This is a genomic window from Streptococcus mitis (assembly GCF_946188695.1).
Taxonomy (GTDB): Bacteria; Bacillota; Bacilli; order Lactobacillales; family Streptococcaceae; genus Streptococcus; species Streptococcus mitis_DF.
On the sequence record NZ_CAMHWI010000004.1, the window covers coordinates 57,672 to 106,554 of the forward strand.

The 48,883-nt window shown below is 35.9% G+C and carries 46 protein-coding genes and 3 tRNA genes; 24 read left to right on the plus strand and 25 right to left on the minus strand.

Going from position 1 to position 48,883, the window contains the following annotated elements; genetic code table 11:
* Positions 1–116: 116 nt before the first annotated feature.
* From hpf to N8L33_RS03070, 3 genes are all read right to left on the minus strand, one after another.
* Positions 117–665 carry a ribosome hibernation-promoting factor, HPF/YfiA family gene (gene hpf, locus N8L33_RS03060; protein ID WP_000599100.1) on the minus strand — a complete coding sequence of 183 codons (549 nt, stop codon included), beginning with the start codon at positions 663–665 and terminating at the stop codon, positions 117–119.
* 79 nt (positions 666–744) lie between these two features.
* The gene (locus tag N8L33_RS03065) at positions 745–1,407 is read right to left on the minus strand and encodes a ComF family protein (protein WP_261030015.1); all 663 of its coding nucleotides are present in this window, start codon (positions 1,405–1,407) and stop codon (positions 745–747) included.
* Positions 1,404–2,702: an ATP-dependent helicase ComFA gene (locus tag N8L33_RS03070; RefSeq protein ID WP_153193804.1), complete on the minus strand. Its 1,299-nt coding sequence runs from the start codon at positions 2,700–2,702 to the stop codon at positions 1,404–1,406. The genes N8L33_RS03065 and N8L33_RS03070 overlap by 4 nt, the downstream gene beginning before the upstream one ends.
* Before the next feature lie 56 nt (positions 2,703–2,758).
* Between N8L33_RS03070 and N8L33_RS03075 the strand changes: the two genes are divergently transcribed.
* From N8L33_RS03075 to cysK, 3 genes are all read left to right on the plus strand, one after another.
* Entirely contained in the window at positions 2,759–3,394 is a 636-nt protein-coding gene (locus tag N8L33_RS03075) for a YigZ family protein (protein WP_153193803.1), read from the plus strand.
* Between the two features lie 15 nt (positions 3,395–3,409).
* Positions 3,410–3,853, plus strand: a complete 444-nt coding sequence (locus N8L33_RS03080; RefSeq protein WP_101786227.1) for a PH domain-containing protein — start codon at positions 3,410–3,412, stop codon at positions 3,851–3,853.
* A gap of 96 nt (positions 3,854–3,949) precedes the next feature.
* Positions 3,950–4,876, plus strand: coding sequence for a cysteine synthase A (gene cysK, locus N8L33_RS03085; RefSeq protein ID WP_153193802.1), 927 nt, complete (start codon positions 3,950–3,952; stop codon positions 4,874–4,876).
* Between the two features lie 121 nt (positions 4,877–4,997).
* On the opposite strand, the gene tsf is transcribed toward cysK, so the two are convergent.
* The 12 genes from tsf to yfmF all read right to left on the minus strand — a co-directional run bounded on the left by tsf (position 4,998) and on the right by yfmF (position 16,170).
* Positions 4,998–6,038, minus strand: a complete 1,041-nt coding sequence (tsf, locus tag N8L33_RS03090; RefSeq protein ID WP_064276829.1) for a translation elongation factor Ts — start codon at positions 6,036–6,038, stop codon at positions 4,998–5,000.
* 78 nt (positions 6,039–6,116) lie between these two features.
* Positions 6,117–6,896, minus strand: coding sequence for a 30S ribosomal protein S2 (gene rpsB / locus N8L33_RS03095; protein ID WP_261058376.1), 780 nt, complete (start codon positions 6,894–6,896; stop codon positions 6,117–6,119).
* Between the two features lie 215 nt (positions 6,897–7,111).
* Complete coding sequence (gene pcsB, locus N8L33_RS03100) at positions 7,112–8,299, minus strand: peptidoglycan hydrolase PcsB (protein WP_261058377.1); 1,188 nt, start codon at positions 8,297–8,299, stop codon at positions 7,112–7,114.
* 94 nt (positions 8,300–8,393) lie between these two features.
* Positions 8,394–8,888, minus strand: coding sequence for a rod shape-determining protein MreD (gene mreD / locus N8L33_RS03105; protein WP_261058378.1), 495 nt, complete (start codon positions 8,886–8,888; stop codon positions 8,394–8,396).
* Positions 8,888–9,706 (minus strand): rod shape-determining protein MreC, encoded by an 819-nt coding sequence (gene mreC, locus N8L33_RS03110; RefSeq protein ID WP_261058380.1) that lies wholly within the window; start codon positions 9,704–9,706, stop codon positions 8,888–8,890. The genes mreD and mreC overlap by 1 nt, the downstream gene beginning before the upstream one ends.
* Before the next feature lie 58 nt (positions 9,707–9,764).
* Complete coding sequence (locus N8L33_RS03115) at positions 9,765–10,559, minus strand: energy-coupling factor transporter transmembrane component T family protein (RefSeq protein WP_261058381.1); 795 nt, start codon at positions 10,557–10,559, stop codon at positions 9,765–9,767.
* Positions 10,552–11,391: an energy-coupling factor transporter ATPase gene (locus N8L33_RS03120; RefSeq protein ID WP_261058386.1), complete on the minus strand. Its 840-nt coding sequence runs from the start codon at positions 11,389–11,391 to the stop codon at positions 10,552–10,554. Before N8L33_RS03120 ends, N8L33_RS03115 begins: the two co-directional genes overlap by 8 nt.
* A complete protein-coding gene (locus tag N8L33_RS03125; RefSeq protein WP_261030026.1) occupies positions 11,376–12,203 on the minus strand; it encodes an energy-coupling factor ABC transporter ATP-binding protein in 828 nt (275 codons plus the stop codon). Before N8L33_RS03125 ends, N8L33_RS03120 begins: the two co-directional genes overlap by 16 nt.
* On the minus strand, positions 12,200–12,745 hold the full coding sequence (gene pgsA, locus N8L33_RS03130) for a CDP-diacylglycerol--glycerol-3-phosphate 3-phosphatidyltransferase (RefSeq protein WP_000712127.1): 546 nt from the start codon (positions 12,743–12,745) through the stop codon (positions 12,200–12,202). Before pgsA ends, N8L33_RS03125 begins: the two co-directional genes overlap by 4 nt.
* A gap of 10 nt (positions 12,746–12,755) precedes the next feature.
* Positions 12,756–13,598, minus strand: a complete 843-nt coding sequence (gene rodZ / locus N8L33_RS03135; protein ID WP_261030027.1) for a cytoskeleton protein RodZ — start codon at positions 13,596–13,598, stop codon at positions 12,756–12,758.
* A gap of 41 nt (positions 13,599–13,639) precedes the next feature.
* Positions 13,640–14,923 carry an EF-P 5-aminopentanol modification-associated protein YfmH gene (gene yfmH / locus N8L33_RS03140; RefSeq protein ID WP_261058387.1) on the minus strand — a complete coding sequence of 428 codons (1,284 nt, stop codon included), beginning with the start codon at positions 14,921–14,923 and terminating at the stop codon, positions 13,640–13,642.
* Positions 14,920–16,170 (minus strand): EF-P 5-aminopentanol modification-associated protein YfmF, encoded by a 1,251-nt coding sequence (yfmF, locus tag N8L33_RS03145; protein ID WP_261058388.1) that lies wholly within the window; start codon positions 16,168–16,170, stop codon positions 14,920–14,922. Before yfmF ends, yfmH begins: the two co-directional genes overlap by 4 nt.
* A 158-nt stretch (positions 16,171–16,328) precedes the next feature.
* On the opposite strand from yfmF, the gene yaaA reads away from it, so the two are divergent.
* Both yaaA and recF read left to right on the plus strand, forming a co-directional pair.
* Positions 16,329–16,697 carry a S4 domain-containing protein YaaA gene (yaaA, locus tag N8L33_RS03150; RefSeq protein WP_261058390.1) on the plus strand — a complete coding sequence of 123 codons (369 nt, stop codon included), beginning with the start codon at positions 16,329–16,331 and terminating at the stop codon, positions 16,695–16,697.
* Positions 16,698–16,699: 2 nt separating this feature from the next.
* Positions 16,700–17,797 (plus strand): DNA replication/repair protein RecF, encoded by a 1,098-nt coding sequence (gene recF / locus N8L33_RS03155; protein WP_261058391.1) that lies wholly within the window; start codon positions 16,700–16,702, stop codon positions 17,795–17,797.
* Between the two features lie 51 nt (positions 17,798–17,848).
* On the opposite strand, the gene guaB is transcribed toward recF, so the two are convergent.
* A complete protein-coding gene (gene guaB, locus N8L33_RS03160; RefSeq protein ID WP_000073418.1) occupies positions 17,849–19,327 on the minus strand; it encodes an IMP dehydrogenase in 1,479 nt (492 codons plus the stop codon).
* A 151-nt stretch (positions 19,328–19,478) separates the two neighbouring features.
* A complete protein-coding gene (gene trpS, locus N8L33_RS03165; RefSeq protein ID WP_000165457.1) occupies positions 19,479–20,504 on the minus strand; it encodes a tryptophan--tRNA ligase in 1,026 nt (341 codons plus the stop codon).
* Between the two features lie 205 nt (positions 20,505–20,709).
* On the opposite strand from trpS, the gene N8L33_RS03170 reads away from it, so the two are divergent.
* The gene (locus N8L33_RS03170) at positions 20,710–22,332 is read left to right on the plus strand and encodes an ATP-binding cassette domain-containing protein (RefSeq protein ID WP_261058392.1); all 1,623 of its coding nucleotides are present in this window, start codon (positions 20,710–20,712) and stop codon (positions 22,330–22,332) included.
* 61 nt (positions 22,333–22,393) lie between these two features.
* A complete protein-coding gene (locus N8L33_RS03175; RefSeq protein ID WP_261058394.1) occupies positions 22,394–24,937 on the plus strand; it encodes a YfhO family protein in 2,544 nt (847 codons plus the stop codon).
* A gap of 26 nt (positions 24,938–24,963) precedes the next feature.
* Here the strand turns inward: N8L33_RS03175 and N8L33_RS03180 are convergent, their stop codons facing one another.
* Complete coding sequence (locus N8L33_RS03180; protein WP_261058396.1) at positions 24,964–27,732, minus strand: YhgE/Pip family protein; 2,769 nt, start codon at positions 27,730–27,732, stop codon at positions 24,964–24,966.
* Between the two features lie 127 nt (positions 27,733–27,859).
* Here N8L33_RS03180 and N8L33_RS03185 point away from each other — a divergent pair, with 127 nt between their 5' ends.
* On the plus strand, positions 27,860–28,402 hold the full coding sequence (locus N8L33_RS03185; RefSeq protein ID WP_219967470.1) for a TetR/AcrR family transcriptional regulator: 543 nt from the start codon (positions 27,860–27,862) through the stop codon (positions 28,400–28,402).
* Positions 28,403–28,442: 40 nt separating this feature from the next.
* Here N8L33_RS03185 and N8L33_RS03190 read toward each other — a convergent pair.
* The 7 genes from N8L33_RS03190 to rlmH all read right to left on the minus strand — a co-directional run bounded on the left by N8L33_RS03190 (position 28,443) and on the right by rlmH (position 31,615).
* A tRNA-Asn gene (locus N8L33_RS03190) sits at positions 28,443–28,516 on the minus strand.
* A gap of 5 nt (positions 28,517–28,521) precedes the next feature.
* Positions 28,522–28,593, minus strand: a tRNA-Glu gene (locus N8L33_RS03195).
* Positions 28,594–28,644: 51 nt separating this feature from the next.
* Positions 28,645–29,397 (minus strand): competence system response regulator transcription factor ComE, encoded by a 753-nt coding sequence (comE, locus tag N8L33_RS03200; RefSeq protein WP_000866069.1) that lies wholly within the window; start codon positions 29,395–29,397, stop codon positions 28,645–28,647.
* A complete protein-coding gene (gene comD, locus N8L33_RS03205) occupies positions 29,394–30,719 on the minus strand; it encodes a competence system sensor histidine kinase ComD (protein ID WP_261058397.1) in 1,326 nt (441 codons plus the stop codon). The genes comE and comD overlap by 4 nt, the downstream gene beginning before the upstream one ends.
* Positions 30,720–30,731: 12 nt before the next feature.
* Entirely contained in the window at positions 30,732–30,854 is a 123-nt protein-coding gene (comC, locus tag N8L33_RS03210; protein ID WP_261058398.1) for a competence-stimulating peptide ComC, read from the minus strand.
* 164 nt (positions 30,855–31,018) lie between these two features.
* Positions 31,019–31,092 (minus strand) — tRNA-Arg (locus N8L33_RS03215).
* Positions 31,093–31,135: 43 nt separating this feature from the next.
* Positions 31,136–31,615, minus strand: a complete 480-nt coding sequence (rlmH, locus tag N8L33_RS03220; protein ID WP_153193935.1) for a 23S rRNA (pseudouridine(1915)-N(3))-methyltransferase RlmH — start codon at positions 31,613–31,615, stop codon at positions 31,136–31,138.
* A gap of 182 nt (positions 31,616–31,797) precedes the next feature.
* Between rlmH and htrA the strand changes: the two genes are divergently transcribed.
* The 16 genes from htrA (at position 31,798) to N8L33_RS03300 (ending at position 48,748) form a co-directional block, all read left to right on the plus strand.
* Positions 31,798–32,979, plus strand: coding sequence for a serine protease HtrA (gene htrA, locus N8L33_RS03225; protein WP_261058399.1), 1,182 nt, complete (start codon positions 31,798–31,800; stop codon positions 32,977–32,979).
* Positions 32,980–33,036: 57 nt separating this feature from the next.
* Positions 33,037–33,795 (plus strand): ParB/RepB/Spo0J family partition protein, encoded by a 759-nt coding sequence (locus tag N8L33_RS03230; protein WP_261030040.1) that lies wholly within the window; start codon positions 33,037–33,039, stop codon positions 33,793–33,795.
* 212 nt (positions 33,796–34,007) lie between these two features.
* Positions 34,008–35,369: a chromosomal replication initiator protein DnaA gene (dnaA, locus tag N8L33_RS03235; RefSeq protein ID WP_261058402.1), complete on the plus strand. Its 1,362-nt coding sequence runs from the start codon at positions 34,008–34,010 to the stop codon at positions 35,367–35,369.
* Positions 35,370–35,527: 158 nt separating this feature from the next.
* Positions 35,528–36,664 carry a DNA polymerase III subunit beta gene (dnaN, locus tag N8L33_RS03240; RefSeq protein ID WP_261058404.1) on the plus strand — a complete coding sequence of 379 codons (1,137 nt, stop codon included), beginning with the start codon at positions 35,528–35,530 and terminating at the stop codon, positions 36,662–36,664.
* 64 nt (positions 36,665–36,728) lie between these two features.
* On the plus strand, positions 36,729–36,923 hold the full coding sequence (locus N8L33_RS03245) for a DUF951 domain-containing protein (RefSeq protein ID WP_000285186.1): 195 nt from the start codon (positions 36,729–36,731) through the stop codon (positions 36,921–36,923).
* An 84-nt stretch (positions 36,924–37,007) separates the two neighbouring features.
* Positions 37,008–38,123: a redox-regulated ATPase YchF gene (gene ychF / locus N8L33_RS03250; protein WP_004269823.1), complete on the plus strand. Its 1,116-nt coding sequence runs from the start codon at positions 37,008–37,010 to the stop codon at positions 38,121–38,123.
* 71 nt (positions 38,124–38,194) lie between these two features.
* Positions 38,195–38,764: an aminoacyl-tRNA hydrolase gene (pth, locus tag N8L33_RS03255; protein WP_261058408.1), complete on the plus strand. Its 570-nt coding sequence runs from the start codon at positions 38,195–38,197 to the stop codon at positions 38,762–38,764.
* On the plus strand, positions 38,765–42,280 hold the full coding sequence (mfd, locus tag N8L33_RS03260) for a transcription-repair coupling factor (RefSeq protein ID WP_261058409.1): 3,516 nt from the start codon (positions 38,765–38,767) through the stop codon (positions 42,278–42,280).
* 57 nt (positions 42,281–42,337) lie between these two features.
* The gene (locus N8L33_RS03265; protein ID WP_001234978.1) at positions 42,338–42,604 is read left to right on the plus strand and encodes an RNA-binding S4 domain-containing protein; all 267 of its coding nucleotides are present in this window, start codon (positions 42,338–42,340) and stop codon (positions 42,602–42,604) included.
* Positions 42,597–42,965 carry a septum formation initiator family protein gene (locus tag N8L33_RS03270; RefSeq protein WP_060806045.1) on the plus strand — a complete coding sequence of 123 codons (369 nt, stop codon included), beginning with the start codon at positions 42,597–42,599 and terminating at the stop codon, positions 42,963–42,965. The genes N8L33_RS03265 and N8L33_RS03270 overlap by 8 nt, the downstream gene beginning before the upstream one ends.
* 4 nt (positions 42,966–42,969) lie before the next feature.
* Positions 42,970–43,092, plus strand: coding sequence for an SP_0009 family protein (locus N8L33_RS03275; RefSeq protein WP_049524858.1), 123 nt, complete (start codon positions 42,970–42,972; stop codon positions 43,090–43,092).
* Entirely contained in the window at positions 43,085–44,353 is a 1,269-nt protein-coding gene (locus N8L33_RS03280) for a serine hydrolase (protein WP_261058410.1), read from the plus strand. Before N8L33_RS03275 ends, N8L33_RS03280 begins: the two co-directional genes overlap by 8 nt.
* Positions 44,350–45,627 carry a tRNA lysidine(34) synthetase TilS gene (gene tilS, locus N8L33_RS03285; RefSeq protein ID WP_261058411.1) on the plus strand — a complete coding sequence of 426 codons (1,278 nt, stop codon included), beginning with the start codon at positions 44,350–44,352 and terminating at the stop codon, positions 45,625–45,627. The genes N8L33_RS03280 and tilS overlap by 4 nt, the downstream gene beginning before the upstream one ends.
* Before the next feature lie 4 nt (positions 45,628–45,631).
* The gene (hpt, locus tag N8L33_RS03290) at positions 45,632–46,174 is read left to right on the plus strand and encodes a hypoxanthine phosphoribosyltransferase (RefSeq protein WP_000892176.1); all 543 of its coding nucleotides are present in this window, start codon (positions 45,632–45,634) and stop codon (positions 46,172–46,174) included.
* A 15-nt stretch (positions 46,175–46,189) separates the two neighbouring features.
* On the plus strand, positions 46,190–48,148 hold the full coding sequence (gene ftsH, locus N8L33_RS03295) for an ATP-dependent zinc metalloprotease FtsH (protein ID WP_261058414.1): 1,959 nt from the start codon (positions 46,190–46,192) through the stop codon (positions 48,146–48,148).
* A gap of 120 nt (positions 48,149–48,268) precedes the next feature.
* The gene (locus N8L33_RS03300) at positions 48,269–48,748 is read left to right on the plus strand and encodes a sigma-70 RNA polymerase sigma factor region 4 domain-containing protein (RefSeq protein WP_261058415.1); all 480 of its coding nucleotides are present in this window, start codon (positions 48,269–48,271) and stop codon (positions 48,746–48,748) included.
* Positions 48,749–48,883 lie beyond the last annotated feature (135 nt).

The window sequence follows — 48,883 nt, forward strand, 5'->3', positions numbered from 1 at the left end:
ATTATACCATAATAACCACCAAAAAGCGACTTTTTAAAAGTGTAATCAGTAATTCTATCAATTATAAGAAAAAGGAGGTTTACAATTCAGTAAACCTTCCTTTACACATGTTAAAATTAAGATTCTTTAACTTCTAACAAGCCAATCTCGCCATCTTCACGACGATAAATCACATTGGTTGTCTGATCTTCAACATCCACATAGATAAAGAAATCATGTCCCAACAAATCCATCTGTAGAATAGCTTCTTCCAAATCCATTGGTTTTAAATCAATTTGTTTTGAACGAACAACTCTAGACTGGACAACATTTGGATCTTCCACCAAAGCATCTGTAAATAATTGACTAGTTGCTACCTTATTTTTATTTTTACGCTCGATTTTTGTTTTATTTTTACGAATCTGACGTTCAATTTTATCGGTTACAAGGTCAATTGAACCATACATATCTTGAGACACATCTTCTGCACGAAGAGTAATTGATCCGAGTGGAATCGTTACCTCCACTTTCGCAGTTTTTTCACGATACACCTTCAAGTTAACTCGAGCATCCAACTCTTGTTCAGCTTGAAAATACTTTTCGATCTTTTCGAGTTTAGAAACTACATAATCACGAATTGCTTCTGTTACTTCTAGGTTTTCACCACGGATACTATATTTAATCATATGAGTACCTTCTTTCTAAACATTTTTGTTTTTCTGATTTCATTATAACGCTTTCATTTTATTTTTGCAAATTTTTTCCTCATCTTACAAGGGAAAATGTTTTCACATCCTCAGCACCCGCTTCTTCCAGCAATCTCTTCACACGATTTATAGTTGTTCCAGTAGTATAAATATCATCTATAAGTAGGATTTTTTTAGGAATAGTGACTCCACTTTTAATAAAGAAAGGAGATTCTGTCTCCAAACGCTCTGAGCGACTTTTAGAAGAACTAGCTCGCTCTTCTCTCTTTTCTAATAAATCCAGATACGCAAAGTCTGCTGCTTCAACTAAACCTTCAACCTGATTAAATCCTCTATCAGCATATCTATCAGGACTTAGGGGAATTACAACAAATTGATACTCTTTGTACTTTTTTAACTCCTCACTTAAAAATGAAGCGAACACTTTTCTTAAAAGAAAGTCTCCATCAAACTTATACCGACTGAAAAAATCCTTCATAGCTTGATTGTAAGTAAAAATCGCTCTATGACTGACCTCAACTCCTTCTTTACACCAAAGTTGACAATCTTTACACTTGGTTGACAATCCTGTTTTCATACAGTTTGGACAGTTCTCTTCTCCAATCCTCTCAAAAGTAGAGTCACAGTCTGAACAAAGACAAGTGTCATCATTCTTCAGAAGTAAGAGACTACTAAAAGTTAAAACAGCCTTCATAGTCTGCCCACACAATAAGCACTTCATAGCCCCGCCTCCTTATTCATCTGCTGAATTTCCTTAATTGCCTTTTTGATTGAAGCATTTAACCCGTCATGGAAGAAAAGCAAATCTCCTGTCGGTCTATCCATGCTTCGTCCAACTCGTCCACCAATTTGAATCAAACTAGACTTGGTAAAAAGGCGATGATTGGCCTCTACTACGAAAACATCCACACAAGGGAAGGTAACTCCACGCTCCAATATTGTCGTACTGATAAGTATTGTCAGTTCTCCATCTCGAAAAGCTTGTACCTGCTCTAATCTATCTTCTGTTACAGAAGATACAAAGCCAATTTTCTCATTTGGAAATTCCTTCTGTAAGACTTCTTTTAATTGCTCCCCTTTCTTAATCTCTGAAGCAAAAATAAGTAACGGATAACCTGTCTTTCTCTGCTTCTCAATATAAAACTTTAGCTTTGGTGATAACCGACTTTTCTCTAAACAGTGATTAAAATCTGATAACCAGACAGGTTTAGGAATAATCAAAGGATTCCCATGGAATCGTCTAGGTAAGCTCAGTCGTTTTAGTTCTCCTATGCGAACCTTCCTATCTAACTCATCGGTCGAAGTCGCTGTTAAAAAGATTCTCAATCCATTCTCCTTTACACTATTCTTGACAGCATGGTAAAGCGTGGGATTATCAATATAAGGAAAAGCATCTACTTCATCCACTATCAGCAAATCAAAAGCTTGATAAAACTTCAATAACTGATGGGTCGTCGCAACAACTAGTGGTGTTCGAAAATACGGCTCTGATTCTCCGTGTAGTAAAGATATCTCGCAAGCAAAATCATCTTGCAGGCGCTTATACAGCTCCAAACAAACATCTATGCGAGGACTGGCCAAACACACTGCACCACCCCTATTAATCACCTTAGCCACAACTTGATAAATCATTTCTGTCTTTCCAGCCCCTGTCACCGCATGTACCAAGGTTGGCTCTTGCTTGTCTGCTGCCTGAATCAATCCCTCTGACACCTTTTCTTGAAAAGGAGTTAATTGACCACGCCATTTAAGAACATCCTGTTTAGGAAAATCCTCCTGCGGAAAATAGTATAAAGCTTGATCACTCCTGACTCGCTTCATCAGCAAGCACTCTCGACAATAGTAAGCACCGATGGGCAAATACCATTCCTCTGGAATAATACTATTACAACGTTGACAGAAAAGTTTCCCCTTCTCCTTTCTCATTGCTGGAAATTTTTCCGCCAACTGACGTTCCTCTTCTGTTAATTCATTCTCAGTAAACAAACGACCGAGATAATTTGGATTTACTTTCATACTTCTTTATTCGTAAAAACCTAGCGCTTTAGATGATTTTTTAGTACAATTAAATCATGGAATTTAGAACAATTAAAGAGGACGGACAAGTCCAAGAAGAAATCAAAAAATCCCGCTTTATCTGTCACGCCAAGCGTGTTTATAGCGAAGAAGAGGCTCGTGACTTCATTACCACCATCAAAAAAGAACACTACAAAGCGACGCATAACTGCTCTGCATTTATTATTGGGGAACGTAGTGAAATTAAACGTACAAGTGATGATGGTGAGCCCAGTGGTACTGCTGGCGTTCCCATGCTAGGGGTACTAGAAAATCACAACCTCACCAATGTCTGTGTGGTAGTGACACGCTACTTTGGTGGCATTAAACTAGGCGCTGGAGGACTGATTCGTGCTTACGCTGGCAGTGTTGCCTTAGCTGTCAAAGAAATTGGCATCATTGAAATAAAGGAACAGGCTGGCATTGCTATTCAAATGTCTTACGCTCAGTATCAAGAGTACAGTAACTTCCTTAAGGAACATAATCTCATGGAACTGGATACAAACTTTACAGATCAAGTCGATACGATGATTTATGTTGATAAAGAAGAAAAAGAAACTATTAAAGCTGCACTTGTAGAGTTTTTTAATGGAAAAGTCACTTTAACTGACCAAGGTTTACGAGAAGTTGAAGTCCCTGTAAACCTAGTGTAAACAAAGGAGAGAAATATGCCATTTGGAAAGTTCATTCAAGGACTCGCTGGTAACTTTAGCGAGCAAAACAAAGAAACTCTTATCAAAGAATATGGACAATACCTACTAGAAAATGAAGAAATTCAAAGTGGATATAAACTGATTCGTGACTCAATTATATTTACAAATATCCGTATTATCTTTACAGATAAACAAGGCGCTACTGGTCGTAAGATGTCTATTAAATCAATCTTTTTGATGAACATTGTTAACGTTGAAATGGAAACTGCGGGAGCAGGTATAGATGATAGTGAAATTACTATTACTTATTTAGAAAATATCTTTCTAAAAGCACATAATGAACATTTTAGTGTTCACAAATTTGAATTCCCTAAGAAAACAGATATCGTTCCACTTTATACATATTTACTAGAATTAGCCTATCACAATCGCTTAAAAATTAATGGCTTAGACCTATGATATAAAAAAATCCTATCGCTTCGATAGGATTTCTATATTTTACAAATGGTATAGATAGCGTTATACTAGAGATATCTTATACAAAGAGGTATTCATATGTCTATTTATAACAACATTACTGAACTAATCGGTCAAACTCCGATTGTTAAACTCAACAACATCGTGCCAGAAGGTGCTGCAGATATCTATGTAAAACTTGAAGCATTTAACCCTGGTTCTTCTGTAAAGGACCGTATTGCTCTTAGCATGATTGAAAAAGCTGAACAAGACGGTATTCTGAAACCTGGTTCTACTATTGTTGAAGCAACAAGTGGAAACACTGGTATTGGACTTTCATGGGTAGGGGCTGCTAAAGGGTATAAAGTTGTTATCGTTATGCCTGAAACTATGAGTGTGGAACGACGTAAGATTATCCAAGCCTATGGTGCTGAACTCGTCCTTACTCCTGGTAGCGAAGGAATGAAAGGTGCTATTGCTAAGGCTCAAGAAATCGCTGCTGAACGTGATGGTTTCCTTCCTCTTCAATTTGACAACCCAGCAAATCCAGAAGTACACGAAAGAACAACAGGAGCTGAAATACTAGCTGCTTTCGGTAAAGATGGACTAGATGCCTTTGTTGCTGGAGTGGGTACCGGTGGAACGATTTCTGGTGTTTCTCATGCACTCAAAACAGCAAATTCTAACATTCAAGTTTTTGCAGTAGAAGCAGACGAATCTGCTATTCTATCTGGTGAAAAACCTGGACCACACAAAATTCAAGGTATCTCAGCTGGATTTATTCCTGATACACTGGATACAAAGGCTTATGATGGTATCGTTCGTGTAACATCAGACGATGCACTAGCACTCGGCCGTGAAATTGGTGGAAAAGAAGGTTTCCTTGTAGGGATTTCTTCAGCTGCAGCTATCTACGGAGCCATCGAGATTGCCAAAAAATTAGGTACAGGTAAAAAAGTCCTTGCTCTAGCACCAGATAATGGTGAACGTTATCTCTCTACAGCACTCTATGAATTTGAAGTTTAGTCTCCTAAATACAATTAGCCCTTATTATAGGGCTTTTTATTTTTACCTTGAAAATAGGAAGTTCTCCCTATAAGGAGCGACTGCATAGAAAAAAGGAAGCAAATTTACTTCCTTTCTATAATTAGTTATTCAAGGCTGCTGCCATTGTAGCTGCAACTTCAGCTTCAAAGTCGTTTGCAGCTTTTTCGATACCTTCACCAACTTCAAAGCGAGCGAACTCAACTACTGAAGCGTTAACTGATTCAAGGTATGCTTCAACTGTCTTGCTATCATCCATGATGTAAACTTGTGCAAGAAGTGTGTAAGCTTGGTCAACTTTAGTGTTGTCAAGCATGAAGCGATCCATTTTACCTGGGATAATTTTGTCCCAGATTTTTTCTGGTTTTCCTTCTGCAGCTAACTCAGCTTTGATATCAGCTTCAGCTTGAGCGATTACTTCATCAGTCAATTGTGCTTTTGATCCATACTTCAAGTGTGGAAGAGCTGGTTTGTTAACCATTGCACGGCTTTCGTTGTCTTGGTCGATTACGTGGTTCAATTGAGCCAACTCATCTTTAACAAATTGCTCATCCAATTCTTTGTAAGAAAGAACTGTTGGTTTCATCGCAGCAATGTGCATTGAGATTTGTTTAGCAAGCGCTTCGTCTCCACCTTCAATAACAGAGATAACACCAATACGGCCACCGTTGTGTTGGTATGCTCCGAAGTGTTGTGCATCTGTTTTTTCAATCAAAGCAAAGCGACGGAATGAGATTTTTTCTCCGATAGTCGCTGTTGCAGACACATAAGCTGCTTCAAGAGTTTCACCTGAAGGCATTGTCAAAGCAAGAGCTTCTTCATTGTTAGCAGGTTTTCCTTCAGCAATAACTTTAGCTGTAGTATTTACCAATTCAACGAATTGAGCGTTTTTCGCAACGAAGTCAGTTTCAGCATTTACTTCAATAACTGCTGCAACATTACCGTTAACGTAAACACCAGTCAAACCTTCTGCAGCAACACGGTCAGCCTTCTTAGCTGCCTTAGCCATACCTTTTTCACGAAGCAATTCAATCGCTTTTTCGATGTCACCGTCTGTTTCTACAAGCGCTTTTTTAGCGTCCATAACTCCGGCACCAGATTTTTCACGCAACTCTTTTACAAGTTTAGCTGTAATTTCTGCCATTTTGATTCTCCTATATTTTTTAAAAATAGGAGAGCCGGGCTAAGCCCCGCCCTCCTAGGTAATTACTATTTATATGAATTAAGCGTTGTCGCCTTCTACAACTTCAACGATTTCTTCGATTGAATCTGCTTGAGCTTCTGAAGCTGCAAATTCTGCTTCAACTGCTGCTGCATCTTCACCTTGACGTCCTTCGATGATAGCGTCAGCCAATTTAGCTGTGATCAATTTAACAGCGCGGATAGCATCATCGTTAGCTGGGATGATTACATCGATATCATCTGGATCAGTGTTTGTGTCAACCATCGCTACAACTGGGATTCCCAATTTCTTAGCTTCTTTAACAGCGATTTGCTCTTTATGTGGATCAACTACGTACATAACATCTGGAATACGAGGCATATCTTCGATACCACCCAAGAATTTTTCAAGACGTGCACGTTGTTTGTTAAGAAGTGCAACTTCTTTCTTAGGGAGAACTTCAAAAGTTCCATCTTCTTCCATACATTTGATTTCTTTCAAACGAGCGATACGTTTTTGGATTGTTCCCCAGTTTGTAAGAGTTCCACCCAACCAACGGTGGTTGATGAAGTATTGACCTGAACGTACTGCTTCTTCAGCAACTGCATCAGCCGCTTGTTTCTTAGTACCAACGAACAATACAACTGCATCGTTAGCTGCTGCATCACGCATGAAGTCGTATGCTTGGTCAGCGTATTTTACAGTTTGTTGCAAGTCGATAACGTGGATTCCGTTACGCTCTGTAAAGATGTATTTAGCCATCTTAGGGTTCCAGCGACGAGTTTGGTGACCAAAATGTACACCGGCCTCAAGAAGTTGTTTCATTGAAATTACTGCCATGAGTATTTCTCCTTTTTGTTTTTTTCCTCTTCTTGACTTCAACTCGCAAAACGACCCAAGGGCAACTGTCTCACAATTCATCAAGAATGAGTATTATCGTTCACACGACAAGTTTCATTTTACCATACTTTTTCAATATTTTCAAGTTTTTTAAGAATTTTTTTAGAGAGACTATCGCCACTAAAAAAGAGACTCTATTAAGTCTCCTTTTCTAATTAATCTGCATAAATATATGTTACAAAACCTGACGACGTAGTTGTCGGATTGAACCACCCACGATGATTTCCAAGCGTGCGATTACCAGCATAATTTGATTCTGACACTTGGATACGTGTTGTTGATTCTACAGCAGTGACTACCGCTACGTGTCCATAGCCACCATCATTCCAACATGCAATCGCACCAACTTGAGGTGTTGAACCTGTACGGAATCCTGCAGCAGCTGCACTTGTAGCCCACTGTGCTCCATTACCCCAATAGTCTCCAGCCCAAGGTGCTAATGTTTTAACTCCCCATGTACATTCTCCAATTGGATAACTTGAAGCGTTTGTACTGTATGTTGGGCGTTGTTTGACTGCCACAGGAGTGTATGTTGTTGATTCCGAAGAAGCTACAGCTTGAACCTGTGCTGCAAAAGTCGTATTTCCAGAAGCAACAACTGTTTGTTGTTGACTTACTTGTTTTGCCTTGTAAGCTGCTTCTGCCTCTGCTGCTGCTTTTGCTGCCGCTTCTGCTTCTGCTTTTTTCTCTAGCAAACTTGCTTTTTCATCTTCTGCTGTCGCTTTTTCAGCAGCAAGATTTAATTCTGCAGCCTTCAACTCAGCTTGTTTCGTTGTTAGAGCTTGTGCATCATCAGACAATTTCTGTTGATTTGCAATAACTGTATTAATTGCATCATTATTTGCTACTTGTTTTTCAGAAATAGCTTGTTTATCTGCTTTTTGTTGTTCCAACATCTTGTTGTTTGCAGATACGATTTCACTCATTGCAGCAACACGTGAAATAGCTTCTGTAATTGATTTTGAGTTTACAATTGTATTGATGTAGCTAGTTGCAGCTCCATTTGTTTGAGCACTACGAGCTTGTTTTTCCAAAGAATCATTGCGAGATACAATGTTTTTAGAAAGTTCTGTAATCTCACTCTCAAGTTTTTTGGATTCTGCTTGTAATCTATCATTTTCAGCTTGCAAGTTAGATTGCTCAGCTTGGATAGCTGATACTTGCTCCTGAATTTGGTCAACTTGTTTTTGGGCTTCTTGTTGTTGTGCTGTTAAGTTACTAATTTTATTATCTTGAGCAGCAATTTTGTCATCAGTCGTTTCTGCATGCGCAGTTGTTAAAACAGCTACTTGAGAAACCATTACTGTACTTAATAAAAGTGACGCTAAGATTTTTTTCTTCATAATTACGTAGATACTCCTTCTTTTAAAGACAATACTAGTATACCAAAAAAAGGCCTAATGAATATTACGCCTTTGTTACATTTTTGTTTCTTTCTCATAGATAATATTTTTCAAAAATAAACTGAAAAATAAGCATCCACACAAGATTTAAAATCATGGATGGTACTAGGCTATAAACGATAAAAATCGGCAGACTATCTACAGTTAAACCTACCACTAATGCAAAGAGATAAGCTCCCATATCAAATAGAAAACTCATAACAATCATAGCCAAGATTCTTGTCCAACGATTCAACAAAATAACACTATTCAATTTATGAAGAAACGCTCCCAATAAGATAAATAAGAGAGTTGCAATCCCTATTAGATGGAAAAAGTAAATATCGTAAACCAAGCCTATCACAAAACAATAGACTAGGTAGAGATACTCTGATACTTCTATCGTCTCAAATAAGAGAAATAGAAAAAGAAAATGACTAGCCAAATGTACATGGGGGAAAAATGAGCCCAGAAGCTGGCTAATATGGGCGTCAATTAGAACCAAGAAAGGTAGCAATAAAAACACTCCAACCCGCTTTAACTGTCTCATTATGAATTCCCCACTAATTCTATCACATCCACATTATGAGTATCTGCACTCAATTTAACAGTTACTTCTCGTGTCAAATAGTCTGTACTATGCGTTGTGGCAACCACTTCACCAACAGGAATATCCGCAACGTTAAAGTTTCCTAATCCACCCGTTGTCACCTTATCACCTGTACTAATATCGCTATTGCTATTTAATTGGCTAATTTTAAGAACTTCATTTTCCTTGTCATAGCCAACAATAATTCCATAAATTGTAGTAGAACCATGTTGAATTTTAACAGAAATCTTATCAGCATTTTCCGTATTTGTTAGAAGGTTGACCATGGTAGAGTTCTCCTCTACTTTTGAAACGCTCCCAATCAAACCACCATTTGCAATAGCTAACATGTTCTCAGAAGCCCCTTTTGATTTGCCTGCATCCAGGGTCAATTCCTGTTTCCAAGATACCGGAGAACGCATAATAACATCTGCTGCTAAAGTCTTTGTGGCTTGCAATTTAGACTTCATATCAAGCAATTGGCGCAATTGTTCATTTTCTGTCTTTAAACTTTCCGCCTCATTCGATTTAACTTCTAACTGGTAAATTTGTTTCTTCAAACTTTCATTTTCATTATATGTTCGTGTCAAATGTGCCAAATCTGATTTGACAGAATTAAACCACTGAAAAGGTTTTTGCACAACCCTATCAACCAATGAGATTCCATCTCCTAATTTTGTCACAATTGCGCTTGAATAAGTCGTCGCTAAGAGAGCTGAGACAAGCAGAACAGTGACAAAAACAATAATGACATATTTTGATTTTTTAAAACGGTTCATATCCCTACCTTTATATCAAAAACTGTTACAGTAACTTTTTATCAATTCCTGAAATCTACTAAGATTTTAAGAAAAATAAACAACAACCAAGTACGAGAATAACAAGAATTGCTAGCGTATCCTTTCGAGTCCATTTCAATTGTCTGTATTGACTTCGGCCTTTTCCACCCTGATAACCACGCGCTTCCATGGCGATAGCCAAGGAATCTGCACGTTTTAAACTTGTCGCAAAAAGAGGAATCAAAATAGGAATCATAGCCTTTACTTTTTGAACAATACTTCCTTCACCAAAATCCACTCCACGCGCTTTCTGCGCATTCATAATCCGCGTCGTATCATCCATTAATGTTGGGACAAAACGTAAACTCATGGACAGCATCAATCCAATTTCATGAACTGGAACTTTCACACGTTTTAAAGGCGCTAACAAAGCTTCAACAGCTGATGCCAAACTTAAGGGCATAGTCGTTAAGGTTAACAAAGTTGAAAAGAAAATAATCAATATAAAGCGACAAAAAATAATTCCAGCTTGTTGCAAAGCATAATCTGTGATTCTCACAAACGAAAACTCAAATAAAACATTCCCATTAGAAATGAAAAACAATTGAAAAATAGTTGTGAAGGCAATCAAGAAAAACATAGACTTCAAGCCCTGAATAAAAAATGAAAGAGATACTCCTGACAAGGCAATAAATATCCCTGTCGCTATGAAAAGAATCATATTCGTCAAGGGATTATTAGCCCAAAACACAATCAAAATCAGTAGCATCATAGCCAGTAATTTGCTGCGTGGATCCAATCGGTGAACAATCGAATCTCCTGGGATATAACGCCCCAAAATCATACTATCCATTTAGCGACTCCTTGAACTCCTCTATCTTAATCGGTAATCGTTTAAATGACACGCCTCTATCAGCCAATCGTTTACAAAAGGATGTAATTTTAGGTACTCCCAACTGCACTTCTTCCATAAAGACAACATCTTGAAAGACATCACTTGGTTTACCACCCTTAACTAAACATCCCTTTTCCATCACATAGACTTGATTTGCATATTCAGCAGCATCATTCATCAAATGCGTTACCAAGACAATGGTCATCCCTGACTGGTGGAGTTTTTTGAACAAATTCATCAGCTCTTTTCTTCCCAGGGGATCTAGGCCTGCTGTGGGTTCATCTAAGACTAATATAGCTGGCTCCATGGCAAGTATACCTGCAATGGCGACACGTCTCATTTGTCCACCTGATAGCTCAAACGGGCTACGATCAAAAAGTGATTTATCAATTCCAACCAGAGCCAGTTTCTCACGCGCAATCTGCTCCGCATCTTCTTCAGAAACTCCAAAATTTTGTGGTCCAAAAGCAACGTCTTTCAATACTGTTTCTTCAAAAATTTGATTTTCAGCAAACTGAAATACCAAGCCAACCTGTTTTCTAATTTGACGAATATCTTTATTTTTAGAAGTCGAGGTGATTAAGGTATCAAAAACTCGTACACTTCCTTGACTTGGCACCAATAAACCATTTAAGAGTTGTAAAATAGTTGATTTGCCACTACCTGTATGGCCAATTAAAGCCGTATAAGAACCATCTTCAATCGTTAAAGAAACATCTGACAAAGCTGTTGAAGCTAAGGGAGTCCCTTCTTGATATGTAAAACTCACATTTTCTAGAGCAATTCCCATAGTTTATCCTCTAGCTCACTTTCTGTCAAATAATTTTCAGGCAAATCATAGCCATTCTGGCTCAAAGAATGTTTTAATTGATTGGCAAAAGGATCGTCTAATCCAATTTGATCTAAATCAGTTCGAGAGAAAAGTTCTCTTGGACTGCTGGTTGATTCAATTTCCCCTTTTTTCATGACCAATACACGATCACTCATGGCAACTTCTTCTAAATCATGGGTAATGGAAATGACGGTCATATCATAGTCTTTTCGAATTGCTTTTACTGTCTCAATCAGTTCTCTACGTCCCTCAGGATCCAACATACTCGTTGCTTCATCTAGAATTAGAATAGCTGGTCTTAGGGCTACAACACCTGCAATAGCTACACGTTGCTTTTGGCCACCCGATAGACGCGCTGGCTCTCTCTTTTTAAAGTCCAACATGCCAACTAAAGCTAGAGCTTCCTCCACTCTCTTTTTCATTTCTTGACGAGAAAGGCCCTGATTTTCCAAACCAAAGGCAACATCATCTTCAACAGTCGCTCCAACAAATTGATTGTCTGGATTTTGAAAAACCATACCGATTTGACGACGTATATTCCAAACATTTTCCTCAGTCAACCGTTGGCCATCAATTACAATCTCTCCGGATTCTGCTTCCAGTAAGCCATCAATTAATCTAACCGTCGTTGATTTACCACTACCATTGTGCCCTACAATCGAAAGCCATTCCCCACGTTTCACGTGAAACGTAATATCCTTCACATCATAGTATTCTTGACTTTCCTTATAACGAAAAGAAAGATTTTTTACATCAATTATTGATTTCATTTCGAACCAAATGTCCCTTTAAATACATAGGCACTACCCTTGAAATAATCATAGCCAGAGTAGATAGTGAAAAACAAGGCCACATAAAGTAGAACTTGACCAAGCAAAGTCCAATGTAATAGCAAGAAAATAATGGCAAACATCTGACTAAAAGTTTTAATTTTTCCAGGCATTGCTGCTGCTAAAACTGTTCCACCAGTTTCAACCAATAAAAGCCTTAAACCTGTCACAGCCAACTCACGACAGATGATCACTGCAACAATCCAAGCTGGAGCCATACCTAACTCAATCAGCATAATAAAAGCCGACATAACTAGTAACTTATCCGCCATAGGATCTGCAAATTTACCAAAATTACTGACCACATTCCATTTACGAGCTAAATATCCATCTAAATAATCTGTAATACTAGCAATCGCAAAGATAATAGCTGCCACTATATGACTCTCTATCGAATTTCCTATCGTTAAAATAAAGATAAAAATAGGTATAAAGAGAATTCGACCTATGGTTAAGAGATTGGGAATTTGTTCTTTTTTCATTCGTTTTTCCTTAATTTTTAGTAAAGGTTACAGTGATTTGTCCAGTCTGAGCTGTTAATTTCGATAAATCAACAGTCTGATTATCTACTGTCAAAGCAACACCTTTTACAACACCTAACGTAATTGTTACAGGACTTTTAGTTGCGACTGTTGTTTCCGCACTTTTCTTCTCTGGCGATAAGGTTACACCGCCCTCAAGTTCGCTTTCTGAAACGCTGACCCAACTTGTAACATCTGAAACTGTCAATTGCAATTTAACTGTTTCCTTACTTGTCTTATAAGCGATTTCTACATGATTTCCTTCGCCTGATACACTTATAGCTGATTCTATACTAGAAGAACTGCTAGATGAACTACTACTTGAGGAGTGGGTAACAGAGCTAGTTGAACTTATTGAACTTGTTGATTGAACCACACTGTAATTAGAAAGAGAAGGCCCCTCTGGTTGAGTTTGAATATAGTTCCAAACATAATAGGTCACAAAAATTAAAATCGATAAAGCAAAAAGGATAAAATAAAATAAAGGTAAAAAGGATGTTTTTTTCTTCTTTTTCTTACTTGAACGTCTACGACCTGTCAACTCATCTTCATCAACATCTACTTCCTCATAAGTAATCATACTCCCAGAATCATAAGCATCCAAAACAATTTGATCATCTAATTCAACAGCCCATGCATATTTTTTCAAGAAAGAACGCGTGTAAAAAGGACTTGGAAGTTGATCGAAATCGTCTGCTTCCATTGCTTCCAACATATCTAACTGGATTTCTGTCTTTTTCTGCAATTCATCTAAACTCAATCCCTGATTGATTCTAGCTAATCGTAAAACCTCTCCAATTGTTTTTTTTCTCATACTTGTCATCCCTTCTTTCTAGTGTCTATTATGATAGGTTACTACGATGGGAATATTGTAAAATCAACTATATCCCCTTCATCTATTAAGTGATGCCCTGCTTCAAGGACATCCTCTAAAGTAATTTCCTGTAAAATCTTTGGTAAATCAAAAATTGTCTCACCATGTTCAAAAGCATCATATTGCGTTGTAATAAATTCAAGAGAGTTCATGCTACTGAAAAATTCTCCAAACATCTCTCTTTTGATAATATCTAAATGATCCTCTGTAATATCTAAATCCTTTGTAAAATTACGAATGGCCTTCCTAAATTGATGAGATAAAGCAACTGGCTCCTTCGTATCCATTGTCAACATAACAAAATGAAAGCGACTTGTTACCTCAACTTCCAGAGATAAGGACGCATCAATTTTACCTGATTCATATAATTTTTGAAAACGATCCGAAGTCCAACCAAACATCATTGCAAACAATAATTTTAATAAAATATGATGTCGATAGCAATCCGCCTCAGCAACTTCTCGATTACCTCTAATCCCAATCGCTAGTTTAGGAGAAGATACTTCCATTCTCATACTGTCTGTTTGCTTTACAGCCTGTAAAACAAACTTTTCTCTTGCTACATCCTGAACATCTAAATCTTTTAGTTCTTTGCTTTCAAAATAGTCCTGTACTCTTTCCACATCAAAATTACCAACTAAAAACAGAGACATGTTTACAGGTTTGTAAAACCTTGTAAAATTTTCTTGCAAATTAGTTAGATTGATTTGGGAAATGGATTCCTCACTTCCAACAATATCAGTTGCTAAAGGTGTACCAGGATACAAATTCGCTAAAGTTGAAAAGAATAAACACGAATCTGGATCATCTTGATACATTTCTCGTTCTTGCTGGATAATATCCTGCTCTCTTAAAATGGAATCTTCAGTAAAATGTGCTGATGTTACCAATTCATCAAGTAACTCTAAATTTTCTAAAAAATGATCCGTTGCTGAAAAAAGATAACTTGTTTTTGTAAAGCTTGTAAAGGCATTACTATCTGCACCTAGACTCGTAAAAGCAGACATCAAATCACTAGAATCTTCTCTTTCAAATAATTTATGTTCAAGAAAATGAGCAATTCCTCCAGGATATTCTTTTACATCTCCGTCAACTTCTGTGACAAGCGTATCTACCGAACCAAACTGAACAGTGACACTCCCGTAAACCTCTTTAAATTCCTTTTTAGGCAAAAGAGCAACTGTCAATCCATTGGCCAAACGAGTTCGATAAATCATTTCTTTTACAGCTGGATAGTATTTTTCTTCAAAAACAACCTTTGTCATTCTATTCCTTCCATAAAGTAAATCGCTTGTAATTTCACATTATTAGCTGCTCTACAAATATCATCTTTGTCAACTTGCTCGAGTTTTGCAATCCAACTTTTAAAGTCTGCTGAAGATTTTCCAAGTAAGGCATTTTGATAAGCACGTTCAATCAATGAACCTTGATTATCTTGAGAAAGCAACAAAGACCGACGAATCATTTCCTTGGTCTGCTCTAGCTCAAGCTCTGTAAAATATCCTTTTTTTAAATCAAGCAGTTGATTATTCATCATTTTTCGAGCCTGATTCCGATTTTCTCGATCAATGCCAGCATACATCCTCAAGAATCCACTAAATAAATCAAGCTGACTTGAAATAGTATAAGCCAATCCAGCATTTTCACGGACATTTGTAAATAATTTAGAATGAGCAAATCCACCAAGTAAACCATTCATTACAATCATGGGTAAATGTTGCCCATCACCATATTCAGAAGGGCAATGATAACCTAATTCCAAAATGGATTGTCCCACATTTTTCCGAACCATACCTTCCTGAAGGATATTGGAATAACGTTGACAATACTGAACCTTCACATCTCCTTTTCGAGCTTTAAAGCCAAACGATTCTAATACATTTTGAATTTCAACCTCATTAAAATCTCCTAGGAAAAAGAAATCTATTCGATCATTGGCCAAAAATTCTTGGAAACAAGAATAAGAACTTTGTGGAGTTTCAGCTAAAATACGATTTCGTAAATCACTATATTCCAATTGGAGACGTTCATCATGAAAAAATAATTTATCTAATTCTTTATGTGCAAAATAAAAAGAATCATCCATATCAGTTGCTAAACTTGCTAGCAATTGTTTTTTCTCAATTTCAAATAAGTCCGAATCAAACCCATTATCAAATACTACGGGTGAAAAAAGAGTTTCTTTTACAAGTTCCAAAACCTGAGAAGTTAGAACATTTTTCCTACTTAAAAACTCATCACGAACATAGGTAAATGTCAATTCTACAATATGACTTTGCCCTCTTCTGAAACAATTAGTTGACATATCTGTGCCGTATAGACTGGCTAAATGTCTCCTCAAATCTTGAGAAGTGGGGTACATCTGATTAGCAGTCTCTAGCATACTCGCACTCAACATGCGACCTGCAATCGTATCAAGGGATAATGGAGCGGTAAAACGCACGGCGATTTTGTTCGTTTTAAACTTTTTTGATTGGATAAAATGTGTTGAAATTCCATGCACTAACTCCATGATTTACCTCCTTATATACAGACTTCTATTATATCACGAAAACCTGAAATTTTCTTGTTCTCTGTAACACTTTTGAAATAAAAATCGCTTACATTTCTCCCTATTTCTCTCACTATTTTTAGGAAAATATGGTATAATACCAAAGATTGAGGTGAATTATGGAATACAAATTATTTGAAGAATTTATTACCCTCCAAGCACTACTCAAAGAACTTGGAATTACACATAGCGGAGGAGCTATCAAATCATTTCTCTCTGAACATTCTGTTTACTTTAATGGGGAATTAGAGAGTCGTCGCGGTAAAAAACTTCGTATTGGCGATAAAATTGACATCCCTGACATGAATATTGACATCTTGTTGACACGACCTACTTCTGAGGAGCAAGATGAATACCAAGCTGATAAAGTTGAAAAAGAACGAATCACTAAACTCGTCAAAGAGATGAATAAGGGAGTAAAAAAAGACAACTCTAAACCTACTTCATCACCAAAAAGCAAACAAGCTCCACGATTCCCTGGTAGATAATCATGTGGCTACAAAACCTATCTCTCAAGACTTTTCGTAATTACAAAGAGACGAAAATAGACTTTAATCCTAAATTAAATGTCTTTTTAGGACGTAATGCACAAGGTAAAACAAATATGTTAGAGGCTATCTATTTTTTAGCCTTAACACGTAGTCATCGAACTCGAACAGATAAAAATCTCATTCATTTTGATGAGGAACAACTTCATCTTTCAGGTCTCGTTCAGAAAAAAACGGGATCCATTTCTCTCGAAATTGAACTAACACAAAAAGGCCGTGTAACAAAAGTTAATCACTTAAAACAGGCACGACTTTCAGATTATGTCGGACACATGAATGTTGTCTTATTTGCTCCTGAAGATTTACAACTAATTAAAGGAGCACCTTCGGTTCGACGAAAATTCATTGATATGGAACTTGGACAAATCAAGCCAATCTATTTATCTGACTTAACCAATTATAACCACATCCTAAAGCAAAGAAACACTTACCTAAAATCAGCTCAAAAAATAGATGAAACCTTCCTTTCAGTGTTGGATGATCAGCTAGTTGATTATGGATGTCGTGTAATGAATCACCGCTTAGATTTCATAAAAAAACTAGAATATTTTGGCCGTAAGAAACATTTTGAACTCTCTAATCAGATTGAAGAGTTGTCAATATCCTATCAATCTTCTGTCAAGCCAACTGACAAAGAAGGCTTATCCGAATCTTTCAAAATTGCTTTAGAAAAAAGTAGATCCAGAGATTTATATAAAAAGAATACTGGTGTCGGTCCTCATAGAGATGACATTTCTTTTTATATAAATGGGATGGATGCTAGTTTCGGAAGTCAAGGCCAACATCGTAGTCTCGTCCTTTCTATAAAATTAGCAGAAATCGAATTAATGGAAAGTATTACTACAGAATCTCCGATATTATTGCTTGACGATGTCATGAGTGAACTTGACAACACTAGACAGTTAAAATTATTAGAAACGATTTCTCATTCAATCCAAACCTTTATCACAACAACAAGCTTAGATCATCTTCAAAATCTGCCAAAAAATCTAAGTATCTTCACTATTCAGGATGGTAAAGTTTCTGTAAATGAAAATTGACAACATTGTAAAAGAACTCCTGTTTTTACTGGAGTTCTTTTCATTGTTTTTTTACATAGAATAATTTGGTGCCTCATTAGTAATTTGTACATCATGAGGATGGCTCTCTTTCAAACCAGCACCAGACATTTCAATAAATTGAGCATTATCGTGTAGTTCTTTAAGGTTAGCTGCACCACAGTAACCCATACCAGAACGAATACCTCCAATCATTTGGAAGACAATATCAGCTGCAGCACCTTTATAAGCAACACGACCTTCAATTCCTTCTGGAACGAGTTTGTTTGCTTCATTGACAGAACCTTGGAAGTAACGATCGCTTGAACCTTTCTTCATAGCAGCAATTGATCCCATACCACGGTAAGTCTTAAACTTACGTCCTTGGAAGATTTCAGTTTCGCCTGGAGCTTCATCAGTTCCAGCAAACATTGATCCAAGCATAACTGCATTTCCACCTGCAGCAAGGGCTTTTACAATATCTCCAGAATACTTGATTCCACCGTCAGCAATGATCGTTTTACCATATTCACGCGCAACAGCTGCAGCATCATAGATAGCTGTTACTTGCGGAACACCGACACCAGCAATCACACGAGTTGTACAGATTGAACCTGGCCCAATACCAACCTTGACAACGTCTACACCTGCTTCATAAAGGGCACGTGCACCTTCAGCAGTAGCAATATTTCCAGCAATCAAAGTACGATCTGGGAAATGAGCACGAATCTCAGCAATTTTACGCAAGACACCTGCAGAATGACCATGTGCAGTATCAATAACAATCGCATCCGCTCCTGCCTCAAAAAGAGCCTCTGCACGTTCAAATGTATCTGAAGTAACACCTACTGCACCTGCAACTAGAAGACGACCAAACTCATCTTTAGCAGCATTTGGAAACTCAATAACTTTTTCAATATCTTTGATAGTAATCAAACCAGAAAGACGACCTTCTTCATCTACCAACGGAAGCTTTTCAATACGGTGTTCTTGAAGAATACTCTCAGCTGTTGCAAGATCTGTACCCACAGGAGCAGTAACAAGATTTTCACTAGTCATATGGTTTGAGATTGGTTGGTTATAGTCTGAAATAAAACGAAGATCTCGGTTTGTCAAAATACCAACCAATTTACGATTTTCAAGTGTTTCAACAACTGGAACACCACTGATGCGGTAACGACCCATAAGCTCATCTGCTTCAGCAATTGTATGTTCAGGTGTCAAAAAGAACGGATCAATAATAACTCCATTTTCAGAACGTTTTACCTTACGAACCTCGTCTGCTTGTTGAGCAATTGACATGTTTTTATGGATAACTCCGAGACCGCCTGCACGAGCAATAGCAATGGCCATTTGACTCTCTGTAACTGTGTCCATGGCAGCGGTAATAATTGGGATATTTAAAGTCAGATTATCTGCCAATTTAGTTGTTAAATCTGCATCGTTAGGCAACACATGACTTTCAGCTGGAATAAGCAATACATCATCAAAGGTAAAACCTTTTTTCAAAAATTTAGTGTCCCAATTAGACATTCGAAGTTTCCTCTTTTCTTTCTTTTTGAGCTTGACTCTTTTTATATTGTATCTATCATACCATTCTATAAAAATTTGTCAAATGTTACAGGGGTAAATAAAAAACTATCTTTTCTTCGATATAGAAATGATAGTTTCTTGTAAAATAAACTTAGTTAAAGTAATGAAGTCCCATTGCTCCTTTAACCTCAGATAGGGTTTGACCTGCAACTTCACGCGCTCTTTCACTACCTTTTTGAAGCATATTATAAACTTCTCCCATATCCTTAGCAAATTCAATACGGCGCTCACGAATAGGACCAAGTTCACGTTCTAATATTTCAAGTAGATAACGCTTGGTCTTCACATCACCAAGACCACCTCGTTGATAATGTTCTTTCATGTCAGCAATTTCTTGAGCATCTTCTGGACGACCAAAAACATCTAGATAATGGAAAACCATATTTCCTTCAATTTTACCTGGATCCTCAACGCGGATATGATCTGGATCTGTATACATACTCATTACTTTTTTACGCAAAGTATCCGCATCATCAGCTAAATAAATACCGTTATTGAGTGATTTAGACATTTTAGCATTTCCATCTAAACCAGGTAAACGCCCTGCTCTCTCATTTTCTGGATAAATACCTTCCGGCTCTACCAAGACATCACAGTTATATGCATTGTTAAAAGAACGAACAATTTCACGAGTTTGCTCAATCATTGGTTTCTGATCTGTCCCAACAGGAACATAATTAGCCTTAAAAGCAGTGATGTCAGCTGCTTGAGCTATTGGATAGACCAAGAATCCTGTCGGAATGCTTTCTCCAAATCCTTTCTGAGCAATTTCTGTCTTGACAGTTGGATTACGCTCCAGACGTGCTAATGAAACCAGATTCATATAATACATAGACAACTCAGCCAACTCTGGAATCTGGCTTTGAATAAAAATAGTTGACTTACTTGGATCCAATCCAACTGCAAGATAATCCAAAGCCACATTTCCGATAGACTCTACAATGGTTTGAGGATCTTTGGCATGATCTGTCAAGGCTTGTTGGTCAGCCAAGAACACAAACATATCATACTTATCCTCTTCCTGTAATAATACTCGATTTTTGAGACTTCCAACATAATGTCCAATATGCAATTTTCCTGTTGGACGGTCTCCTGTTAAAATAATGGGTTTAGTCATTTTATTCTCCTTCGATATGGTCCCTTCAATTATAGCATTTTTTTAATGAAATAACCGTAATTTATCAAAATAAATCAGCCTTGCTGTTTACGGATTTGTGTAAAGTATGCTGTAAATGTAATTTACATAAAATTGACAGATAAAAATTTGAATATTTCCGTATTTTCTAGTAGAATAAATATATTACACATATAGGAGAAAAATATTGCTTACAGTATCTGATGTTTCACTACGTTTTAGTGATCGCAAACTTTTTGATGATGTCAATATCAAATTTACAGAAGGAAATACTTATGGATTAATCGGTGCTAATGGTGCCGGAAAATCAACCTTTTTAAAAATTTTAGCTGGAGATATCGAACCTACTACTGGTCACATCTCTCTTGGTCCAGATGAACGTCTCTCTGTTCTTCGTCAAAATCACTTTGACTATGAAGATGAACGTGCTATTGATGTTGTTATCATGGGAAATGAAAAACTTTATAGCATCATGAAAGAGAAAGATGCCATCTACATGAAGGAAGATTTCTCAGATGAGGACGGAGTCCGTGCTGCCGAACTTGAAGGAGAGTTTGCCGAGCTTGGAGGTTGGGAAGCAGAGAGTGAAGCCTCTCAACTACTTCAAAACCTAAATATCCCAGAAGAGTTGCACTACCAAAATATGAGTGAATTGGCCAACGGTGAGAAAGTAAAGGTTCTCCTCGCCAAAGCACTTTTTGGTAAACCAGATGTTCTTCTTTTGGACGAGCCGACCAATGGTTTGGATATCCAATCAATTACATGGCTAGAAGACTTCTTGATTGATTTTGATAACACCGTTATCGTAGTATCCCACGACCGTCACTTCTTAAACAAAGTATGTACTCACATGGCCGACCTTGACTTTGGAAAAATCAAACTATATGTCGGAAACTACGACTTCTGGAAGGAATCTTCTGAGCTTGCTGCTAAATTGCTAGCAGACCGTAATGCAAAAGCAGAGGAAAAAATTAAGCAATTGCAAGAATTCGTAGCTCGTTTCTCTGCCAATGCTTCCAAATCAAGACAAGCAACATCACGTAAGAAAATGCTTGATAAGATTGAGCTAGAAGAGATTGTGCCATCTAGTCGTAAATATCCATTTATCAACTTTAAAGCGGAGCGTGAAATTGGTAATGATCTCTTGACAGTAGAAAATCTAACTGTAAAGATTGATGGTGAAACTATCTTGGATAATATCAGTTTCATCTTGCGTCCAGGTGATAAGACAGCACTTATTGGACAAAATGACATCCAAACGACTGCATTAATTCGTGCAATCATGGGTGATATTGACTATGAAGGAACTATCAAGTGGGGAGTTACTACTAGTCAATCTTACCTGCCAAAAGATAACTCAGCTGATTTTGCAGGCGGAGAATCTATTCTTGACTGGTTACGCCAATTCGCAAGTAAAGAAGAAGATGACAATACTTTCCTACGTGGCTTCCTCGGCCGTATGCTCTTCTCTGGAGATGAGGTTAACAAACCTGTAAATGTCTTGTCAGGGGGAGAAAAAGTTCGTGTCATGCTTTCAAAACTCATGCTCTTAAAATCAAATGTCCTTGTACTTGATGATCCAACAAATCACTTGGATTTGGAATCTATCTCAAGCTTGAATGATGGATTGAAAAACTTTAAAGAATCAATCATCTTTGCCAGCCATGACCACGAGTTTATTCAAACTTTGGCTAATCATATCATTGTCTTGTCTAAAAATGGCGTCATCGACCGTATCGATGAAACCTACGATGAATTCCTAGAAAATGCAGAAGTACAAGCAAAAGTTAAAGAACTTTGGAAAGACTAAATAAAACTTCAAAACTCAGTTGGGTTAACCAGCTGAGTTTTCTAACATTTTATGAGGTAACATGAAATTATTTTTTAAAACATATTGGACCTATTTTGTTTCTTTTATCATTCCCATAATCATTATGATAGGAGTATATCTATCTCAAGGTATCTACTGGAATAGCGACAACTCTCCTCTATTAGGAGATGGCTTTCATCAATACGTTATTTTTGATGTAGCTTTACAGAATATCCTACATGGAAATGGTAGTCTGTTTTACACCTTTACAAGTGGTCTAGGACTAAACTTCTATGCCCTATCTAGTTATTACTTGGGTAGTTTTCTCGCGCCTCTGGTTTACTTTTTTGATCTAACGAATATGCCCGATGCTGTCTATCTGACAACTCTCTTAAAATTTGGATTGATTGGTCTGTCAACCTTCTTTAGTTTAAATAAATTATTTAAAAATATCCCTCAGACTTTAAAACTAGCCTTATCTACTTCCTATGCTCTGATGAGTTTCTCTGTCAGTCAACTAGAGATAAAAACTTGGCTAGATGTTTTTATCCTGATTCCTTTAATTATAACTGGTTTACATCTACTAATAACTGAAAAGAAATTCTTATTATACTTTACAAGTCTGTCAATTTTGTTTATTCAAAATTATTATTTTGGATATATGACAGCATTGTTTCTTATTTTCTGGTATCTCTGTCAAATTTCGTGGGACTTTAAAACCCGAAAATCATCTGTACTTGATTTTATTGTTACCTCCTTTTTAGCTGGTATGGCTAGTTTGATTATGACTCTTCCTACTCTGTTTGATTTACAGACACATGGGGAAAAATTGACTGAAGTTACAAAGTTTCAAACTGAAAGTAGCTGGTATCTTGATCTCTTTGCTAAGCAATTCATCGGTTCCTTTGACACAACAAAGTATGGAGCTATTCCAATGATTTTTGTTGGACTGCTTCCCTTTATTTTAACTATTTTATTTTTTACACTGACATCCATTAAGTTTCACGTGAAACTTATCTATATAATCTTCTTTACATTTCTAATTGCAAGCTTTTACATAGAAGCGCTTGATTTATTTTGGCAAGGCATGCATACTCCAAACATGTTTTTACATCGCTACGCTTGGATTTTCTCTACCTTGTTAATTTACACAGCAGCGGAAGTCTTAAATCGTCTGAGAGAAATTAAAATCTGGAACTTTTTAGTTTCGCTTTTTCTTGTAGTAACAGGATTTTTAGCTACCATCTATCTAAAATCACATTATTCTTTTTTAACAGATTTGAATATCCTACTGACTCTTGAATTTTTAGTTGTCTATTCTCTTTTACTCCTTGCGGTTATCAAAAAGTTTATCTCTGTGAATCTGTTTGCCATTCTAATTTCTTTATTTATAATGGTTGAAGTGAGTTTAAATGCTTCATCTCAAATAGACGGAATTGCTAAGGAATGGGGATTTGCTTCTCGAAGTGCATATAGTCGAGATATCCCAGCTATGGAATCTTTCTCAACATATATTGGAAATTCATTTACTCGTACTGAAAAACTAGAAACTCAAACAGGAAATGACAGTATGAAATTTAACTACAATGGAATATCTCAATTTTCATCTGTTCGAAATCGTTCAGCAAGCTCTACTTTAGATAAACTTGGTTTTAAATCCTCTGGGACTAATCTCAATCTCCGCTATGCAAATAATAGTATTTTGGCTGATAGTTTATTTGGTATCCAGTATAATATCTCAGACATTCCTATTGATAAGTATGGTTTTAAAGATATCTATCAAAAAGATAATCTTGCCCTATATGAAAATCAATACTCTCTTCCGATTGCCTTTGCTAGTCAATCTGTTTACAATGATGTCAAGTTCACTGAACACACTCTAGATAATCAGGCCTCGTTTTTAAATCAACTTGCTAACACCAATTTTGATTATTTTTCTCCAATACCCTATGAAAAAACAGAGAATACTGATGATTTGATTAGTGTCACAAGTTCTTCAAATGAGGATGCAGCAATCCAGTATCAAATTGAAGTGCCAGAAAACAGCCAAGTTTCTCTTTCTTTCACAAACCTTCACTTTTCTAATGACAAACAAAAGAAGGTTGACATCCTTGTAAATGGAGAAAAGAAAACTTTTACAACTGATAATGTCTTCTCCTTCTTTAATCTAGGATATACTAAAGAGAAAAAGACTTTCAATATTAATGTTAGTTTCCCTGGAAATTCACAGGTATCATTTGAATCTCCTACCTTCTATCGTTTAGATACCAAAACTTTCACCGAGGCAATTCAAAAAATTAAAGAACAACCTGTCACAGTATCAACTTCTAAAAATAAGGTCTTTGCTACATATGATGTCAAACAAGATACATCCATTTTCTTCACCATTCCTTATGACAAAGGCTGGTCTGCCTACCAAGATGGGAAGAAAATAGAAATTAAACAAGCTCAAACTGGTTTTATAAAAGTTGACGTTCCTAAGGGAAAAGGAACTATTACACTTTCCTTTATTCCTAATGGGTTTGTTGTTGGAGCAATCTGTTCCTTTACTTCTCTTTTACTATTTGGAATCTATAATCACAAACGAAAGTCATCTAAGACATAAAAAAATCGACCAGTTGGTCGATTTTTTTAATCTTCTCCCATTTTCTTAGGTCGATAGGCTAGCATACCTAAACCAGTAAACAGGGCTAATATCACAGCAAGGAAAATGACTTGATGATGAATATTTCCTGTCATAGAGATTGTTTGTCGTAATCCCGAAACTGAATAACTCATTGGTAACCAAGGATTAATAGCTCTAAAGAAATTATTTGTCAAAGCAAGTGGATAGGTACCTGCACTTGATGCTAACTGTAATAAAAGCAAAATAAGAGAGAAGAAAGCTCCTATACGGCTATTCCATGTTGTTAATGCAGTTACCATAGACATAAATGTTAAGCTTGCGATAATAATTAAGAATAAGGTTCTCATTTCATGATTAGCAGTTAAACCAATAAGATGAACTCCTCCATATACCAAAATTCCTGCTAAAACAGCTATAATACCATTTATTTCAGCTCGAGATTTCAACCAAGCCCAACGGCTCTCCGGATGACGTCCTGAAGGCAACTTCGCAAAGATCATATTCGTTGATATTGCTGCAACAAAAAGAGCAACTGATATCATATAAGGAGCCATAGCAATCCCATTTACAGGAACTTGATCATTGTCTGTTTTTGAAAGATTGAGTGGATTTGACAAAATCTCTGCATTTTTAGATTCTGTTGATGCTGATTTGAGTTGATCACTAGCATTACCTAGTCCTTGTCCTAAAGAAGCAACTCCTACCTGTAAATCTTCCAATCCAGAAGTTAACTTTGTTCCACCTTCTGCAAGTTTCCCAGATCCATCTGCCAATTTATTAGCTCCATTCTCTAATTGAGAAGCACCTGAAAGTAACTGACTGGATTTGTCTGCTAATTGACCAGATCCTGATTGTAATTTATCAACTCCTGCCATTAATTCTTGACTCTTTTGATTCAATTGGTTAGAGCCAGTTGATAATTTTTCAATACCAGATACTAATTCTGGAGTTTTTTTAGCTAATTTTTCAATACCAGATACTAATTCTGGAGTTTTTTTAGCTAATTGACCAATTCCTGCTGTCAAGCTAGAAGATTTTTGTGTCAAGGTGTTTGAGCCTGAAACTAGTTGATCCAAACTACCTGTCAAGGTGGAATTTTTTTCACTTAGTTGACTTGCACCCTGAGAAACTTTATCAACACCTGTAGTATATGCGTTTACACCTGATGCAATTGACTGACTGGCAGGAACTAATTTACTAGTAACAGCTCCTTGTATCTCTGTTAATCCACTTGACAATCCTGTCAAAGAAGTAGAAGCACGCGGTAATACTTGATTAGCTTGATTTTTTAACGTCGAAAGATTTGAAGATTGATTTTGTAAGTTTTCTAAACTTCCCTGTAAACCTTCTACTAAAGCTATAATTGACCGAGCCGATTGAATACTATCAGTCGAATTTTGAGATACAGAAGCACTTATCTCAGCTTGTTGCTCACTTGTCAAGGATTGATAAGCTGCTGTTGATTGAATATTGGCTAATGTAGTTGCTTTTTCAGACTGAGCACTTACTAGCATTTGATTAGAAAGAGATACTATACTTGATAAAACAGAATCTAACTGTTTTGTATCTCCAACATCAATATTTTGAATAACTTGATTTAACTGATTCAGACCAGAAGATAATTGATTAATTTGATCTTTTTGCCCAGACGAAGCATCTAACTTACTAGAAAGTTGTTGAATCCCTTCACTTAATTGCTCCACACCCATTCGAAGGGTAGCTGATTGATTAGATAACTGACTCGCACCTGTTGCAAGATTTCCCACTCCATTTGTATAGGCACTAACACCAGATGAAAATTGAGTAAGACCTGCATTAAGCTGAGAAACACCGCCAGTATAGGATTCTACACCAGTATATAATTGATTGATTCCTCTTACTAATTCAGGACTTTTAGAAGATAATTGATTGATTCCTCTTACTAATTCAGGACTTTTAGAAGATAATTGATTGATTCCTCTTACTAATTCAGGACTTTTAGAAGATAATTGACCTAATCCCCTATCTAATTGACTCACTGCACCAGTATATGTAACTAAACCACTATTAAAATTTCCTAAGCCAAGATGAAGTTGTTCGACACCAGAAACATAATCAGATAATCCTTTAGTAAACTGCTCCGTTCCATTTGAAAATGTTAAACTTGAAGCTGCTAAAGAGTGTAGGTTGGTAGTTAATGTTTGACTTCCTGCCACTAACTGATTCGCTCCATCAGTTAATTTTTCACTACCAGAAGCTGCTTGACTCATACCATCCTTTAATTCGACCATCTTATCAAATAAAGCTTTAGTATAGGTCTCAGTTACATTTGTAGACACATTCTGCTTTAATTGTGTCATCGCAGAATCGCTCATCTTGCTAGCAATAAAACTATGACCACTTGAAGTCTGATAATCGATTTGCATTTGCTCTGGATGATTCGTTAAAATAGAAGCTGCTTTTTCAGATAAATCACTTGGTAAAGTCACTACCATATAGTAATCGCCATCTTCCAATCCCTTCTTTCCTTCCTCTTCATCTACAAAATGAAAATCCAAGCTTTTATTTTCTTTTAAATTGGAGACCATGTCTTTTCCTATAGCCATGGTATTAGCGTTATAGGAAGCTTCTTTATCATTATTGACAACTGCCACAGGTAAGTCAGATAATTGCCCATATGGATCCCACATTGATGACAAAAATATGATATTGTACAGAGCTGGAATAAGAGAAATCCCTATCATGACAATAATAAAGGTTGGTTTTTTAAAAATTGCTTTCCATTCTTTAAACATATCTTCTCCTTTTTTAAACATATTGTCTAAAATTTTGATATAATAGATTATACATTAAAAAATCTAAATTACAAGATAAAAAATCCATTTTTAGACAGATAGTCTAATTTGTTTATAAGGAGGAAATATGCAAGAAAGTAACAAACGCTTAAAAACAAAGCGAACTATTGAAAATGCTATGGTACAATTACTCATGGAACAACCATTTGATCAAATTTCTACTGTCAAGTTAGCAGAAAAAGCCGGAATTAGTCGTTCCAGCTTCTATACTCACTATAAGGATAAGTATGATATGATTGAGCACTATCAAAGCAAGCTATTTCATACATTTGAATATATTTTTCAAAAACATGCTCATCACAAAAGAGATGCTATTTTAGAAGTGTTTGAATATCTAGAGTCAGAACCACTTCTGGCTGCCCTTCTTTCTGAAAATGGGACGAAAGAAATCCAAAATTTCTTACGAAATAAACTTCATATCATGCTCAGTACAGATTTACAAAAGCAATTTATGCAACTAAATCTCAATACCACTGAATTAGAATATAGTAGCGTCTATCTAACTCACGCACTTTTTGGTGTCTGCCAAACTTGGATTGCACATGGAAAAAAAGAAAGTCCTCAAGAAATAACAGACTTCCTTATGAAAATGCTTGGTGATACAAATTGATACAAAAAGAGGAACACAGTTGTGTTCCCTTTTATCTATACTCCGCCAGTAGGACTCGAACCTACGACATCATGATTAACAGTCATGCGCTACTACCAACTGAGCTATGGCGGATAAAATAGTCCGTACGGGATTCGAACCCGTGTTACCGCCGTGAAAAGGCGGTGTCTTAACCCCTTGACCAACGGACCTTCTATCTGTAGCAGATATAACCATTATATCAATTTCTTACTAATTGTCAATCACTTTTGAGATTTTTTCTCTAAAATATCTTTTAACTTTCTAATTTTTAACCTTGAAATAGGACAGCGATGGTCTTCATAGAAAACAACTTCTAGATTCTTTCGGTCAATTTCTCTGATATTGCCTATATTTACCAAAAATGACTTATGAGGAGAATAAAATCTCTGAGTATGTTTGTCCTTTTCCTGAATATCTGTCATGGTACCGTAAAACTCTTTTGCAAAATTCTTACCAATAATGCGTAATTTATGAGAGACACCTGTCGTTTCAATATACAAAATATCATGGTAAGGAATTTTTAAATCATTTCCCTTGTAATTGTAGTCAAAATAATCTACAACATCTTCATTTTCAAGTAACATACTCTTCGTGTAGAATATATTTTGCTCAATTCTCTTCTTAAACATCTCATCATTGATATCCTTATCAACAAAATCTAAGGCTGATACCTGGTATTTATAAGTGAGAGTCGCAAACTCTGATCGACTGGTAATAAAGACGATAATGGCATAAGGATTGTAATGACGAATGAGTTGAGCCACTTCAAATCCCTTTTTCTCAATTCCATGAATATCAATATCTAGGAAATAAAGCTGATTCACTTCATCATTTTCAATGTATTCTTCAAATTCACGGACTTTTCCCGTTGTCTTGTATGATATTGGAATATTCGATTCTTTCGAAATTTCATCCAATATTCTCTCTAGTCTCACTTGATGTTCAATAACATCCTCTAAAATTAAAACTTTCATTCAAATTCCCTCTTAAATCTAATAATTTGTCTAAATATACTGCCTTCCATCTCTGTTTCTAAAATAATATTGTTGTACTTATCTAGTAGTTCTTTCACATTATTTAGGCCTACTCCGCGATTCCTTCCCTTAGTGGAGAATCCTAAGGCAAATAGATCTCCTGAAGGAGTCATCGTCATTTTACATGAATTCTGAATCACAATAACTGTTTCAGTTTCCATCTTAATAACTGCTACTTCCATCTGTTTTTTATAGCTATCAGCCGATCCCTCGACAGCATTGTTCAATAAAACGCTCATGATACGAACCAAATCCAATAGTTCAATTGGGAGCTTAGTAATCGTATCTTTTACTTCCAGTGTAAACTCTACACCATTATTTCGAGCATAGACAATGGACTGAGCAACCAAACTTCGTAAAGCTGAATCTTCTATGTTGTTCAAATCAAAGTAAGTGTACTTATCTGAACGCAGTTTATGATTGGCTTTGACCAAAACTTCATTGTAAATTCTGTCAATTTCCTGTAAATCACCACTGTCAATTGCCATCTGCATACTGACAAGCATCCCAGCATAATCATGTCGAAAACCACGAATTTCATTATATAGACCGACAATTTCATCTGTATAATTCTGTAAATGTTTCTGTTCAAATTTCTTCTGCTTCAAAGCAATCTCTTTCTCCATTTGTTCTTTATGCGAATTCATTGCAAAAAAGGTCAAAAGTAGAGAAATAAAGACAATAGATGATAAAATACTTCCAAAACTATTCAAATGTTTAATCGTACTTACCATATCTGAAACGAAAGATACTATATGTAGCAGTAGTAAGGCAAAAAATACTTTTTTCAAAAAAGGATAGAGGTAGTCTTTGTCAAAATAGGCTAGTTCCAAATGGAAATAACGAATGATTTTTAAGATAACAACATAAGTCAATACCGTTACAACGAAAAAGAATGGATCATGATATTGTAAAACAAAATTGTCTCCTGTTAGAGAGGAGAAAGTTACAGACAGAAAGTTATGAGTGCTCTCATATAAAAGAGATAGTAGTAAACTTAGGAATAGTCCTCTATCCCTCTCATACTGTTTAATCCATCGAAAATAGAAATATAATCCCAAAGGAAATAAAAATCTTGCAATCCCTAACCCATCTAAATATAGGAGGTAAAAAGGAAGTTCAAGTACTGCTTCTACTAGTAATGTATAGATACCAAAAAAATATAGTTCCTTTGCTTTTATTTGACCTTTACAAATTAAACGGTAACTATGACTAATAATAAAAAAATATAATATAAAATCTACTACTAAGAAAAAATTCATTCTGACACTTCCTTATCTTCTTTTAAAGAAATTAAATAAACTATTACTTGTTTTTCTTATTTCCCCACCTTTAATCTTTTGCAAGTCTTTTTCCTTCAAGGCTACAAACTGTTCCAATTTAACTGTGTTTTTCATAATAAAATCTCCTCAATATTTTTTTCTTGTAAGATAACTTACAAAAACCATTATACAAAACAGAATTTCATTTTAGATAAAATTCTCTCAACTGTCATTTTTTTCTCCCCAATTGTACTTTTTTAAGAAAAAAGCCGGGAAAATTCCCAGCTTTGCTATTATATTGATCCCAGCAGGATTCGAACCTGCGACCGTTCGCTTAGAAGGCGAATGCTCTATCCAGCTGAGCTATGAGACCTAACACAATTATTCTACCAAAAATTCAATTAAAAGTCAATTTTCTATTTATGATAGGGGGAGCCTTGCTGAATCGTAAAAGCGCGATAAATTTGTTCAGCAAGAACTAGTCTCATTAACTGATGGGGCAAGGTTAAGCGACCAAAACTGACAGAAAGATTAGCTCTCTTTTTTACAGCTGATGATAATCCTAAACTCCCTCCAATAATAAAGGTAAGAGTAGAAAATCCTTTTATAGGAGCTTCTTCTAACTGCTTACTAAATTCTTCTGAGGAGAAAGTTCTCCCTTCGATAGCCAACACAATAACGAAATCACGGTCACCAACTTTTGATAAAATTCTCTGACCTTCTATTTCTAAAATCTTTTGATTTTCTGACTCACTGGCCTTATCTGGTGTTTTTTCATCTGCTAGCTCAATCATTTCAAGCTTAGCAAATCGAGAAATTCGTTTTGAATACTCTGCAATACCATCTTTTAAATACTTTTCTTTCAGTTTCCCAACTGTTACAACTTTAATTTTCATGACTCTATTCTAGCATATTCTTTATTTTTTCACATCTTATTCACAAAATAAAAGGTTAATTTTAACTGAGAAAACCACAGATTTTAGAAAGTTATCCACAATCTGTGAAAAACTTTTGTATTTAAGTTATAATTAAGCTAGTCAGTTTATACTTTCAGTAATTTAAAAATATGGAGGCAAATATGAAACATTTAAAAACATTTTACAAAAAAGGGTTTCAATTATTAGTCGTTATCGTCATTAGCTTTATTAGTGGAGCCTTGGGTAGTTTTTCAATAACTCAACTAACTCAAAAAAGTAGTGTAAGCAACTCTAACAACAATAGTACTATTACACAAACTGCCTATAAGAACGAAAATTCAACAACACAGGCTGTTAACAAAGTAAAAGATGCTGTTGTATCTGTTATTACTTATTCAGCAAACAGACAAAATAGCGTATTTGGTAATGATGATACTGACACAGATTCTCAGCAAATCTCTAGTGAAGGATCTGGGGTTATTTATAAAAAGAATAATAAAGAAGCTTACATCGTAACCAATAATCACGTTATAAATGGCGCCAGCAAAGTAGATATTCGTTTGTCAGATGGAACTAAAGTACCTGGAGAAATTGTCGGAGCTGATACTTTCTCTGATATTGCTGTCGTCAAAATATCTTCAGAAAAAGTGACAACAGTAGCTGAGTTTGGTGATTCTAGCAAGTTAACCGTAGGAGAAACTGCCATTGCCATCGGTAGCCCATTAGGTTCTGAATATGCAAATACTGTCACTCAAGGTATCGTATCTAGTCTCAATCGAAATGTATCCTTAAAATCTGAAGATGGACAAGCCATTTCTACAAAAGCCATCCAAACTGATACTGCTATCAACCCAGGTAACTCTGGTGGCCCACTAATCAATATTCAAGGACAGGTTATCGGAATTACCTCAAGTAAAATTGCCACAAATGGAGGAACCTCTGTAGAAGGCCTTGGTTTCGCAATCCCTGCAAATGATGCTATCAATATTATTGAACAGTTGGAAAAGAACGGAAAAGTGACGCGTCCAGCTTTGGGCATCCAAATGGTCAATCTCTCAAATATTAATACAAGTGATATTAGAAGACTGAATATTCCAAGCAGTGTAACATCTGGTGTAGTTGTTCGTTCTGTACAAAGCAATATGCCTGCAAATGGTCACCTTGAAAAATACGATGTTATTACAAAAGTAGATGACAAGGAGATTGCTTCATCAACAGACTTACAAAGTGCTCTTTACAATCATTCTATCGGAGACACTATTAAAATAACCTACTATCGTAACGGTAAAGAAGAAACTACATCTATTAAACTTGACAAGAGTTCAGGCGATTTAGAATCTTAATTGACATCTATGTAAAGAAAGCTTTACATAAGAGAAAAGATGTGTTAGTGTAGAATCATGGAAAAATTTGAAATGATTTCTATCACGGATATACAAAAAAATCCCTATCAACCTCGAAAAGAATTTGATGGAGAAAAACTACATGAACTAGCACAGTCTATCAAAGAAAATGGGGTCATTCAACCGATTATTGTTCGTCAATCTCCTGTTATTGGTTATGAAATCCTTGCAGGAGAGAGACGCTATCGAGCTTCACTTTTAGCTGGTCTAACATCTATCCCAGCTGTTATTAAACAGCTTTCAGACCAAGAGATGATGGTCCAGTCCATCATTGAAAATTTGCAAAGAGAAAATTTAAATCCAATAGAAGAAGCACGCGCCTATGAATCTCTTGTAGAGAAAGGATTTACCCATGCTGAAATTGCAGATAAAATGGGCAAGTCTCGTCCATATATCAGCAACTCCATTCGTTTGCTTTCCTTGCCAGATGCTATCCTCTCAGAAGTAGAAAATGGCAAACTATCACAAGCTCATGCGCGTTCTCTAGTTGGGTTGAATAAGGAACAACAAGACTATTTCTTTCAACGAATTATAGAAGAAGACATTTCTGTAAGGAAGTTAGAAGCTCTTCTGACAGAGAAAAAACAAAAGAAACTGCAAAAAAATGATCATTTCATACAAAATGAAGAAGAACAGTTAAAAAAACTACTCGGATTAGATGTAGAGATTAAACTGTCTAAAAAAGATAGTGGAAAAATCATTATTTCTTTTTCAAATCAAGAAGAATACAGTAGAATTATCAACAGCCTGAAATAAGGCTGTTCTTTTATTTTTTTATCTCACAAGGTTATCCACTATTTTTTTCAATAAAAAGCTTAATAAATCAATAGTTTCTGCTTTTATCCCCAATCTGTGGATAAAACTTGGTAACATTGTGGATTATTTTTCACAGCTTGTGGAAAATTCTTGTTCTCTATGGTAAAATAGGTCTAGTATTAAACTTTTAAATAGTAAAGGAGGAGAAAGGATTGAAAGAAAAACAATTTTGGAATCGTATATTAGAATTTGCTCAAGAAAGATTGACTCGATCCATGTATGATTTCTATGCTATTCAAGCTGAACTCATCAAGGTAGAGGAAAATGTTGCCACTATATTTTTACCACGATCTGAAATGGAAATGGTCTGGGAAAAACAACTAAAAGATATTATTGTAGTTGCCGGATTTGAAATTTATGATGCTGAGATAACTCCCCTCTATATTTTCACCAAACCTCAAGATACGACTATCTCACAAGTTGAAGAAGCTACAAATTCAACTCTTTATGACTATAGTCCAAAGTTAGCATCTATTCCTTATTCGGATACTGGGTTAAAAGAAAAGTATACCTTTGATAATTTTATCCAAGGGGATGGAAACGTTTGGGCAGTATCAGCCGCTTTGGCTGTCTCTGAAGATTTGGCTCTGACCTATAACCCTCTTTTTATCTATGGAGGACCTGGGCTTGGTAAGACTCATCTGTTAAACGCTATTGGAAATGAAATTCTAAAAAATATTCCAAATGCGCGTGTCAAATACATACCCGCTGAAAGCTTTATTAATGACTTTCTGGATCACCTAAGACTTGGGGAAATGGAAAAGTTCAAAAAGACCTACCGTAGTCTTGATCTTTTGTTAATTGATGATATTCAGTCACTCAGCGGAAAAAAAGTCGCAACTCAAGAAGAATTTTTCAATACCTTTAACGCCCTTCATGACAAGCAAAAACAGATTGTCCTAACCAGTGATCGTAGTCCAAAACATCTAGAAGGTCTCGAGGAGAGGCTTGTCACGCGCTTTAGTTGGGGATTGACACAAACTATCACACCCCCTGACTTTGAAACACGTATTGCCATTTTACAAAGTAAAACGGAACATTTAGGCTACAATTTCCAAAGTGATACTCTAGAATACCTAGCTGGGCAATTTGATTCAAATGTTCGAGATCTTGAGGGAGCCATCAACGACATCACTTTAATTGCCCGAGTAAAAAAAATCAAGGATATCACTATTGATATTGCTGCAGAAGCCATTAGAGCTCGCAAACAAGATGTTAGCCAAATGCTCGTCATCCCAATTGACAAAATCCAAAATGAAGTTGGTAACTTTTATGGTGTTAGCGTCAAAGAAATGAAGGGAAGCAGACGCCTTCAAAATATCGTTTTGGCCCGTCAAGTAGCCATGTATTTATCTAGAGAACTAACAGATAATAGTCTTCCAAAAATTGGGAAGGAATTTGGTGGAAAAGATCATACAACAGTCATTCATGCTCATGCAAAAATTAAATCTTTGATTGATGAAGACGATAATTTACGTTTAGAAATTGAATCCATCAAAAAGAAAATAAAATAACTTGTGGATAACTTTCGCTTTTTTATCTTTTTTATCCACATTTTTTAAACAAGCCAAAAAACTTGATATGACTTGTTTAAAGTCTGTTTTCCACAGATTTCACAGACTCTATTATTACTATTATCCTTCTAATACTAAAAATAAATAAAGGAGAATCCATGATTCATTTTTCAATTAATAAAAATTTATTTCTACAAGCATTAAATACTACTAAGAGAGCTATTAGTTCTAAAAATGCTATTCCTATTTTATCAACCGTAAAAATTGACGTAACTAATGAAGGTGTTACTTTAATTGGTTCAAATGGTCAAATTTCAATTGAAAATTTTATTTCTCAAAAAAATGAAGATGCTGGTTTGTTAATTACTTCTTTAGGTTCAATTCTTCTTGAAGCTTCTTTCTTTATCAATGTTGTATCTAGTCTACCTGATGTAACTCTTGATTTTAAAGAAATTGAACAAAATCAAATTGTTTTAACCAGCGGCAAATCAGAAATTACCTTAAAAGGAAAAGATAGTGAACAGTATCCACGAATCCAAGAAATTTCAGCAAGCACTCCTTTGGTTCTTGAAACAAAATTGCTCAAGAAAATTATCAATGAAACAGCTTTTGCTGCAAGTACACAAGAAAGTCGTCCAATTTTAACAGGTGTTCATTTTGTATTGAGTCAGCATAAGGAGCTAAAAACAGTGGCAACAGACTCTCATCGTCTAAGCCAGAAAAAATTAATGCTTGAGAAAAATAGTGATGATTTTGATGTCGTAATTCCTAGCCGTTCTCTACGCGAATTTTCAGCGGTATTTACAGATGATATTGAAACTGTAGAGATTTTCTTTGCTAACAATCAAATCCTCTTTAGAAGCGAAAATATTAGCTTCTACACACGTTTGTTAGAAGGAAACTATCCTGACACAGATCGTTTGATTCCAACAGACTTTAACACTACTATTACTTTTGATGTGGTAAACTTACGTCAGTCAATGGAGCGTGCTCGCCTTTTATCAAGTGCGACTCAAAATGGTACTGTGAAGCTTGAAATTAAAGGTGGTATTGTTAGCGCCCATGTTCATTCTCCAGAAGTTGGTAAAGTAAACGAAGAAATCGATACTGATCAGGTGACTGGTGAAGATTTGACTATTAGTTTCAACCCAACTTACTTGATTGATTCTCTTAAAGCTTTAAATAGCGAAAAGGTGACCATTAGCTTTATCTCAGCTGTTCGTCCATTTACTCTTGTGCCAGCAGACACTGATGAGGACTTCATGCAGCTCATTACACCAGTTCGTACAAATTAAGTGAAAGAGGTTGAGCCTAGCTCGCCTCTTTTATGATATAATCGAAAAAGAAAAGGAGAGTAGTATGTATCAAGTTGGAAATTTTGTTGAAATGAAAAAACCACATGCTTGCACCATCAAGTCAACAGGTAAAAAGGCCAATCGTTGGGAAATTACACGTGTAGGAGCAGATATCAAAATTAAATGTAGCAATTGTGACCATGTTGTCATGATGGGGCGCTATGATTTTGATCGAAAAATGAATAAAATTATTGACTGAGACCCCTTAGTTAGAGGGTTAGCAAGTTTTCCCTTTTTGTGTTATAATATTAGGGATTGAAATGAAAACGGAGAATGAGAAAATATGGCTTTAACAGCAGGTATCGTTGGTTTGCCAAACGTTGGTAAATCAACACTATTTAATGCAATTACAAAAGCAGGAGCAGAGGCAGCTAACTACCCATTTGCGACTATTGACCCAAACGTTGGAATGGTGGAAGTTCCAGATGAACGTCTACAAAAATTGACTGAAATGATTACTCCTAAAAAGACAGTTCCAACAACATTTGAATTTACAGATATTGCAGGGATTGTAAAAGGAGCTTCAAAAGGAGAAGGACTAGGGAATAAATTCTTGGCCAATATCCGTGAAGTAGATGCGATTGTTCATGTAGTTCGTGCTTTTGATGATGAAAATGTTATGCGTGAGCAAGGACGTGAAGATGCCTTTGTGGATCCACTTGCAGATATTGACACCATTAACCTAGAATTGATTCTTGCTGACTTAGAATCGGTTAATAAACGCTATGCGCGTGTAGAAAAGATGGCACGTACGCAAAAAGATAAAGAATCAGTAGCAGAGTTTAATGTTCTTCAAAAGATTAAACCAGTCCTTGAAGATGGAAAATCAGCTCGTACAATCGAATTTACAGACGAGGAACAAAAGGTTGTAAAAGGTCTCTTCCTTTTGACAACTAAACCAGTTCTTTATGTTGCTAATGTGGACGAGGATGTGGTTTCAGAACCTGACTCTATCGACTATGTCAAACAAATTCGTGAATTTGCAGCGACAGAAAATGCTGAAGTAGTCGTTATTTCTGCGCGTGCTGAGGAAGAAATTTCTGAGTTAGACGATGAAGACAAGCAAGAGTTTCTTGAAGCACTTGGGTTGACAGAATCAGGCGTTGACAAGTTGACTCGTGCAGCTTACCACTTGCTTGGACTGGGAACTTATTTCACAGCTGGTGAAAAAGAAGTTCGCGCTTGGACCTTCAAACGTGGTATGAAGGCTCCTCAAGCAGCTGGTATTATCCACTCAGACTTTGAAAAAGGATTTATTCGTGCAGTAACCATGTCATATGAGGATCTAGTAAAATACGGATCTGAAAAGGCTGTAAAAGAAGCTGGACGCTTGCGTGAAGAAGGAAAAGAATATATCGTCCAAGACGGCGATATTATGGAATTCCGCTTTAATGTCTAAAAATTTAATAAATAGTGTCAATTAGGTTGGAAAAAAATTCCAACCCTTTTGGCTTTTGAAAGGAAAAATAAATGACTAAATTACTTGTAGGCTTGGGAAATCCAGGGGAAAAATATTTTGAGACCAAACACAATGTTGGTTTTATGTTGATTGATCAACTAGCGAAGAAACAGAATGTCACTTTTACACACGATAAGATATTTCAAGCTGATCTATCATCCTTTTTCCTAAATGGAGAAAAAATTTATCTTGTCAAACCAACGACATTTATGAATGAAAGTGGAAAAGCGGTTTATGCTTTATTGACTTATTATGGTTTGGATATTGAAGATTTACTCATCATTTACGATGATCTTGACATGGAAGTTGGGAAAATTCGTTTAAGAACAAAAGGCTCAGCGGGTGGTCATAATGGTATCAAGTCTATTATTCAACATATAGGGACTCAGACCTTTAATCGTGTTAAGATTGGAATTGGGAGACCTAAAAATGGTATGTCAGTTGTTAACCATGTTTTGAGTAAGTTTGACAGGGATGATTATATCGGTATTTTACAGTCTATTGACAAGGTTGACGATTCTGTAAACTACTATTTACAAGAGAAAAACTTTGAAAAAACGATGCAGAGGTATAACGGATAAATGGTGACCTTATTAGATTTATTCTCAGAAAATGATCAGATAAAAAAATGGCATCAAAATTTAACAGATAAGAAAAGACAACTAATACTAGGTTTATCAACGTCTACTAAGGCTCTTGCAATTGCAAGCAGTTTAGAAAAAGAAGATAAGATTGTTTTATTGACATCAACTTATGGAGAAGCAGAAGGACTTGTTAGTGATCTTATCTCTATCTTGGGTGAGGAACTTGTCTATCCATTTTTGGTAGATGACTCCCCTATGGTCGAGTTTTTGATGTCTTCACAAGAAAAAATCATTTCACGGGTTGAAGCCTTGCGTTTTTTGACTGATTCATCTAGGAGAGGGATTTTAGTTTGTAATATTGCAGCAAGTCGATTGTTTTTACCTTCTCCGACTGGATTTAAAGAAAGCATTATAAAAATTGCAGTTGGTGAAGAATATGACCAACACGCACTTATCCATCAGTTAAAAGAGATAGGCTATCGAAAAGTTACACAAGTACAAACTCAGGGCGAATTTAGTCTGCGAGGAGATATTTTAGATATTTTTGAAATATCCCAGTTAGAACCTTGCCGAATTGAGTTTTTTGGTGATGAAGTCGATGGTATTAGGTTATTTGAAGTCGAAACACAATTATCGAAAGAAAATCAGACAGAACTCACCATATTTCCAGCTAGCGACGTAATTTTGAGAGAAAAGGATTATCAACGAGGTCGGTCAGCTTTAGAAAAACAAGTTTCAAAAAGGTTATCACCTATTTTAAAATCATACTTAGAAGAAATTCTTTCAAGTTTTCACCAAAAACAAATTCATTCTGATTCTCGGAAATTTTTATCTTTGTGTTATGACAAGACATGGACTATTTTTGATTATATCGAAAAAGACATACCAATATTCTTTGATGGTTATCAGAAATTGATGAATCAGTATGAAGTCTTTGAAAGAGAATTAGCGCAATACTTTACAGAAGAGTTACAGAATAGTAAAGCATTTTCTGAGATGAAGTATTTTGCTGATACAGAGCAAATCTATAAAAAACAGAGTCCGGTTACCTTTTTCTCTAATCTGCAAAAGGGGTTAGGAAATCTCAAGTTTGACCAAATTTATCAATTTAATCAATATCCTATGCAGGAGTTTTTCAATCAATTTTCTTTTCTAAAAGAAGAAATTGAGCGATATAAAAAAATGGATTACACCATTATTCTGCAGTCTAGCAATTCAATGGGAAGTAAAACATTGGAGGATGTGTTAGAGGAATACCAGATTAAATTGGATTCTAGAGATAAGTCAAGAATCTGTAAAGAATCTGTAAACTTAATCGAGGGCAATCTCAGACATGGTTTTCATTTTGTAGATGAAAAGATTTTATTGATAACTGAACATGAGATTTTTCAAAAGAAATTAAAGCGTCGTTTTCGAAGACAACATGTTTCAAATGCAGAGAGATTAAAAGATTACAATGAACTTGAAAAAGGGGACTATGTTGTCCATCATATCCATGGGATTGGTCAATATCTAGGAATTGAAACCATTGAAATTAAGGGGATTCACCGTGATTATGTCAGTGTCCAGTATCAAAACGGGGATCTAATCTCTATCCCAGTGGAACAGATTCATCTACTTTCCAAATACGTTTCAAGTGACGGTAAAGCACCTAAACTAAATAAATTAAATGATGGTCATTTCAAAAAAGCAAAGCAAAAAGTTAAGAACCAGGTAGAGGATATAGCTGACGATTTAATTAAACTTTATTCTGAACGCAGCCAGTTGAAGGGGTTTGTTTTCTCAGCTGATGATGAGGATCAACATGCTTTTGATGATGCTTTCCCTTATGTTGAAACGAATGATCAACTGCGTAGTATTGAGGAAATCAAGAGGGATATGCAGGATTCTCATCCCATGGATCGACTTTTAGTTGGAGATGTTGGTTTTGGAAAGACTGAAGTTGCTATGCGTGCAGCCTTTAAGGCAGTCAATGATCACAAACAGGTTGTCGTTTTAGTTCCGACGACGGTTTTAGCGCAACAGCACTATACGAATTTTAAGGAACGATTCCAAAATTTTGCAGTTAATATTGATGTATTGAGTCGTTTTAGAAGTAAAAAAGAGCAGACCGAAATACTTGAAAAATTGAAAAACGGTCAAGTTGATATTTTGATTGGAACACATCGTGTTTTGTCAAAAGATGTTGTGTTTGCTGATTTGGGCTTGATGATTATTGATGAGGAACAGCGATTTGGTGTCAAGCATAAGGAAACCTTGAAAGAACTGAAAAAACAAGTAGATGTCCTGACCTTGACAGCAACGCCAATTCCTCGTACCCTTCACATGTCTATGCTGGGAATCAGAGATTTGTCTGTTATTGAAACTCCGCCGACTAATCGCTATCCTGTTCAGACCTATGTTTTGGAAAAGAATGATAGTGTGATTCGTGATGCTGTCTTGCGTGAAATGGAGCGTGGAGGTCAAGTTTACTATCTTTACAATAAAGTTGACACGATTGACCAGAAGGTTTCAGAATTACAGGAGTTAATTCCAGAGGCTTCGATTGGTTATGTTCATGGTCGCATGAGTGAAATCCAGTTGGAAAATACTCTATTAGACTTTATTGAGGGACAATACGATATCTTGGTGACGACTACCATTATTGAGACAGGGGTGGACATTCCAAATGCCAATACTTTATTTATTGAAAATGCGGACCATATGGGCTTGTCAACCTTGTATCAGTTAAGAGGAAGAGTAGGTCGTAGTAATCGTATTGCTTATGCTTATCTCATGTATCGTCCAGAAAAATCAATCAGTGAAGTCTCCGAGAAGAGATTAGAAGCGATTAAAGGATTTACAGAATTGGGATCTGGATTTAAGATTGCTATGCGAGATCTTTCGATTCGTGGAGCAGGGAATCTCCTAGGAAAATCCCAGTCTGGTTTCATTGATTCTGTTGGTTTTGAATTGTATTCGCAGTTATTAGAGGAAGCTATTGCTAAACGAAACGGTAATGCTAACGCTAACACTAACACAAGAACCAAAGGGAATGCTGAGTTGATTTTGCAAATTGATGCCTATCTTCCTGATACTTATATTTCTGATCAACGACATAAGATTGAAATTTACAAGAAAATTCGTCAAATTGACGACCGTGTCAATTATGAAGAGTTACAAGAGGAGTTGATAGACCGTTTTGGAGAATACCCAGATGTAGTAGCCTATCTTTTAGAGATTGGTTTAGTCAAGTCATATTTGGACAAGGTCTTTGTTCAACGTGTGGAAAGAAAAGATAATAAAATTACAGTTCAATTTGAAAAAGTCACTCAACGACTGTTTTTAGCTCAAGATTATTTTAAAGCTTTATCCGCAACGAACTTAAAAGCAGGCATCGCTGAGAATAAGGGATTAATGGAGCTTGTATTTGATGTCCAAAATAAGAAAGATTATGAAATTTTAGAAGGTATGCTGATTTTTGGAGAAAATTTATTAGAGATAAAAGAGTCTAAGAAAGAAAATTCCATTTGATATTTTTCTTCTATAAAATAGATAAAAATGGTACAATAATAAGTTGAGGTAATAAGGATGAGATTAGACAAATATTTAAAAGTATCGCGAATTATCAAGCGTCGTACAGTCGCAAAAGAAGTAGCAGATAAAGGCAGAATCAAGGTGAATGGAATCTTGGCCAAAAGTTCAACGGATTTGAAAGTTAATGACCAAGTTGAAATTCGTTTTGGAAATAAGTTGCTACTTGTCAAAGTACTAGAGATGAAAGATAGCACAAAAAAAGAAGATGCAGCAGGCATGTATGAAATTATCAGTGAAACACGGGTAGAAGAAAATGTCTAAAAATATTGTACAATTGAATAATTCTTTTATTCAAAATGAATATCAACGTCGTCGCTACCTGATGAAAGAACGACAAAAACGGAATCGTTTTATGGGGTGGGTATTGATTTTGATTATGCTATTATTTATCTTGCCAACTTTTAATTTAGCGCAGAGTTATCAGCAATTACTCCAAAGACGTCAGCAATTATCAGACTTGCAAACTCAGTATCAAACTTTGAGTGATGAAAAGGATAAGGAGACAGCATTTGCTACCAAGTTGAAAGATGAGGATTATGCTGCCAAATATACACGAGCGAAGTACTATTATTCTAAGTCGAGGGAAATAGTTTATACGATTCCTGACTTGCTTCAAAGGTGATAAAATGGAAAATTTACTAGACGTAATTGAGAAATTTTTGAGTTTATCAGATGAAAAGCTGGAAGAGTTGGCTGATAAAAATCAATTATTGCGTTTACAAGAAGAAAAGGAAAGGAAGAATGCGTAAATTCTTAATTATTTTGTTGCTACCAAGTTTTTTGACTATTTCAAAAGTCGTTAGCACAGAAAAAGAAGTAGTCTATACTTCGAAAGAAATTTATTACCTTTCACAATCTGACTTTGGTATTTATTTTAGAGAAAAGCTAAGTTCTCCCATGGTTTATGGAGAGGTTCCTGTTTATGCGAATGAAGATTTAGTAGTGGAATCTGGAAAATTGACTCCCAAAACAAGTTTTCAAATAACTGAGTGGCGCTTAAATAAACAAGGAATTCCGGTATTTAAGCTATCAAATCATCAATTTATAGCTGCGGACAAACGATTTTTATACGATCAGTCAGAGGTAACTCCTACAATAAAAAAAGTATGGTTAGAATCTGATTTTAAACTGTACAATAGTCCTTATGACTTAAAAGAAGTGAAATCATCCTTATCAGCTTATTCGCAAGTATCAATCGACAAGACCATGTTTGTAGAAGGAAGAGAATTTTTACATATTGATCAGGCTGGATGGGTAGCTAAAGAATCAACTTCTGAAGAAGATAATCGGATGAGTAAAGTTCAAGAAATGTTATCTGAAAAATATCAGAAAGATTCTTTCTCTATTTATGTTAAGCAACTGACTACTGGAAAAGAAGCTGGTATCAATCAAGATGAAAAGATGTATGCAGCTAGTGTTTTGAAACTCCCTTATCTTTATTATACGCAAGAAAAAATAAATGAGGGTCTTTATCAGTTAGATACGACTGTAAAATATGTATCTGCAGTCAATGATTTTTCAGGTTCTTATAAACCAGAGGGAAGTGGTAGTCTTCCTAAAAAAGAGGATAATAAAGAGTATTCTTTAAGGGATTTAATTACGAAAGTATCAAAAGAATCTGATAATGTAGCTCATAATATATTGGGTTATTACATTTCAAACCAATCTGATGCCACATTCAAATCCAAGATGTCTGCCATTATGGGAGATGATTGGGATCCAAAAGAAAAATTGATTTCTTCCAAGATGGCCGGGAAGGTCATGGAAGCTATTTATAATCAAAATGGATTTGTGCTAGAGTCTTTGACTAAAACAGATTTTGATAATCAGCGAATTGCCAAAGGTGTTTCTGTGAAGGTAGCTCATAAAATTGGGGATGCGGACGAATTTAAGCATGATACGGGTGTTGTCTATGCAGATTCTCCATTTATTCTTTCTATTTTCACTAAGAATTCTGATTATGATACAATTTCTCAGATAGCCAAGGATATTTATGAGGTTCTAAAATGAGGAAACAAGATTTTTTAAATCATTTTCTCAAGAAGGGATATTTCAAAAAGCATACTAAGGTGGTGCTAGCTCTTTCTGGTGGGTTAGATTCTATGTTTCTATTTAAGGTATTATCTACTTATCAAAAAGAGTTAGAAATTGAATTGATTCTATCTCATGTGAATCATAAGCAGAGAGTAGAATCAGATTGGGAAGAACAGGAATTAAGGAAGTTAGCTGCTGAAGCAGAGCTTCCTATTTATATCAGCAATTTTTCAGGTGAATTTTCAGAAGCGCGGGCTCGACATTTTCGTTATGATTTTTTTCAAGAGGTCATGAAAAAGACTGGTGCGACAGCCTTAGTCACTGCCCACCATGCTGATGATCAGGTGGAAACGATTTTGATGCGTTTGATTCGAGGAACTCGCTTGCGCTATCTATCAGGAATTAAGGAGAAGCAAGTAGTCGGAGAGATAGAAATCATTCGTCCCTTCTTGCATTTTCAGAAAAAAGACTTTCCACAAATTTTTCACTTTGAAGATACATCAAATAAGGAAAATCATTATTTTCGCAATCGTATTCGAAATTCTTATTTACCAGATTTAGAAAAAGAAAATCCTCGATTTAAAGATGCAATCTTAAGTATCGGCAATGAAATTTTAGATTATGATTTGGCAATAGCTGAATTATCAAAGAATATTGATGTAGAAAATTTAGAGAAGCTATTATCTTACTCTGAGTCTACACAAAGAGTTTTACTTCAAACTTATCTGAATCGTTTTCCAGATTTGAATCTTACAAAAGCGCAGTTTGCTGAAGTTCGGAAAATTTTAAAAACTAAAAGCCAGTATCGTCATCTGCTTAAAAATGGCTATGAATTGATAAAAGAGTATCAAAAGTTTCAGATTTGTAAAATCAGTCCGCAGGCTGATGAAAAGGAAGATGAATTTGTGTTACACTATCAAAATCAGGTATCTTATCAAGGATATTTATTTTCCTTTGGACTTCCATTAGAAGGTGAATCAATTCAGCGAATACCTGTTTCACGAGAAACATCCATACACATTCGTCATCGAAAACCAGGAGATTTTTTGATTCAAAATGGGCATAGAAAAAAACTAAGACGTCTATTCATTGATTTGAAAATCCCTATGGAAAAGCGAAAATCTGCGTTGATTATTGAGCAATTTGGTGAAATTGTCTCAATTTTGGGAATTGCGACCAGTAATTTGAGTAAAAACACGAAAAATGATATAATGAACACTGTACTTTATATAGAAAAAATAGATAGGTAAAAAAATGTTAGAAAACGATATTAAAAAAATCCTTGTTTCACATGACGAAATTACAGAAGCTGCTAAAAAATTAGGTGCTCAACTCACTAAAGACTATGCAGGAAAAAATCCAATTTTAGTTGGGATTTTAAAAGGATCTATTCCTTTTATGGCTGAATTGGTCAAACATATTGATACACATATTGAAATGGACTTCATGATGGTTTCTAGCTACCATGGTGGAACAGCAAGTAGTGGTGTCATCAATATCAAGCAAGATGTAACTCAAGATATTAAAGGAAGACATGTTCTATTTGTAGAAGATATCATTGATACAGGTCAAACTTTGAAGAATTTGCGAGATATGTTTATTGCAAGAGAAGCAGCTTCTGTTAACATTGCAACCTTGTTGGATAAACCAGAAGGACGTGTTGTAGAAATTGAGGCAGACTATACCTGCTTTACTATCCCAAATGAGTTTGTAGTAGGTTATGGTTTAGACTACAAAGAAAATTATCGTAACCTTCCTTATGTTGGAGTATTGAAAGAAGAAGTGTATTCAAATTAGAAAGAACAATTTTTAATGAAAAAACAAAATAATGGTTTAATTAAAAATCCTTTTCTATGGTTATTACTTATTTTTCTCCTAGTTACAGGTTATCAGTATTTTAGTACAGGTAGTGTTGCAGGGAAAAGTGAGCAAATTAATTATACAGAATTGGTAAAAGAAATTACCGATGACAACGTAAAAGAATTAACCTACCAACCAAATGGCAGTGTTATCGAAGTTTCAGGTGTTTATAAAAATCCTAAAACAAGTAAAGAAGAAACAGGTATCCAGTTCTTTTCTCCTTCTGCTACAACAGTAGAGAAATTTTCAAGTATTATTCTTCCTTCAGATACTACAGTATCAGAATTGCAAAAACTTGCTTCTGACCATAAGGCAGAAGTAACTGTTAAGCATGAAAGTTCAAGTGGTATGTGGATTAATATTCTTGTATCCATTGTGCCATTCGGTATTCTATTCTTCTTCCTATTCTCTATGATGGGAAATATGGGAGGAAATAATAGCCGTAACCCAATGAGTTTTGGACGTAGTAAGGCTAAAGCTGCAAATAAAGAAGATATTAAAGTAAGATTTTCAGATGTTGCTGGAGCTGAGGAAGAAAAACAAGAACTAGTTGAAGTTGTTGAATTTTTAAAAGATCCAAAACGATTTACAAAACTTGGAGCCCGTATTCCAGCAGGTGTTCTTTTGGAGGGACCTCCGGGAACAGGTAAAACTTTGCTTGCTAAGGCAGTAGCCGGAGAAGCAGGTGTCCCATTCTTTAGTATCTCAGGTTCTGACTTTGTAGAAATGTTTGTCGGAGTTGGAGCTAGTCGTGTTCGTTCTCTTTTTGAAGATGCCAAAAAAGCAGCACCAGCTATTATCTTTATTGATGAAATTGATGCTGTTGGACGTCAACGTGGAGTCGGTCTTGGCGGAGGTAATGACGAACGTGAACAAACCTTGAACCAACTCTTGATTGAGATGGACGGTTTTGAGGGAAATGAAGGGATTATCGTTATCGCTGCGACAAACCGTTCAGATGTACTTGATCCTGCCCTTTTGCGTCCAGGACGTTTTGATAGAAAAGTATTGGTTGGTCGCCCTGATGTTAAAGGTCGTGAAGCAATCTTGAAAGTTCATGCTAAGAACAAGCCTTTAGCAGAAGATGTTGATTTGAAATTAGTGGCTCAACAAACTCCAGGTTTTGTTGGTGCTGATTTAGAGAATGTATTGAATGAAGCGGCTTTAGTCGCTGCTCGTCGCAATAAATCAATAATTGATGCCTCAGATATTGATGAAGCAGAAGATAGAGTTATTGCTGGTCCTTCTAAGAAAGATAAGACAGTTTCACAAAAAGAACGTGAATTGGTTGCTTACCATGAGGCTGGACATACCATTGTTGGTCTAGTCTTATCGAATGCCCGCGTTGTCCATAAGGTTACAATTGTACCACGTGGCCGTGCAGGTGGTTACATGATTGCACTTCCTAAGGAAGATCAAATGCTTCTATCTAAAGAAGATATGAAAGAGCAATTGGCTGGTTTAATGGGTGGACGTGTAGCTGAAGAAATCATCTTTAATGTCCAAACGACAGGAGCTTCAAATGACTTTGAACAAGCTACACAGATGGCTCGTGCAATGGTTACAGAGTACGGTATGAGTGAAAAACTTGGTCCGGTACAATATGAGGGTAATCATGCCATGTTTGGTGCACAAAGCTCTCAAAAATCAATTTCAGAACAAACAGCTTATGAAATTGACGAAGAGGTTCGTTCATTATTGAATGAAGCACGAAATAAAGCTGCTGAAATTATTCAGTCAAATCGTGAAACTCACAAGTTGATTGCAGAAGCATTATTGAAATACGAAACATTGGATAGTACACAAATTAAATCTCTTTACGAAACAGGAAAGATGCCTGAAACAATAGAAGAAGAATCACATGCACTATCCTATGATGAAGTAAAGTCAAAAATGAATGATGAAAAATAACCCTGAGAGAGGCAAGACCTCTCTTTTTTGTGCAGTTGAGGAGCTAAAGGGTGCAGAATGGATGAAATGTGTTAAAAGTGTTTTTGAATTTGTTAGACTGTACACAGAAAGGGGAAGATTATGCTTAAAGAATTGTATGAAGAAGTCCAGGGAATTGTATATAAGTGTAGAAATGAATATTACCTTCATTTGTGGGAGTTATCGGACTGGGATCAAGAGGGAATGATTTGCCTACATGCATTGATTAGTAGCGAAGAAGGGCTAGTAGACGATATTCCTCGTTTACGTAAATACTTCAAAACAAAATTCCGGAATCGAATTCTAGATTATCTCCGTAAACAAGAAAGTCAAAAACGGAGATATGATAAAGAGCTTTATGAAGAAGTGGGTGAGATAAGTCATCGTATAAGTGAGGGAGGACTCTGGCTAGACGATTATTATCTCTTTCATGAAACACTAAGAAATTATAGAGGTAAACAAAATAAAGAGCAACAAGAAGAGTTAGAACGCGTCTTAAGAGATGAACGCTTCCGAGGGCGTCAAAGAGTGTTAAGAGACTTACGTATTGTGTTTAAAGAGTTTGACATCCGTACTCATTAGGAATTCATGCAAAAAAGTAAAAAAAGTTTAAAAAAGGTGTTGACAAAGTTTAAAAAGCCGGTATAATAGTAAGAGTTGAAAACAACAACTCTGGTCCGTTGGTCAAGGGGTTAAGACACCGCCTTTTCACGGCGG

Excerpts from the sequence above, each read along its gene's own strand:
- hpf (WP_000599100.1), bottom strand. The coding sequence starts at position 665 with ATGATTAAATATAGTATCCGTGGTGAAAACCTAGAAGTAACAGAAGCA.
- N8L33_RS03065 (WP_261030015.1), bottom strand. The coding sequence starts at position 1,407 with ATGAAGTGCTTATTGTGTGGGCAGACTATGAAGGCTGTTTTAACTTTT.
- N8L33_RS03070 (WP_153193804.1), bottom strand. The coding sequence starts at position 2,702 with ATGAAAGTAAATCCAAATTATCTCGGTCGTTTGTTTACTGAGAATGAA.
- N8L33_RS03075 (WP_153193803.1), top strand. The coding sequence starts at position 2,759 with ATGGAATTTAGAACAATTAAAGAGGACGGACAAGTCCAAGAAGAAATC.
- N8L33_RS03080 (WP_101786227.1), top strand. The coding sequence starts at position 3,410 with ATGCCATTTGGAAAGTTCATTCAAGGACTCGCTGGTAACTTTAGCGAG.
- cysK (WP_153193802.1), top strand. The coding sequence starts at position 3,950 with ATGTCTATTTATAACAACATTACTGAACTAATCGGTCAAACTCCGATT.
- tsf (WP_064276829.1), bottom strand. The coding sequence starts at position 6,038 with ATGGCAGAAATTACAGCTAAACTTGTAAAAGAGTTGCGTGAAAAATCT.
- rpsB (WP_261058376.1), bottom strand. The coding sequence starts at position 6,896 with ATGGCAGTAATTTCAATGAAACAACTTCTTGAGGCCGGTGTACATTTT.
- pcsB (WP_261058377.1), bottom strand. The coding sequence starts at position 8,299 with ATGAAGAAAAAAATCTTAGCGTCACTTTTATTAAGTACAGTAATGGTT.
- mreD (WP_261058378.1), bottom strand. The coding sequence starts at position 8,888 with ATGAGACAGTTAAAGCGGGTTGGAGTGTTTTTATTGCTACCTTTCTTG.
- mreC (WP_261058380.1), bottom strand. The coding sequence starts at position 9,706 with ATGAACCGTTTTAAAAAATCAAAATATGTCATTATTGTTTTTGTCACT.
- N8L33_RS03115 (WP_261058381.1), bottom strand. The coding sequence starts at position 10,559 with ATGGATAGTATGATTTTGGGGCGTTATATCCCAGGAGATTCGATTGTT.
- N8L33_RS03120 (WP_261058386.1), bottom strand. The coding sequence starts at position 11,391 with ATGGGAATTGCTCTAGAAAATGTGAGTTTTACATATCAAGAAGGGACT.
- N8L33_RS03125 (WP_261030026.1), bottom strand. The coding sequence starts at position 12,203 with ATGAAATCAATAATTGATGTAAAAAATCTTTCTTTTCGTTATAAGGAA.
- pgsA (WP_000712127.1), bottom strand. The coding sequence starts at position 12,745 with ATGAAAAAAGAACAAATTCCCAATCTCTTAACCATAGGTCGAATTCTC.
- rodZ (WP_261030027.1), bottom strand. The coding sequence starts at position 13,598 with ATGAGAAAAAAAACAATTGGAGAGGTTTTACGATTAGCTAGAATCAAT.
- yfmH (WP_261058387.1), bottom strand. The coding sequence starts at position 14,923 with ATGACAAAGGTTGTTTTTGAAGAAAAATACTATCCAGCTGTAAAAGAA.
- yfmF (WP_261058388.1), bottom strand. The coding sequence starts at position 16,170 with ATGGAGTTAGTGCATGGAATTTCAACACATTTTATCCAATCAAAAAAG.
- yaaA (WP_261058390.1), top strand. The coding sequence starts at position 16,329 with ATGGAATACAAATTATTTGAAGAATTTATTACCCTCCAAGCACTACTC.
- recF (WP_261058391.1), top strand. The coding sequence starts at position 16,700 with ATGTGGCTACAAAACCTATCTCTCAAGACTTTTCGTAATTACAAAGAG.
- guaB (WP_000073418.1), bottom strand. The coding sequence starts at position 19,327 with ATGTCTAATTGGGACACTAAATTTTTGAAAAAAGGTTTTACCTTTGAT.
- trpS (WP_000165457.1), bottom strand. The coding sequence starts at position 20,504 with ATGACTAAACCCATTATTTTAACAGGAGACCGTCCAACAGGAAAATTG.
- N8L33_RS03175 (WP_261058394.1), top strand. The coding sequence starts at position 22,394 with ATGAAATTATTTTTTAAAACATATTGGACCTATTTTGTTTCTTTTATC.
- N8L33_RS03180 (WP_261058396.1), bottom strand. The coding sequence starts at position 27,732 with ATGTTTAAAGAATGGAAAGCAATTTTTAAAAAACCAACCTTTATTATT.
- N8L33_RS03185 (WP_219967470.1), top strand. The coding sequence starts at position 27,860 with ATGCAAGAAAGTAACAAACGCTTAAAAACAAAGCGAACTATTGAAAAT.
- comE (WP_000866069.1), bottom strand. The coding sequence starts at position 29,397 with ATGAAAGTTTTAATTTTAGAGGATGTTATTGAACATCAAGTGAGACTA.
- comD (WP_261058397.1), bottom strand. The coding sequence starts at position 30,719 with ATGAATTTTTTCTTAGTAGTAGATTTTATATTATATTTTTTTATTATT.
- comC (WP_261058398.1), bottom strand. The coding sequence starts at position 30,854 with ATGAAAAACACAGTTAAATTGGAACAGTTTGTAGCCTTGAAGGAAAAA.
- rlmH (WP_153193935.1), bottom strand. The coding sequence starts at position 31,615 with ATGAAAATTAAAGTTGTAACAGTTGGGAAACTGAAAGAAAAGTATTTA.
- htrA (WP_261058399.1), top strand. The coding sequence starts at position 31,798 with ATGAAACATTTAAAAACATTTTACAAAAAAGGGTTTCAATTATTAGTC.
- N8L33_RS03230 (WP_261030040.1), top strand. The coding sequence starts at position 33,037 with ATGGAAAAATTTGAAATGATTTCTATCACGGATATACAAAAAAATCCC.
- dnaN (WP_261058404.1), top strand. The coding sequence starts at position 35,528 with ATGATTCATTTTTCAATTAATAAAAATTTATTTCTACAAGCATTAAAT.
- N8L33_RS03245 (WP_000285186.1), top strand. The coding sequence starts at position 36,729 with ATGTATCAAGTTGGAAATTTTGTTGAAATGAAAAAACCACATGCTTGC.
- ychF (WP_004269823.1), top strand. The coding sequence starts at position 37,008 with ATGGCTTTAACAGCAGGTATCGTTGGTTTGCCAAACGTTGGTAAATCA.
- pth (WP_261058408.1), top strand. The coding sequence starts at position 38,195 with ATGACTAAATTACTTGTAGGCTTGGGAAATCCAGGGGAAAAATATTTT.
- mfd (WP_261058409.1), top strand. The coding sequence starts at position 38,765 with ATGGTGACCTTATTAGATTTATTCTCAGAAAATGATCAGATAAAAAAA.
- N8L33_RS03265 (WP_001234978.1), top strand. The coding sequence starts at position 42,338 with ATGAGATTAGACAAATATTTAAAAGTATCGCGAATTATCAAGCGTCGT.
- N8L33_RS03270 (WP_060806045.1), top strand. The coding sequence starts at position 42,597 with ATGTCTAAAAATATTGTACAATTGAATAATTCTTTTATTCAAAATGAA.
- N8L33_RS03275 (WP_049524858.1), top strand. The coding sequence starts at position 42,970 with ATGGAAAATTTACTAGACGTAATTGAGAAATTTTTGAGTTTATCAGAT.
- N8L33_RS03280 (WP_261058410.1), top strand. The coding sequence starts at position 43,085 with ATGCGTAAATTCTTAATTATTTTGTTGCTACCAAGTTTTTTGACTATT.
- tilS (WP_261058411.1), top strand. The coding sequence starts at position 44,350 with ATGAGGAAACAAGATTTTTTAAATCATTTTCTCAAGAAGGGATATTTC.
- hpt (WP_000892176.1), top strand. The coding sequence starts at position 45,632 with ATGTTAGAAAACGATATTAAAAAAATCCTTGTTTCACATGACGAAATT.
- ftsH (WP_261058414.1), top strand. The coding sequence starts at position 46,190 with ATGAAAAAACAAAATAATGGTTTAATTAAAAATCCTTTTCTATGGTTA.
- N8L33_RS03300 (WP_261058415.1), top strand. The coding sequence starts at position 48,269 with ATGCTTAAAGAATTGTATGAAGAAGTCCAGGGAATTGTATATAAGTGT.